General features: G+C 65.8%; 65 protein-coding genes, 1 tRNA gene and 1 other RNA gene (1 of these 67 running past the window's edge). 47 read left to right on the forward strand and 20 right to left on the reverse strand.

All coding sequences use genetic code 11. The features are described from left to right. Nucleotides 1-112: 112 nt before the first annotated feature. Complete coding sequence (locus tag NKJ34_RS11180) at nt 113-748, reverse strand: signal peptidase I (protein ID WP_253738385.1); 636 nt, start codon at nt 746-748, stop codon at nt 113-115. A gap of 124 nt (nt 749-872) precedes the next feature. Next, a complete protein-coding gene (locus NKJ34_RS11185; RefSeq protein ID WP_253738386.1) occupies nt 873-1,478 on the reverse strand; it encodes a hypothetical protein in 606 nt (201 codons plus the stop codon). A gap of 507 nt (nt 1,479-1,985) precedes the next feature. Between NKJ34_RS11185 and NKJ34_RS11190 the strand changes: the two genes are divergently transcribed. The 12 genes from NKJ34_RS11190 (at nt 1,986) to NKJ34_RS11245 (ending at nt 12,814) form a co-directional block, all read left to right on the forward strand. After that, nucleotides 1,986-2,576: a DUF7344 domain-containing protein gene (locus NKJ34_RS11190; RefSeq protein ID WP_253738387.1), complete on the forward strand. Its 591-nt coding sequence runs from the start codon at nt 1,986-1,988 to the stop codon at nt 2,574-2,576. Further along, the gene (locus tag NKJ34_RS11195; protein ID WP_253738388.1) at nt 2,573-2,983 is read left to right on the forward strand and encodes a hypothetical protein; all 411 of its coding nucleotides are present in this window, start codon (nt 2,573-2,575) and stop codon (nt 2,981-2,983) included. The genes NKJ34_RS11190 and NKJ34_RS11195 overlap by 4 nt, the downstream gene beginning before the upstream one ends. Before the next feature lie 54 nt (nt 2,984-3,037). Then, nucleotides 3,038-4,222, forward strand: coding sequence for a bifunctional phosphopantothenoylcysteine decarboxylase/phosphopantothenate--cysteine ligase CoaBC (gene coaBC, locus NKJ34_RS11200; protein ID WP_253738389.1), 1,185 nt, complete (start codon nt 3,038-3,040; stop codon nt 4,220-4,222). 202 nt (nt 4,223-4,424) lie between these two features. Then, complete coding sequence (locus NKJ34_RS11205; protein WP_253738390.1) at nt 4,425-5,522, forward strand: monovalent cation/H+ antiporter subunit E; 1,098 nt, start codon at nt 4,425-4,427, stop codon at nt 5,520-5,522. Further along, nucleotides 5,519-5,824, forward strand: coding sequence for a cation:proton antiporter (locus tag NKJ34_RS11210; RefSeq protein WP_253738391.1), 306 nt, complete (start codon nt 5,519-5,521; stop codon nt 5,822-5,824). Before NKJ34_RS11205 ends, NKJ34_RS11210 begins: the two co-directional genes overlap by 4 nt. Beyond that, complete coding sequence (mnhG, locus tag NKJ34_RS11215; protein ID WP_253738392.1) at nt 5,821-6,141, forward strand: monovalent cation/H(+) antiporter subunit G; 321 nt, start codon at nt 5,821-5,823, stop codon at nt 6,139-6,141. The genes NKJ34_RS11210 and mnhG overlap by 4 nt, the downstream gene beginning before the upstream one ends. Beyond that, on the forward strand, nt 6,138-6,722 hold the full coding sequence (locus NKJ34_RS11220) for a DUF4040 domain-containing protein (protein WP_253738393.1): 585 nt from the start codon (nt 6,138-6,140) through the stop codon (nt 6,720-6,722). The genes mnhG and NKJ34_RS11220 overlap by 4 nt, the downstream gene beginning before the upstream one ends. Then, nucleotides 6,719-7,324 carry an MnhB domain-containing protein gene (locus NKJ34_RS11225; RefSeq protein ID WP_253738394.1) on the forward strand — a complete coding sequence of 202 codons (606 nt, stop codon included), beginning with the start codon at nt 6,719-6,721 and terminating at the stop codon, nt 7,322-7,324. The genes NKJ34_RS11220 and NKJ34_RS11225 overlap by 4 nt, the downstream gene beginning before the upstream one ends. Continuing rightward, on the forward strand, nt 7,317-7,685 hold the full coding sequence (locus tag NKJ34_RS11230; RefSeq protein ID WP_253738395.1) for a cation:proton antiporter subunit C: 369 nt from the start codon (nt 7,317-7,319) through the stop codon (nt 7,683-7,685). The genes NKJ34_RS11225 and NKJ34_RS11230 overlap by 8 nt, the downstream gene beginning before the upstream one ends. Further along, nucleotides 7,678-9,216 carry a proton-conducting transporter transmembrane domain-containing protein gene (locus NKJ34_RS11235; protein ID WP_253738396.1) on the forward strand — a complete coding sequence of 513 codons (1,539 nt, stop codon included), beginning with the start codon at nt 7,678-7,680 and terminating at the stop codon, nt 9,214-9,216. The genes NKJ34_RS11230 and NKJ34_RS11235 overlap by 8 nt, the downstream gene beginning before the upstream one ends. Beyond that, nucleotides 9,213-10,985, forward strand: a complete 1,773-nt coding sequence (locus tag NKJ34_RS11240; protein WP_253738397.1) for a cation:proton antiporter — start codon at nt 9,213-9,215, stop codon at nt 10,983-10,985. The genes NKJ34_RS11235 and NKJ34_RS11240 overlap by 4 nt, the downstream gene beginning before the upstream one ends. Continuing rightward, nucleotides 10,985-12,814 carry a Na(+)/H(+) antiporter subunit D gene (locus NKJ34_RS11245; protein ID WP_253738398.1) on the forward strand — a complete coding sequence of 610 codons (1,830 nt, stop codon included), beginning with the start codon at nt 10,985-10,987 and terminating at the stop codon, nt 12,812-12,814. The genes NKJ34_RS11240 and NKJ34_RS11245 overlap by 1 nt, the downstream gene beginning before the upstream one ends. Nucleotides 12,815-12,846: 32 nt before the next feature. Here NKJ34_RS11245 and NKJ34_RS11250 read toward each other — a convergent pair whose 3' ends face one another. The 3 genes from NKJ34_RS11250 to NKJ34_RS11260 form a co-directional block, all read right to left on the reverse strand. Beyond that, the gene (locus tag NKJ34_RS11250) at nt 12,847-13,431 is read right to left on the reverse strand and encodes an archaellin/type IV pilin N-terminal domain-containing protein (protein ID WP_253738399.1); all 585 of its coding nucleotides are present in this window, start codon (nt 13,429-13,431) and stop codon (nt 12,847-12,849) included. 131 nt (nt 13,432-13,562) lie between these two features. Next, a complete protein-coding gene (locus tag NKJ34_RS11255) occupies nt 13,563-14,147 on the reverse strand; it encodes a DsrE/DsrF/DrsH-like family protein (protein WP_253738400.1) in 585 nt (194 codons plus the stop codon). 1 nt (nt 14,148) lies between these two features. Further along, nucleotides 14,149-14,403, reverse strand: coding sequence for a sulfurtransferase TusA family protein (locus tag NKJ34_RS11260; protein ID WP_253738401.1), 255 nt, complete (start codon nt 14,401-14,403; stop codon nt 14,149-14,151). Between the two features lie 227 nt (nt 14,404-14,630). Between NKJ34_RS11260 and NKJ34_RS11265 the strand changes: the two genes are divergently transcribed. The 5 genes from NKJ34_RS11265 to NKJ34_RS11285 are packed head-to-tail and all read left to right on the forward strand — an operon-like array spanning nt 14,631 to nt 19,242. Next, nucleotides 14,631-15,833 (forward strand): MBL fold metallo-hydrolase, encoded by a 1,203-nt coding sequence (locus NKJ34_RS11265; RefSeq protein WP_253738402.1) that lies wholly within the window; start codon nt 14,631-14,633, stop codon nt 15,831-15,833. Between the two features lie 30 nt (nt 15,834-15,863). Beyond that, nucleotides 15,864-16,355, forward strand: a complete 492-nt coding sequence (locus NKJ34_RS11270) for a YeeE/YedE family protein (RefSeq protein ID WP_253738403.1) — start codon at nt 15,864-15,866, stop codon at nt 16,353-16,355. Continuing rightward, complete coding sequence (locus tag NKJ34_RS11275) at nt 16,352-16,807, forward strand: YeeE/YedE family protein (protein ID WP_253738404.1); 456 nt, start codon at nt 16,352-16,354, stop codon at nt 16,805-16,807. The genes NKJ34_RS11270 and NKJ34_RS11275 overlap by 4 nt, the downstream gene beginning before the upstream one ends. 27 nt (nt 16,808-16,834) lie before the next feature. Then, entirely contained in the window at nt 16,835-18,079 is a 1,245-nt protein-coding gene (locus tag NKJ34_RS11280) for a M20 family metallopeptidase (protein WP_253738405.1), read from the forward strand. A gap of 47 nt (nt 18,080-18,126) precedes the next feature. Continuing rightward, the gene (locus NKJ34_RS11285; RefSeq protein WP_253738582.1) at nt 18,127-19,242 is read left to right on the forward strand and encodes an inorganic phosphate transporter; all 1,116 of its coding nucleotides are present in this window, start codon (nt 18,127-18,129) and stop codon (nt 19,240-19,242) included. A gap of 99 nt (nt 19,243-19,341) precedes the next feature. Here the strand turns inward: NKJ34_RS11285 and NKJ34_RS11290 are convergent, their stop codons facing one another. Continuing rightward, complete coding sequence (locus tag NKJ34_RS11290; protein WP_253738406.1) at nt 19,342-19,560, reverse strand: YgaP family membrane protein; 219 nt, start codon at nt 19,558-19,560, stop codon at nt 19,342-19,344. 215 nt (nt 19,561-19,775) lie between these two features. Between NKJ34_RS11290 and NKJ34_RS11295 the strand changes: the two genes are divergently transcribed. The 3 genes from NKJ34_RS11295 to NKJ34_RS11305 are packed head-to-tail and all read left to right on the forward strand — an operon-like array spanning nt 19,776 to nt 21,818. Continuing rightward, nucleotides 19,776-20,018 carry a sulfurtransferase TusA family protein gene (locus tag NKJ34_RS11295; protein ID WP_253738407.1) on the forward strand — a complete coding sequence of 81 codons (243 nt, stop codon included), beginning with the start codon at nt 19,776-19,778 and terminating at the stop codon, nt 20,016-20,018. Further along, on the forward strand, nt 20,015-21,160 hold the full coding sequence (locus tag NKJ34_RS11300) for an NAD(P)/FAD-dependent oxidoreductase (protein ID WP_253738408.1): 1,146 nt from the start codon (nt 20,015-20,017) through the stop codon (nt 21,158-21,160). Before NKJ34_RS11295 ends, NKJ34_RS11300 begins: the two co-directional genes overlap by 4 nt. Nucleotide 21,161: 1 nt before the next feature. Then, on the forward strand, nt 21,162-21,818 hold the full coding sequence (locus NKJ34_RS11305) for a helical membrane plugin domain-containing protein (protein ID WP_253738409.1): 657 nt from the start codon (nt 21,162-21,164) through the stop codon (nt 21,816-21,818). Between the two features lie 70 nt (nt 21,819-21,888). Here the strand turns inward: NKJ34_RS11305 and NKJ34_RS11310 are convergent, their stop codons facing one another. The 5 genes from NKJ34_RS11310 to NKJ34_RS11330 form a co-directional block, all read right to left on the reverse strand. Further along, a complete protein-coding gene (locus NKJ34_RS11310; RefSeq protein ID WP_253738410.1) occupies nt 21,889-22,452 on the reverse strand; it encodes a class I SAM-dependent methyltransferase in 564 nt (187 codons plus the stop codon). Nucleotides 22,453-22,490: 38 nt separating this feature from the next. Continuing rightward, nucleotides 22,491-22,763 carry a DUF7967 family protein gene (locus NKJ34_RS11315; protein WP_253738411.1) on the reverse strand — a complete coding sequence of 91 codons (273 nt, stop codon included), beginning with the start codon at nt 22,761-22,763 and terminating at the stop codon, nt 22,491-22,493. Continuing rightward, nucleotides 22,760-23,872 carry an aminotransferase class V-fold PLP-dependent enzyme gene (locus NKJ34_RS11320; RefSeq protein WP_253738412.1) on the reverse strand — a complete coding sequence of 371 codons (1,113 nt, stop codon included), beginning with the start codon at nt 23,870-23,872 and terminating at the stop codon, nt 22,760-22,762. The genes NKJ34_RS11315 and NKJ34_RS11320 overlap by 4 nt, the downstream gene beginning before the upstream one ends. A gap of 43 nt (nt 23,873-23,915) precedes the next feature. Further along, complete coding sequence (gene trxA, locus NKJ34_RS11325) at nt 23,916-24,260, reverse strand: thioredoxin (RefSeq protein WP_253738413.1); 345 nt, start codon at nt 24,258-24,260, stop codon at nt 23,916-23,918. Between the two features lie 70 nt (nt 24,261-24,330). After that, on the reverse strand, nt 24,331-25,176 hold the full coding sequence (locus tag NKJ34_RS11330; RefSeq protein WP_253738414.1) for a universal stress protein: 846 nt from the start codon (nt 25,174-25,176) through the stop codon (nt 24,331-24,333). A gap of 326 nt (nt 25,177-25,502) precedes the next feature. On the opposite strand from NKJ34_RS11330, the gene NKJ34_RS11335 reads away from it, so the two are divergent. The 8 genes from NKJ34_RS11335 to NKJ34_RS11370 all read left to right on the forward strand — a co-directional run bounded on the left by NKJ34_RS11335 (nt 25,503) and on the right by NKJ34_RS11370 (nt 31,912). Beyond that, nucleotides 25,503-25,667 carry a DUF7512 family protein gene (locus NKJ34_RS11335; protein ID WP_253738415.1) on the forward strand — a complete coding sequence of 55 codons (165 nt, stop codon included), beginning with the start codon at nt 25,503-25,505 and terminating at the stop codon, nt 25,665-25,667. Between the two features lie 28 nt (nt 25,668-25,695). Further along, nucleotides 25,696-26,703, forward strand: coding sequence for a sulfite exporter TauE/SafE family protein (locus NKJ34_RS11340; RefSeq protein WP_253738583.1), 1,008 nt, complete (start codon nt 25,696-25,698; stop codon nt 26,701-26,703). Nucleotides 26,704-26,838: 135 nt separating this feature from the next. Beyond that, entirely contained in the window at nt 26,839-27,243 is a 405-nt protein-coding gene (locus NKJ34_RS11345; RefSeq protein ID WP_253738416.1) for a helix-turn-helix domain-containing protein, read from the forward strand. A 167-nt stretch (nt 27,244-27,410) separates the two neighbouring features. Further along, the gene (locus NKJ34_RS11350; RefSeq protein ID WP_256488732.1) at nt 27,411-28,868 is read left to right on the forward strand and encodes a cytochrome ubiquinol oxidase subunit I; all 1,458 of its coding nucleotides are present in this window, start codon (nt 27,411-27,413) and stop codon (nt 28,866-28,868) included. Next, nucleotides 28,861-29,859 carry a cytochrome d ubiquinol oxidase subunit II gene (locus NKJ34_RS11355; RefSeq protein WP_253738418.1) on the forward strand — a complete coding sequence of 333 codons (999 nt, stop codon included), beginning with the start codon at nt 28,861-28,863 and terminating at the stop codon, nt 29,857-29,859. The genes NKJ34_RS11350 and NKJ34_RS11355 overlap by 8 nt, the downstream gene beginning before the upstream one ends. Before the next feature lie 54 nt (nt 29,860-29,913). After that, nucleotides 29,914-31,182 carry a histidinol dehydrogenase gene (hisD, locus tag NKJ34_RS11360; protein ID WP_253738419.1) on the forward strand — a complete coding sequence of 423 codons (1,269 nt, stop codon included), beginning with the start codon at nt 29,914-29,916 and terminating at the stop codon, nt 31,180-31,182. A gap of 93 nt (nt 31,183-31,275) precedes the next feature. Further along, nucleotides 31,276-31,638, forward strand: a complete 363-nt coding sequence (locus tag NKJ34_RS11365) for a HesB/IscA family protein (RefSeq protein WP_253738420.1) — start codon at nt 31,276-31,278, stop codon at nt 31,636-31,638. 28 nt (nt 31,639-31,666) lie between these two features. Then, nucleotides 31,667-31,912 (forward strand): DUF5816 domain-containing protein, encoded by a 246-nt coding sequence (locus tag NKJ34_RS11370; RefSeq protein WP_253738421.1) that lies wholly within the window; start codon nt 31,667-31,669, stop codon nt 31,910-31,912. A 127-nt stretch (nt 31,913-32,039) separates the two neighbouring features. On the opposite strand, the gene NKJ34_RS11375 is transcribed toward NKJ34_RS11370, so the two are convergent. Then, nucleotides 32,040-32,111 (reverse strand) — tRNA-Ala (locus NKJ34_RS11375). A 276-nt stretch (nt 32,112-32,387) separates the two neighbouring features. Here NKJ34_RS11375 and NKJ34_RS11380 point away from each other — a divergent pair. The 4 genes from NKJ34_RS11380 to NKJ34_RS11395 are packed head-to-tail and all read left to right on the forward strand — an operon-like array spanning nt 32,388 to nt 35,041. Next, nucleotides 32,388-32,852 (forward strand): 30S ribosomal protein S15, encoded by a 465-nt coding sequence (locus NKJ34_RS11380; RefSeq protein WP_253738422.1) that lies wholly within the window; start codon nt 32,388-32,390, stop codon nt 32,850-32,852. 23 nt (nt 32,853-32,875) lie between these two features. Further along, entirely contained in the window at nt 32,876-34,102 is a 1,227-nt protein-coding gene (locus NKJ34_RS11385; RefSeq protein ID WP_253738423.1) for an exonuclease RecJ, read from the forward strand. Beyond that, nucleotides 34,099-34,398 (forward strand): KEOPS complex subunit Pcc1, encoded by a 300-nt coding sequence (locus NKJ34_RS11390; protein ID WP_253738424.1) that lies wholly within the window; start codon nt 34,099-34,101, stop codon nt 34,396-34,398. The genes NKJ34_RS11385 and NKJ34_RS11390 overlap by 4 nt, the downstream gene beginning before the upstream one ends. Next, complete coding sequence (locus tag NKJ34_RS11395) at nt 34,391-35,041, forward strand: 30S ribosomal protein S3ae (RefSeq protein WP_253738425.1); 651 nt, start codon at nt 34,391-34,393, stop codon at nt 35,039-35,041. The genes NKJ34_RS11390 and NKJ34_RS11395 overlap by 8 nt, the downstream gene beginning before the upstream one ends. 45 nt (nt 35,042-35,086) lie before the next feature. On the opposite strand, the gene NKJ34_RS11400 is transcribed toward NKJ34_RS11395, so the two are convergent. Continuing rightward, a complete protein-coding gene (locus tag NKJ34_RS11400) occupies nt 35,087-35,512 on the reverse strand; it encodes a cupredoxin domain-containing protein (RefSeq protein ID WP_253738426.1) in 426 nt (141 codons plus the stop codon). Between the two features lie 112 nt (nt 35,513-35,624). On the opposite strand from NKJ34_RS11400, the gene NKJ34_RS11405 reads away from it, so the two are divergent. Further along, nucleotides 35,625-36,368 carry a protein sorting system archaetidylserine synthase gene (locus tag NKJ34_RS11405; RefSeq protein ID WP_253738427.1) on the forward strand — a complete coding sequence of 248 codons (744 nt, stop codon included), beginning with the start codon at nt 35,625-35,627 and terminating at the stop codon, nt 36,366-36,368. A 52-nt stretch (nt 36,369-36,420) separates the two neighbouring features. Here NKJ34_RS11405 and NKJ34_RS11410 read toward each other — a convergent pair whose 3' ends face one another. Further along, nucleotides 36,421-36,681 carry a DUF7111 family protein gene (locus tag NKJ34_RS11410; RefSeq protein ID WP_253738428.1) on the reverse strand — a complete coding sequence of 87 codons (261 nt, stop codon included), beginning with the start codon at nt 36,679-36,681 and terminating at the stop codon, nt 36,421-36,423. Between the two features lie 102 nt (nt 36,682-36,783). Here NKJ34_RS11410 and NKJ34_RS11415 point away from each other — a divergent pair, with 102 nt between their 5' ends. After that, on the forward strand, nt 36,784-38,277 hold the full coding sequence (locus NKJ34_RS11415; protein ID WP_253738429.1) for a DUF7125 family protein: 1,494 nt from the start codon (nt 36,784-36,786) through the stop codon (nt 38,275-38,277). A 36-nt stretch (nt 38,278-38,313) separates the two neighbouring features. Here the strand turns inward: NKJ34_RS11415 and ffs are convergent. Both ffs and NKJ34_RS11425 read right to left on the reverse strand, forming a co-directional pair. Next, an RNA gene (gene ffs, locus NKJ34_RS11420) (signal recognition particle sRNA) lies at nt 38,314-38,625 on the reverse strand. 70 nt (nt 38,626-38,695) lie between these two features. Next, complete coding sequence (locus tag NKJ34_RS11425) at nt 38,696-39,109, reverse strand: DUF7548 family protein (protein ID WP_253738430.1); 414 nt, start codon at nt 39,107-39,109, stop codon at nt 38,696-38,698. Between the two features lie 99 nt (nt 39,110-39,208). Here NKJ34_RS11425 and NKJ34_RS11430 point away from each other — a divergent pair, with 99 nt between their 5' ends. From NKJ34_RS11430 to NKJ34_RS11440, 3 genes are read left to right on the forward strand one after another with little or no spacing between them, the layout of a single operon-like run. Continuing rightward, entirely contained in the window at nt 39,209-40,363 is a 1,155-nt protein-coding gene (locus tag NKJ34_RS11430; protein ID WP_253738431.1) for a thiolase family protein, read from the forward strand. Next, the gene (locus tag NKJ34_RS11435) at nt 40,360-40,758 is read left to right on the forward strand and encodes a PhlB family protein (RefSeq protein ID WP_253738432.1); all 399 of its coding nucleotides are present in this window, start codon (nt 40,360-40,362) and stop codon (nt 40,756-40,758) included. The genes NKJ34_RS11430 and NKJ34_RS11435 overlap by 4 nt, the downstream gene beginning before the upstream one ends. Nucleotides 40,759-40,808: 50 nt before the next feature. Next, complete coding sequence (locus NKJ34_RS11440; RefSeq protein ID WP_253738433.1) at nt 40,809-41,573, forward strand: DICT sensory domain-containing protein; 765 nt, start codon at nt 40,809-40,811, stop codon at nt 41,571-41,573. A gap of 6 nt (nt 41,574-41,579) precedes the next feature. On the opposite strand, the gene NKJ34_RS11445 is transcribed toward NKJ34_RS11440, so the two are convergent. After that, nucleotides 41,580-42,386, reverse strand: a complete 807-nt coding sequence (locus tag NKJ34_RS11445; RefSeq protein WP_253738434.1) for a DUF7547 family protein — start codon at nt 42,384-42,386, stop codon at nt 41,580-41,582. Nucleotides 42,387-42,482: 96 nt separating this feature from the next. Between NKJ34_RS11445 and NKJ34_RS11450 the strand changes: the two genes are divergently transcribed. Together NKJ34_RS11450 and NKJ34_RS11455 are read left to right on the forward strand one after the other, a co-directional pair. Further along, complete coding sequence (locus NKJ34_RS11450; RefSeq protein WP_253738435.1) at nt 42,483-42,644, forward strand: hypothetical protein; 162 nt, start codon at nt 42,483-42,485, stop codon at nt 42,642-42,644. 92 nt (nt 42,645-42,736) lie between these two features. Continuing rightward, on the forward strand, nt 42,737-43,279 hold the full coding sequence (locus tag NKJ34_RS11455; RefSeq protein WP_253738584.1) for a DUF1684 domain-containing protein: 543 nt from the start codon (nt 42,737-42,739) through the stop codon (nt 43,277-43,279). 6 nt (nt 43,280-43,285) lie between these two features. On the opposite strand, the gene NKJ34_RS11460 is transcribed toward NKJ34_RS11455, so the two are convergent. After that, nucleotides 43,286-44,161: a ZIP family metal transporter gene (locus NKJ34_RS11460; RefSeq protein ID WP_253738436.1), complete on the reverse strand. Its 876-nt coding sequence runs from the start codon at nt 44,159-44,161 to the stop codon at nt 43,286-43,288. Nucleotides 44,162-44,460: 299 nt separating this feature from the next. Between NKJ34_RS11460 and phnD the strand changes: the two genes are divergently transcribed. From phnD to NKJ34_RS11495, 7 genes are all read left to right on the forward strand, one after another. After that, entirely contained in the window at nt 44,461-45,477 is a 1,017-nt protein-coding gene (gene phnD, locus NKJ34_RS11465; RefSeq protein ID WP_253738585.1) for a phosphate/phosphite/phosphonate ABC transporter substrate-binding protein, read from the forward strand. A 2-nt stretch (nt 45,478-45,479) separates the two neighbouring features. Next, on the forward strand, nt 45,480-46,355 hold the full coding sequence (gene phnC, locus NKJ34_RS11470) for a phosphonate ABC transporter ATP-binding protein (protein WP_253738437.1): 876 nt from the start codon (nt 45,480-45,482) through the stop codon (nt 46,353-46,355). Continuing rightward, nucleotides 46,355-47,155: a phosphonate ABC transporter, permease protein PhnE gene (phnE, locus tag NKJ34_RS11475; protein ID WP_253738438.1), complete on the forward strand. Its 801-nt coding sequence runs from the start codon at nt 46,355-46,357 to the stop codon at nt 47,153-47,155. The genes phnC and phnE (NKJ34_RS11475) overlap by 1 nt, the downstream gene beginning before the upstream one ends. Next, the gene (phnE, locus tag NKJ34_RS11480; RefSeq protein ID WP_253738439.1) at nt 47,155-47,949 is read left to right on the forward strand and encodes a phosphonate ABC transporter, permease protein PhnE; all 795 of its coding nucleotides are present in this window, start codon (nt 47,155-47,157) and stop codon (nt 47,947-47,949) included. The genes phnE (NKJ34_RS11475) and phnE (NKJ34_RS11480) overlap by 1 nt, the downstream gene beginning before the upstream one ends. Nucleotide 47,950: 1 nt before the next feature. After that, entirely contained in the window at nt 47,951-48,652 is a 702-nt protein-coding gene (locus NKJ34_RS11485) for an HAD family hydrolase (protein WP_253738440.1), read from the forward strand. Nucleotides 48,653-48,774: 122 nt separating this feature from the next. Then, nucleotides 48,775-49,512, forward strand: coding sequence for a lycopene cyclase domain-containing protein (locus tag NKJ34_RS11490; protein WP_253738441.1), 738 nt, complete (start codon nt 48,775-48,777; stop codon nt 49,510-49,512). Further along, complete coding sequence (locus tag NKJ34_RS11495) at nt 49,509-50,558, forward strand: Brp/Blh family beta-carotene 15,15'-dioxygenase (protein ID WP_253738442.1); 1,050 nt, start codon at nt 49,509-49,511, stop codon at nt 50,556-50,558. The genes NKJ34_RS11490 and NKJ34_RS11495 overlap by 4 nt, the downstream gene beginning before the upstream one ends. Before the next feature lie 106 nt (nt 50,559-50,664). On the opposite strand, the gene NKJ34_RS11500 is transcribed toward NKJ34_RS11495, so the two are convergent. Then, nucleotides 50,665-51,414: a helical backbone metal receptor gene (locus tag NKJ34_RS11500; RefSeq protein WP_253738443.1), complete on the reverse strand. Its 750-nt coding sequence runs from the start codon at nt 51,412-51,414 to the stop codon at nt 50,665-50,667. 205 nt (nt 51,415-51,619) lie between these two features. Between NKJ34_RS11500 and NKJ34_RS11505 the strand changes: the two genes are divergently transcribed. Continuing rightward, nucleotides 51,620-52,621 carry a transcription initiation factor IIB gene (locus tag NKJ34_RS11505; protein WP_253738444.1) on the forward strand — a complete coding sequence of 334 codons (1,002 nt, stop codon included), beginning with the start codon at nt 51,620-51,622 and terminating at the stop codon, nt 52,619-52,621. Here NKJ34_RS11505 and NKJ34_RS11510 read toward each other — a convergent pair. Next, nucleotides 52,618-52,946, reverse strand: partial view of a sensor histidine kinase gene (locus NKJ34_RS11510; protein ID WP_253738445.1) — the 3' end only. Its footprint extends 1,396 nt past the window's final position; 329 of the gene's 1,725 nt are visible here — the last part of the coding sequence; its start codon lies off the right edge, out of view — the gene reads right to left on this strand; its stop codon occupies nt 52,618-52,620. The genes NKJ34_RS11505 and NKJ34_RS11510 overlap by 4 nt on opposite strands.

The following is a 52,946-nucleotide window of genomic DNA, read 5'->3' on the forward strand; positions in this document are numbered from 1 at the left end:
GACGCTCCGAGACAAACGTCTTGATTGGGAACATCGTTTGTCGGGTGGCACGAACGTGTCACCCTTGCCCGCTGTGACTTCCAGCTACTGCTGAGAACTGACCAACAATCATCTACCCAAGAGCGATCCGTGTATTCATCCTCGTATCGCGTGACGACTCTCGATCGCTCTGTTTCGTATTTCGATCCCGCCACTCACCGACGATATACCAGACGAGCGTCACCCCAAAGAACAGATACGCGAGCCCTTGTGCGCCGAGTACTGACGACGTACCAAACACTGAGACGGTTTGTCGTTGCACTGTACTAATTCCAGACTGTATTGCCTCGGCACCAGTCCCAAGATGAGGAATCACAATAACGTTCCCTCTGATCTGCAGTGCCTTTGCGACGATTTGTGTCTCTTTGACTGGCGGCTCTCCGTCGTCTTGATCAATGAACGTGTTTGCGTCCCCTTTTGTGAGATATCCCCGACTGTTCTCACCGACGATTCGATGGGTTGTCAAACCGCCTCCCTCAATGACCTGTGCCTGATAGACGATCACATCTCCGGTCTCGATCGATCCAAGTACGGCGTCAGGTATCGCAATAAAACCATCGCCAGTATCTATCGTTGGAGACATACTACCGGTTTCAACAAAAGCTAGTAGAATGGGCTGGCCAATGATCTGTCCTACTACTAATAGAACAACCAGCACAAGTAATATACCACTGATGATTTGAACGATAGATTTCCTAAAACCCGACATGATGTAGAAGGTTTATTTCGGATACTATTTCAGTAGTCAGTCCCTGAAATGCGTGTCCGTTTGGCTGAAGTAAATAAAATATAAATATTATGTATGTTTATAAAACGGATTCACGACATTTTTATCAGTTTCCTGTTTCTTCTGCGTTCACGACAAAGGCCTCATTGGTCGGATTGGCAGGTAGGTCATCTGCAACAATCTTGACACCCACAGACAAAGCCTGTCCGGGACTTATATCCGTCTTATTGCTTGAGTTGAGCGGGTTTCGACCGCCTCCCTTCTCTTCATAGAATGTAATACCATCAATGCTTTCATCAATCCATACATCAAGTTCACCCACGCCGGACCCAGAGTTGTTTGATAGGTTCCGGATCTCGAACGTCCCGTCGAAGTAGTATGTTGAGCTAGGGTTTACACCATCGCCACCAAGGGAGTTGCCTTGTTGAGGATCTCCGCTTCGCGCACTCGTTGGGTTATCACTTGTAAAATCGAGTTCCAGTTTATTTGGACTGCCACTGAACTTCACGAAATTCCCATTTCGAGTGTCACCTCCATCACTAAGTCCATCTTCGGGCCGCTGTAGCGCCACGTATGCGGCTTGGTCACCGACAATCTCCGCTTCAATTGTCCGGTTTCCTGAACTGAACTGTGACACTGCACCAGTTCCCATTGCAGCTGCCCCGCCGGCAGCGAGCGATCCGAGTCCGACCACGAATTTGCGTCGTTCCATTGTCGTTCGTACCTCGTTTGTGCGTCGCGTCCAGGTCCTTGACGACTACAACCGCCTCGCTGTCTGCGACGCGTATCTACTGGCTCGGATGGAACCCCCTTTGGAATGAGCTACCTATCAAATCGGATACAGCCTCTGTGAACACCGAAGGGAGTCTCCGAACCGCAGCAGAGCCTCTCTGAGTCGACCCACACAGTCTTTCAGCGTCCGTAAACAGCCTCTGCCGACGTGGAGACGATGTATTTCAACTCGTTCGATCAGTCGCGGCGTGCGTAGTCGGTGACTACCAGAACGAACAGGTTTACTGTTCGACCAGTAAACACCGACTACTAGCCAAAAACTACAGGATACAGACCGATACAATGTCTATAGTCACCTGATCAATACAAGTTCCCAGTAGGTGAGGGCTTACGTTTGTATGTCTGTTTATACTGAAATACACGTGCCATAGACTCCCTATGTGAATGGTGGGACTTGTGGTCACAACACCGATACATGGGAGGACGGATGCAACGGGCTGAGCAACGTGACGGCACGTCCACGGCCATCGACGGCCAAGAGCTGTCACAGGACGAACTTCTCACGATACTCAGTAATCAACGCCGCCGGTTTGCGATCCACTATCTGAAACAGCAGGATGGGGCCGAACTGACAGTCACGGAACTCGCCGAGCAGGTCGCTGGGTGGGAAAACGACAAGCAGATTGAAGCACTGACACAAAAGGAGCGAAAACGTGTCCGGAGCGCGCTTCGGCAGTTTCACCTGCCGAAGATGGCCGACAGTGGCGTCATCAAGTATGATACGGCGCGGGGGATGGTCAGCCTGACGGAGGCAACCAGAAACGCCAACTTCTACGTCGACTCGCTCACCGGCCGTGCGATCCCGTGGGGGATGTACTATCTGGGGTTCTCGGCGCTGAGTGCGGCCTGTCTGGTCGGTCTCTGGATGGAACTCTACCCGCTGACGCTGTTGTCACCCCGTGTGTATGGCGTCTTTTTCGTCACCGCACTTGCCGCCTCGTCGATAGGACATTTTTATGACAACTACTACCGGATGCGACTGGGTGCACGGGACAAACCACTGGAGGTCGAACAATGAGCCGACACCGGAACTACGTCCTGTTGCTGGGGATCGTGGTTGCTCTCAGTCTCACGTTCGGCACCAGTAGCGTCAGTTCGGTCTCGGCGGACCGCGGCATCGAGGTCGCGGTTGCCGACGACAACGAGGCGTTTCTGGCATTCGAGCAGCGCGCCACGGCACCGGCCAACGGGACCACATCGCTCAACGTGACCGTCGGAAACCAGTATCCCAGCGGGACGACGCTCACAAGCGTTACCGTCTCGGTAACCGGCGCGGCCGCCGACTCCCGAGAAACCGTTCGTCTGGATACGGGTACCCAACACGTGTGGACGTTCGACGCCGTTTCGTGCCGGGATACGCTTTCGGTCGAAGCCGAGGGACCCGGCGTCTCTGCCGCCTTCGAACGCCCCGTATCCTGTCACTGATCCCGTTCGGAAACCCCGAACGCCTATTTATATTCCCCGCCTCACTCCGAACGAATGCTCGAAGGGCTCAACGTCGCACTCGGCGTCACGGGCAGCATCGCCGCGGTGAAAACGGTCGAACTCGCCCACGAACTCCGTCGACACGGCGCGACCGTCCGGGCGGTCATGAGCCCCAGCGCCACCGGGATCATCCACCCGTGGGCCGTTGACTTCGCGACCGATAGCGACGTCATAACGGAAATCACCGGACAGGTCGAACACGTCGATCTTTGTGGCCGCGAGGGGTGGGCCGACGCCTTCCTGATCGCCCCCGCGACTGCCAACACCGTCGGCAAGATCGCGGGCGCGGTCGACGACACCCCCGTTACCACCACCGCTACGACCGCCCTCGGCGCGGGTGTCCCGGTCGTCATCGCCCCCGCGATGCACGAGCCGATGTACGACCACCCCGGCGTCCTCGACGCCATCGAGCGCGTCGAGTCGTGGGGCGTCGACTTCGTCGACCCCCGATTGGAAGAGGGCAAAGCGAAAATCGCGGCCGAAGACGCGATCGTCACCGCGGTCGCCCGCGCGACGACGCCGCAGGAACTGGCCGGCCGGCACGTCGTCGTCACCAGCGGGGCCACGAGCGAGTCGATCGACCCGATCCGCGTGCTGACCAATCGCGCCTCGGGGTCGACCGGGCGCGCGGTCGCCCGCGCCTGTCACGTTCGCGGTGCGGATGTCACCCTCGTCCACGACGGCCCGGAACGCCACTACGCCGAGACGATCGGGGTAGAGAGCGCCGCCGAGATGCTGGCCGCCGTCGAGAAGGCAGTGCCGGACGCCGACGCCCTGATCTCGGCGGCGGCGATCTCGGACTACACGGTTGAGGCCGCCGACACCAAACTCCGGTCGGGCGAGCCCCGAACGCTCGATCTAGAGCCGACGCCCAAACTGTTGGACGCGATCCGGGAGTCCCACCCCGAGTTGCCGATCGTGGGCTTCAAAGCCGAGAGTTCCGGGGACGACGCGGCGATGGTCGACCGGGCCGCCGCGCTCCGCGACCGGATCGGCTGTGCGTTCGTCGTCGCCAACGACGCGAGCGTGATGGGAGAGGCCGAGACGCGGGCGCTGTTCGTCGATTCCGGCACGGAGACCCTCGCCGACTGCGAGACGGTCGACGGGCCGAAACGGGCGGTCGGCGAGGCGGTCGCTCGGCGGCTCGCGGGCCACCTCGGGACGTCCTCGACTGCGTGATCGGAGGCATTTTTGAATAGTATCCGGTAATTTCGGGGTGCAAATTCGAAATGGGCTGCGTATTTGCCATGTTTTTGAAACACACCGGAATTCCGAGTGGGTAGAGATAAGAATAGTTTTGAGGCGTCCCTGATTTGCTACACACAAGAGTAGAGAATGACGTTCGGACACGACTTCACCGACCGAACGGGGTGGGCCACCGATGGCGGCTGAGGAGGCTCCACGGCTGGTCGTCCCGGTACAGCGCTCGGTAACCCTCCGGCAGACCGTCGACTACGCGATGGCCGAGGTGCTTGCAGCCGACGGTGAGCCGACCGTCCACTTCGTCTTCATGGCCACCTGGCGCGGGGGCGATCCGGGAACCGACGCCGACCGGGACCGCGCGGAGGCGCTCCTCGACCAGATCCGGATCTGGGCCCGCTACGAGTGCGAGGAGGCCGGCGTCAACCCCGAGACGATCGAGATCGAAACCGCGCTGATCGGCCTCGAGAGCTACCTGTTTAGTCCCGATGAGTACGCCGACCTCCTGACGAGCTACGCCGCCGACCACGACCTCGATCGGGTGGTCGTCGACCCCGAGTACTCGCTGGTCGGCCACACGACGCTGCTCCAGCCGCTCGAATTCGAACTCGAACGGAGCAAGCTGGCCATCGAGGAGGCTCCCGTCGACCGGCCGACACGGCGCGACCGGCTGGTGAGCCGCCCCAACCTGCCGCGGTTTCTCGCCCTCTTTGGGGTCTCGTTCCTCTTCTATCAGATCCTCGGCGGCTTCAGCGGCACCTTCGATCTGGTGACCGGGATCGCCACCGCCGCCATCGTGGCGATCACCCTCGACAGCGTGAGCTTCTATCGGGATCCTACGCTCGTCGACTCCCCGAAGCGGATCCTCCGCGGCGTGGTGTACGTCCCGTATCTGCTCTACGAGATCGTGGTCTCGAACCTCGTGGTCGCCCGGCTCATCCTCGATCCCCGGCTGGATATCGACCCACGGCTGACCAAGGTGCGGGTGTTCGTCGGCTCGGGGTTCCCCCTGACGACGCTGGCAAACAGCATCACCCTGACGCCGGGGACGCTGACGGTGACCGCCGAAGACCAGGAGCTGTACGTCCACTCGCTGGCCCCCTTCGCCCGCGAGGGGCTGTTCGACGGCTCGCTCGAACGCTGGGTCCGGTTCGTCTTCTACGGCCGGGAGGCCGCCCGCTTCCCCTCGCCGCGGGAGCGCGGCGACACCGAAGTGTTGCAGGAGCCAAGCGACGCGGCGTCGACCGACGCCGATGAGTCGGGCGGTGAGGAGCGATGACGTTCGTCGAGACGGCGATCCTCGCGGGCGTTACGGTCGCCGACCTGCTGTTGGTTGCGGCGGCGCTGTTCGTCAGCCTCGCGGTGATGATGCTCTACCGCGCCATCCTGGGGCCGACCAATCAGGACCGCGTGCTCGCGGTCAACGTCCTCGGCACCAACACGGTGGTCATCCTCGCGCTGCTGGGGGCTGCGTTGGGCGAGCCGTGGTTCCTCGATATCGCGCTGGTGTATGCCCTGTTGAACTTCCTGATGTCGATCGCCATCTCGAAGTTCACCGTCGAGCGCGGGGGTGTGATATGATCGAAGCCATCCGGATCGGCCTGATCGTCGTCGCCGTCGTGCTGGGACTGTTCTTCACGTTCGTCTCGGCGACGGGCGTCATCCGGCTGCCGGACGTCTTTTCGCGGGCCCACACCGCCTCGCAGGCCGACACCCTCGGGGCCGGCTTCGCGCTGGCGGCGGTCGCGCTGACCCTCGGCTGGGAGCCCACGACCGTCAAGACAGTTCTCCTGTTGGTGTTCATCTTCGTCACCAACCCGACGGCGGCCCACGCCATCGCGCGGGCAGCCTACGAGGAGGGTATCGAACCGTGGACGACGGGGGACGAGCGCCGATGATCCCACCCGTCGACGCCGCGCCGGTACTCCAGAGCGTCGGCATCACGCCGATCGAGATTGCGCTGTTCGTCTTCGTCTTGATTACCGCAGTGCTGACCGCGCTGTTCCGTGACGTGCTGGCGGCGATCGTCGTCTTCGCAGCCTACAGCCTCGGGTTGGCGCTCATCTACACGTTCTACCGCGCCCCCGACGTGGGGCTGACCGAGGCCGCCATCGGGGCCGGTGTCACCACCGTCTTCCTGCTGTTGACGATCGCCAAAACCACCCGCCCGGCGACCGACGAACTGTTCGAACCCATCGACTGGCCCGCTGTGGCCGTCTGTGGCCTGTTTGCGCTGGTCGTCGGGTCGACGCTATTTGCCTTCCCCGCGGTCGGCGATCCGCTGTCGCCGATCCTCCAGAACGGGGAGGTGACCGGCTACTACCTCGCCAACGCCTACTCCGAGACGGGCGCACACAACGCCGTCACCTCGGTGCTGGCGGCCTACCGCGGGTTCGATACCTTCGGGGAGGCCGTGGTGGTCTTCGCCGCCGGCATCGCGAGTCTGCTGGTGTTGGGTCGGGAGGTGTTCACCACATGAGCGACCGTGACGGGAGCCGACCCGACGAACGGCTGGACGGCCGGCTCGACAGCGACGGCGTCGCCCGCCAGCGCCCGGTGTACTCCGAGAGTCAAGTGATCATGACGACCGTCAAAGTCGTGATCCCGTTCGTCATGACCTACGGGCTGTTCATCACGTTCCACGGCGCGGATACGCCGGGCGGCGGCTTCCAGGGCGGGGCGATCATCGCCTCGGTGTTCCTGATGATCGCCTTCGCCTTCGGCATCGAGTCGACGCGGGAGTGGCTGGCCAACAGCCTCGTCGTCGGCCTCGGCACGGTCGGCGTGTTCATTTTCGGCGCGATCGGCTTCGGGCCGCTGTTGCTGGGCGGGAACTTCCTCGAATACACCCGCTACGAGCCGCTGCTCGGCGATCTGCTCGGGCTCAAGGAGTACGAGTTCGTCAAATACGGGATGGAGGCCGTCGAGATACTCGGCATCGCCTTCATCGTCTCGGGGGTCCTGATGGGGCTGTTTTTCGCCCTCGCGGCGGGCTACAGCCCGTCGACCGACTCCCTCGCCGTCACTGGTGACCGCCGCGACGGTGCCGACACCGCTACCATGGAGGATACCGATGACTGATTTCGTTTCACTACTGACGACCCGCCACGCCTACGTCCTGTTCGTCCTGCTGTCGACGATCGGCCTCTACATGCTGATCGCCAACGAAAACCTCGTCAAGAAGATCATCGGGGTGAACATGTTCCAGACGGGAATTTTCCTGTTCTTCGTGAGCTCGGCCTACCGGGTCGGGGGGAGCGCGCCGATTGTCGAAGACGGCGGCGGCCCCTACGTCAGCCCGCTACCGCAGGTGATCGTGCTGACGGCGATCGTCGTCGGCATCAGCCTCACCGCCGTGGGGCTGGCGCTGTCGATCCGGCTCTACAGCGAGTACGGCACCCTGCGGGCCGACGCCCTCCGGGAGGTGATCGGCGATGAGTGACACTCTGTTGGCGCTGCTGGTGACGGTCCCGCTGGTAGCGGCGATCTTCCCGCTGCTCGTTGGGCTGCGCGTCGACGACGCCGGCTGGCCGATCGCCATGGCCGGCTCGCTGGCGGTCGTCGGCCTCGCCGGCTCGCTGGCGTCGACGATCTACACCGCGGGCCCCGAGGGCCAGCGACTGATCCACGAGCTAGCGGGGTATCCCGCCCCCTACGGGATCGAACTCGTCGGCGACGGGCTGTCTGCGCTGATCGCGCTGTTGATCGGCGTCGTCGCGGTCGCCGTGCTCGTCTACGACCGGTCGGTCGACCGACCGGACGCGTTCTACAGTGGCTACCTCCTGCTGACCGGCGGGCTGCTGGGGATGACGCTGACCGGCGACCTGTTCAACCTCTTCGTCTTCCTCGAAATCGTCGGGCTGGTCACCTACGCGCTGGTCGCTGCCGGCGACGGCGGCGAGGCCGCCTACGGCGCGCTCAAATACCTGTTTCTCGGAACGGTCGGCGCATCGCTCTACCTGATCGGGGTGGGCTACGCGCTGGTGGCGACCGGTTCGCTGAACATGCTGGATCTGCAGACCCGACTGGCCGAAGTCGGCTACACCGATCCGCTGGTGCAGGCCTCCTTCGGCTTCATCCTCGTGGGATTCATGCTGAAGATCGCCGTCTTCCCGCTGCATACGTGGCAGCCGGATGCCTACACCCACGCCCCCGACACCGTCAGCGCGTTCATCTCGGCGCTGGTCTCTACCACCGCGGCCTACGCGCTGATCCGGATCGCCTTCGACGTCTTTACGGTCGACTTTTTCGCGGCCAACCCGCTGATCGCCGACACGGTCGTCCTGATCGCCTCGATCAGCATCGTCGTCGGCAGCCTGCTGGCGGCGACCCAGACCGAGGTCAAACGCGTCTTCGCCTACTCCTCGGTCGCCCAGTTCGGGATGGTCGTCGTCGCGGTCGGCCTCAACAGCCGGACCGCGCTGTTCGGCGCGGTGATCCATCTGATCGGCCACGGGCTGATGAAGGCGACGCTGTTCATGGGCGCGGGGACCCTCTCGTCGGCCTACGGTGCGTCGACGATCGCCGACTACGCCGGTCTCGCCAAGCGCGCGCCCTACACCGGCGGCGCGATCGCCGTCACCGGCCTCGCACTGGTCGGCATCCCGCCGTCGATCGGTCTCCTCGGCAAGTGGTACATCGGTCTCGGGGCCGTCGAGTCGGGCACGTGGAGCGTCGCGATCGTGATCTTCGTCAGCACGCTGCTGTCGCTGAGCTACGTCTACCAGCTTATCGAAGCGCTCTACTTCACGCCCCTCGAGGAGCCGACCGGCGGCGAGTCGACTGCCGACGGGGCGGTCGACCACGCCACGATGGCCGACTCGGCGGTCGCTGACGGCGGCCACGCCGGCCGGATCGCGCCCGAGCGGGTCGCAGTCGTCGCCCTCTTGGCCGTTTCGACGGTCGTCCTGTTCGCCTCGGTTGGGCTGTTCGATGCGATGCTTGACCCCGTCTTCGGGAGGTTCTTCCAATGAGTGAGATCACAGCCATCCGTCCGCTCGCTGCCGTCGCCGTATCGTTCGTCGCCGCCGCCCTGATCCTCGCGTCGGGCCGCAGGCCGAACCTCCGGGAGGGGTGGACGATCCTCGCCTCCGTCTCGATGTTCGGCCTCGTCGCCAGCATGGTGCCCGGCGTCCTCGCTGGCGACGTCTACGTGACCAACCTCGGAACCGTGTTGCCGGGCGTCGACTTCGTCCTCCGGGCCGACCCTCTCGGCGTCCTGTTTGCGGCCCTCGCTAGCCTGCTGTGGATCGTCACCAGTTTCTACAGCATTGGCTACATGCGCGGGCTGGACGAACACAACCAGACCCGGTATTTCGCCTCCTTCGCGGTCTCGGTCGCCTCTGCCGTGGGGATCGCCTTTTCGGGGAATCTCTTGACGATCTTCGTCTTTTATGAAGTCTTGTCGGTAGCAACCTACCCGCTTGTCGCCCACGACGAGACGCCGGAGGCCCGCGCTGCCGGCCGCAAATACCTCGCCTACACCTTCTTTGGCGGCGGCGTGCTGGTGTTGGCGGGGACGGTGATGGTCTACTGGCTCACGGAGCTGGCCGGCCCCGCCGGGAGCGCAACCGTCGACTTCACGCCGGGCGGGATCGCCGCCCTCGCCAACGCCGACCCGACCGCCGCCTCGGTGGCCTTTGTCGTGTTGGCGCTGGGCTTCGGCGTCAAGGCCGGCCTGATGCCGCTTCACCAGTGGCTGCCGGAGGCGATGGTCGCACCCACCCCCGTTTCGGGACTGCTCCACGCGGTCGCGGTCGTCAAAAGCGGCGTCTTCGGGATCGCTCGCGTCGTCCTCGACGTGTTCGGGCCGGGAACGTTGGCCGACCTCGGCCCGGCGTCCTTCGGGAACCTCGGCATGGCGCTGCCGGTGGCGATCATCGCAGCGATCACACTGACGGTGGCGAGTCTCATCGCGCTCCGAAAGGACCACCTCAAACGCCGGCTGGCCTACTCGACGATCAGCCAACTCTCCTATATCGTCCTCGGCCTCGCGCTGCTGGAGGGCGACGCCCTGATCGGCGGGCTGCTCCATATCCCTGCCCACGCCTTCATGAAGCTCACGCTGTTCTTCTGTGCGGGGATCATCCACGTCGAGACCCACACCGACAACATCAGCGAGATGGCCGGCATCGGCAGGCGGATGCCGCTGACCATGACCGCCTTCGGTATCGCTGCCGCCGGGATGGCGGGCATTCCGCTCGTGGCCGGCTTCGTCAGCAAGTGGTACATCGTCATCGGTGCGCTGGAGGGTGGCAACGCCGTCTTCGCGGCGGTCCTGCTGATCTCGGGGGTGCTCAACATCGCCTACTTCTGGCCCATCGTCTATCAGGCGTTCTTCGAGACGCCCGACGAGCACGACCAGAAACCGCTGCTCGAAGGGCCCTACGGCGGCCGGGAGGCGATCCGGGCCGACGGGAGCGGTCGGGACGGACACGCGGACCACGAGACGGTCGACCTCGACGGGACGGTCGAGGCCGATGGCCACCACGAGGACGGCGTCCACCACGGCCACGACGACAGCGACCACACGAATGACGACCACCACGGCCACCACGGGGGGCCGCCGCCGGGCGGGTGGGCGAAAAGCAACTGGCGTGGCGGCGAGAGCACGTGGTTCATGCTCGGGCCGATCCTGACGGCGGCGGCGCTGTCGCTACTGCTCGGGATCATCCCGCATACGGTCGTCTTCCTGCGGATCGTCGAGACGATCGTCGGTACCCTTCCGGGGGTGGTCGTCTGATGACCACTGGACTCACCATGGTCCCGCCGGGGGTCGTCCTGCTTGCGGTCGCCATCCTCGTCGCACTACTGCCGCGAAAAGCGGGCCACGCCCTCGGCGTCGGCGCATCGGCGGTGACGCTGGCGTGGATGTGGCTCGTGCCCGACGGTGCCCACCTCCAGACCGAGTTCCTCGGCTTTTCGACCGTGCTGTTCAACGTCGACGAGTTCTCCCGACTGATGGGGATCATCTTCGCGGTCACCGGCGTGGTCGCCGTCCTCTACTCGTATGCCAGCGAGGCCGACGGCGTCCAGACCGGCTTCGCGTTCTCCTATCTCGCCAGCAGCTTCGGGGCAGTGTTCGCGGGTGACTGGCTCACCCTAATTTTCTTCTGGGAGCTGATGGCGGTCACCAGCACGCTGTTGGTCTGGTACTACCGCGGGAAGGCCGTTCGGGCGGGCTACCGCTACGCCATCTTCCACGGGATCGGCGGCACGCTGTTGATGGCCGCGATCCTCCAGACCTACGTCGCCAAGGGCACCTTCCTGTTCGCCTCGGTGCCCGGCGGCCCGGAGGTCGCCGGTATCACCGCGGGCCTTCCTGCCGCCCTCGCTGCCGTCGGGATCGGCGTCAACGTCGGCTTCATCGGTCTGCACACGTGGCTGCCGGATACCTACCCGCGGCCACACATCGCCGCCAGCGTCTTCCTCTGTGTGTTCACCACGAAGACAGGGGTGTATGGAATGTACCGGGCGTTCCCGGATGGCCACATCGCCCTCGCCTACATGGGCGGCGGGATGGCCGTCTTCGGGGCGACCTACGCGCTGTTCCAAAACGACATGCGTCGACTCCTGTCGTACCACATCCAGTCACAGGTCGGCTACATGATCGCCGGGGTCGGCATCGGGTCGGCGCTCTCGCAGGCGGGGGCGTTCGCCCACGTGTTCAACCACATCCTCTACAAGGGGCTGCTGTTCATGACCGCGGGTGTCGTGATCTACCGGACCGGCGAGGAGAGCCTCAAAAAGCTCGGCGGGCTGGCCCGGAAGATGCCGATCACGGCCGGGGCGTTCACGATCGCCGCGCTGTCTATCGCGGGCTTCCCCGGCTTCAACGGCTTCGTCAGTAAGGGGATCATCATCTCCGGGAGTCACTACACGTTCGGGGCGGGACCGCTGCCCATCGGCGAGTTCCACACGCTCGAATGGCTGCTGCTGCTCGGCGGGATCGGGACGTTCATGTCGTTCATCAAGTTCGGCTACTATGCCTTCTTCCACGGCAGCTACGACGGCGACGTGGAGGACGCCAACCGTGGCCAGAGCATCGCGATGATCGCGGTCGCGGCGCTCTGTGTCTTCTACGGTATCGTAGTGCCAACGTCGCCGCTCGCATCGGTCATCCCCGGTGACCTCGGACTGTTCAGTATTCTCCCGTTCGATGTGACCAGCGACGTGGTCGTCGAAAAGGTGTACAAGACCTACACCGTCGACCACATCGTCGAGGGCGTCGTCCTCGGGGTCCTCGGGCTGATCGGCTTCGCGCTCACGAAGAAACCCCTCTCCAAACTGGGTCGCGTCCCGGATATCGACGCGATCTACAACCGCGGGATATTCTACGGCGGCCGCGGACTGGTCGTCGGCGTCACCGAACTCTGGGCGGGCGTCGACCGCGCGGTGATGCGGACGGTCGCGGCGGCCAAGCGCGTGGGCACGGACCCGCAGTCGACCGCTCGGCGGCTGGGATACGGGAGCGCCGACCAGCCGGTGGTGCTCCGGGCAGGGATCGGCCGGAGCGTCTTCGTGCTGGTGGCGCTGGTGAGCCTCGCGCTGGCGGTCCTGCTGTTAGCTTAGAAGAGCGCGCCCGCGAGGCTAGCTTTTGCGGACTACGGAACGAGGACGTCGAGGTGGGCCTTCGACTTCGCATCGAGTGTTTTCGGCGCGGTGACGACCTCGGTCGTCGACGCGTCGGCCGCCGTGGTAAACCTGATCGCCAGCGTTTCCCGCGGGCGGAGTTCGGTCTCCCGTGTCGCCGCGGGAATCGAGATGATGTATCGGTCGCCCTGATCAGTAATCTGGACGTCCTCCGTTTCGGCGGTGACGGTCTCGACGTTTGCACCGCCGAGCCCGCTACCGTTGCCGACTGCCTCGGTGGCGACGGTCTGGGAATCGACGACGGTGTAAGTCACATTATCGAGGTTGATCGGCCCCGAGCCCGGTGCCTTCATGACGGTGAAGTTGAAGCTGTCGACGGTGCCGTAGTCGGTGACGTTCCCGGTGACAGTCACTACGCGGAGCCGGTCGGTCGTCCGGTCGATCGACTCGTCGGCAGTCGTCTCCGCGCGCGTTTCGAGGACGCCGGCGGTGTTGACGACCGCCCCCGCGGCCAGTGCGGCGACGAGCGCCATGGCGATGAACACCGCCACGGTACCGAGGCCGACCTGTCCCCTGTCGATCTCCTCCGTGTTCATGTCATATGATACGTATTATCGTACGTGACTATTTGCAGCACAGCATAAAAAAGGATACGTCAGACATCGCCGCCGGGCGCAAGCGGTGGTCGCCGGCGTCGGAATGGGGAAATCGCGTCCGACCGAGGCGGCTAGACGAGGAGCTGGATGTCGGCCTCGACCATGTCTTGGAACGCCGACGCCGCGCCGACGCCGGTGGTGACGCCGTCGTAGAAGTCGTCTTCGTCGTAGCCCAAGAGATCGATCGTCATCTGGCAGGCCTGCAGGTCGACGCCGCTTTCGAGGGAGACGTCGATCAGTTCCTCGATGGAGGCGACCTCGTTGTCGGCGATCTTGTTCCGCATCATCCGCGTGGTCATCCGATCCATCCCCGGCAGCGCGGCGATCGCGTTCGGCACCGGCATGTTCGGGTTCCCGACCGAACTCAGCTTGAGGTTCTTCGATTTCCGTTCGTGGAGGATTTCGAGCCCCCAGAAGGTGTGGAACACCGTCACGTCGTAGCCGAAGGCCGCGGCGGTCGACGCCAAGATCAGCGGCGGGTACGCCATATCGAGCGTCCCCTTCGTGGCGATAATCACCATCTTCTTGGGGCCGTTTTCGACCTCGTCGCGCACCTCCGAGAGCTCCGCTTCGAGCTCCTCGATCCGTGCTTGCAGCTCGGCGAGGTCGTCTACTGAGGGGTCGGCGTCCGATCCGGCGGTGATGTCCGTGCTCATCTCACTCGACCTTTTTGATGTAGTGTTTGTAGACGTCCTCGCCGCCCTCGGTTGTCTCCGTCTGGTCGAGGAGGTCGGCCTCCGCTGTCGACTCCGCCCAGCCCTTGATGTCGCTGAGGCTGCCGGAGTCGGTCGCAACGACTTCGAGCGTCTCTCCGACCGACACCTCGTCGAAGGCGCCTTTCGTCTTGATGACCGGCATCGGGCAGTTCTGTCCTTTCACGTCGACCGTCTTGGCTGCGGTTTCCGTACTCATTGTTGGATGTCCCGTATTGGGGGTAATATGCAATATTAGGCCCGTCAATATAAGTGTATCCATTATTGGGCCATTCGTGAATACTTGTTCTCGGTCGAGCGCGGTACACCCGCGTATCATTAATAAGCGAACGCGGTCTCTCGGGGAGAGTCGCATAAGTATATTGTGCGCTTGTAGAAATACTATGCAAACTCTTAAGTCGAACCGGCCGGTATGAAAGAGTGAACATGGACGCAGATGCAATGGATTTCCCGACACCGGAGTCGGATGTCGAATCGGTCGCTCCCGAATCGCTCAAAGCCCGCGTCGACGACGGTGAGTCGGTGACGCTCCTCGATACCCGCATGGAAAGCGACTACGAGGAGTGGAAGATCGATGGCGAGAACGTCACGAGCATCAACATCCCGTACTTCGAGTTCCTCGACGAGGACGTCGACGACGACGTGCTCGCCCAGATCCCCGACGACGAACACGTCACCGTCCTCTGTGCGAAGGGTGGCGCAAGCGAGTACGTCGCGGGCGCACTCGCCGACCGGGGCTACGACGTCGACCACCTCGAAGAGGGGATGAACGGCTGGGCGTCGATCTACGAGGCCCACGAAGTGACAGAGTACGACGGGCCGGGCACGCTGCTGCAGTACCAGCGCCCCTCCTCGGGCTGTCTGGGCTATCTGGTCTACGAGGGCGACGAGGCGGCGATCATCGACCCGCTTCGGGCCTTCACTGACCGCTATCTCGAAGACGCCGACGAGCTGGGCGTCGACCTCACGTACGCCTTCGATACCCACATCCACGCCGACCACATCAGCGGGGTCCGTAACCTCGCCGAGGAGGGCGTCGAGGGTGTCATCCCCGAGGCCGCGGTCGACCGCGGGGTCACCTACGCCGACGAGATGACGCTGGCCGCAGACGGCGACGAGTTCGCCGTCGGCGAGGCCACCGTCGAGACGGTCTTTACCCCCGGTCACACCACGGGGATGACCTCCTACCTCGTCGGCGACTCGCTGCTGGCGACCGGTGACGGCCTCTTCATCGAGAGCGTCGCCCGCCCCGATCTCGAAGAGGGCGACGAGGGCGCGCCGGATGCCGCCGCGATGCTCCACGAGTCGCTGCAGAACAAGGTGCTGCCGCTGCCCGACGAGACACTCATCGGCGGCGCACACTTCAGCGATGCCGCCGAGCCCGCCGCCGACGGCACCTACACCGCGCCGCTGGGCGACCTCGTCGACCGAATGGACGCGCTGACGATGGACGAGGCGGACTTCATCGACACCGTGCTGGCGGACATGCCGCCGCGTCCGGCCAACTACATCGACATCATCGAGACCAACCTCGGCCAACAGGTTGCCGACGACGAGGAGGCCTTCACGCTCGAACTCGGGCCGAACAACTGTGCGGCCAGTCAGGACGCACTCACGAGTGACGACTAAGCTGGCTGCCCACGACGGAGTCAACAACCAATGATCACAGATCTCCTCGGAGCTGGGATGGTAGAGACGCTGTTCCCCAACGGGATCTCCCGATACGCCATCGGCGGGCTCCTCGTTGGCTTGGGAACGGCGGTCATCTACCTCGGGACCGGGATCACGGCGGGCGCGAGCACGTTTCTGGAGTCGACGCTGTCGTACGTCTCGGATCGCTCGCGGTTCCAACAGTACCGCGGCTCGCGGGACTGGCGGCTCGTCTTTACCGCCAGCATCATCGCCGGGGCAGCCGTCTACGCCCTGCTGTTTCAGGGCGGGGTGTGGCTCACTGAGGTCGCGCCGTGGCGGCTGTTCGTCGGCGGGATCCTCGTCGGCGTCGGCACACGGATCGGGAAGGGTTGTACCTCGGGCCACGGCGTCTGTGGGGTTGGCTCCGTCTCCCGGACCTCACTTGTGGGCGTGGTGACGTTCCTCGTCGTCGCCATCATCACCGCCAACATCGTCGCCGCATTCGGGGTGACGCCATGAGCAGACACCCGCTGTTCATGCCGCTGGTCGTCGTCGGGGGGTTGATCTTCGGCTTCGGGCTCGGCTTCAGCCACATGGCCCGGCCGGAGGTCGTCATCGACTTCCTGACCTTCGAGGACTTCGGGCTCCTGTTCGTCATGTTCGGCGGCTCGATCGTCGCCGGGCTGGCGTTCTGGACGCTCTCTGCGACCGGCGGCTCGGCCCCCCTCACCGGGCGGCCCTACGGTCGACGGCTCAAATCCTTCGACAGGAACGTCCTGCTCGGCGGCGCGGTCTTCGGCGTCGGCTGGGGCCTCTCTGGCATCTGTCCGGGCGCGGCCTACGCCAGCCTCGGGGTCGGCAACTGGCCGATCCTCTATGCGCTGGCCGGAATGTTCGTCGGCGCCTACCTGCAGGGCGTCTGGCGGAGCGAGCCCGCGGCCGACGCCGCGGCGGTCCCGAGCGACGACTAACCACTCCCGTTTCCCCGCATTCGACCTATGACCCACACAGAGGCATCCCGCAGGACCGACCGGCTCCTCGATATCGCACGCGAGCTGCTGGCGGTCGACACACGGAACCCACCGGGCGACACCCGCCAGCTGGCCGACTGGATCGAGACGTTGTTTCGGGATCTCGACATCGCGGTCGAACGCGTAACGACGGATCCGGCCAAGCCGAACCTCGTAGCGACGATCCCCGGCCGGAGCGACCGGACCCTGCTGTTCGTCGGTCACATGGATACTGTACCGTTCGATGCCGACGCGTGGAGCTACGACCCGCTCGGCGAACGGGACGGCGACCGGCTCTACGGCCGCGGGGCGACCGATATGAAGGGGCCGCTGGCGGCGATCCTCTACACCGCCGAGCGGTTCGCTGCGGCCGACCGCGAGCCGCCGGTGACCCTCGCCGTCGCGGTCGTCAGCGACGAGGAGACCGGCGGCGAGGCGGGCGTCGAAGCGCTCGTCGCGGACGGCGCCCTCGACGAGATCGACCCCGACGGCTGTGTGATCGGCGAGACCACTTCTACGGGCGGTCGACACTCCGTCACGGTCGCCGACCGCGGGAGCATCTGGCTAACGCTCGACGCCGAGGGCACCGCCGCCCACGGCTCGCGGCCGATGGCCGGCGACAACGCCGTCGACCGGCTCTGGGCGGCGGTCTCGATGCTCCGGGAGCGACTCCCCGACCGGGCGTTCTCGCTCGACGACGAGGTCGCCGCGATCGTCGCGGAGTCGGTCGACTACTACGCGCCGACGCTGGGCCGGGCGGCCGCCCGCGACCTCTTCGAACGGCCGACGGTCAACCTCGGGCGGATCGAGGGCGGTGACGCGGTCAACACGGTGCCGGGGTCGGCGCGGGCCGAACTCGACATCCGGGCGACCGCGGGCGTCGACACCGCTGGCCTGCTGGCGGCGGTTCGGGAGTGGCTCGCGGACTACCCGGCGGTCTCGATCGCCGACGTGAGCCGGTCGGTCGGTAGCTACGAGCCGATCGACGGCCCGCTGGTCGAAGCCGTCACCGATGCTGCGAGCGAGGCCGTTGAGGGCCGGCTCTACCGACGGTCGGCGACCGGCGGCGGCGACGCCAAAACGTTCCGGCATGCCGGGATTCCGACCGTCGAGTTCGCCGTCGGCACCGACACCGCCCACGCGGTCGACGAGTACACCACCGTCGAGGCGCTCCGGCGGACCGCCGCCGTCTACGAGCGCCTGCCAGCCATCTTCGGGGAGCACGAGCCGTGATCGAGGCGTGGCTCCCGTTTGCGGCCGCCCTCGTGGCCAGTGCGTTCATGGCGTGGGCCATCGGTGCGGGCTCCAGCGGCGCGACCCCCTTCGCCCCCGCGGTCGGCGCGAACGCCATCTCGGTGCTGCGGGCGGCCTTTATCGTCGGCGTCCTCGGGTTTTCCGGGGCTGCCTTACAGGGTGCGAGCGTCTCGGAGGCCGTCGGTAGCGATCTCGTCGTCGGGCTCACCTTGCCGACCGCCGCGGTGATCGTGGTGCTGGTGACCGCCGCCGGGCTGATGGCGATCGGGATCGTCACCGGCTATCCGATCGCAACCGCCTTCACGGTAACTGGAACGGTCATCGGCGCGGGGCTGGCTCTCGGTGGTGCTCCCGCATGGGCCAAGTACACCGAGATCGGAACGATGTGGCTGTTGACCCCGTTCGTCGGCAGCGGTGTCGCCTACGGGATCGCCAGCGTCCTGCCCCGGGAGTCGGTCGACGAACGCGACAGTGTGCCGATCCTCGCGGCGGCGGTCGGCGCGATCGTGGTCAACATCGAGTTCGCACTGCTCGCCTCGGGCGACCAGATGGCCTCGCTGTCGACGGTCGTCGCCGAACGGTTCGCACCCGGGTTCGCCGGGACACTCGGCGTCTCGCTCGTCGCCGCGGTCGTCGTCGGATTGGCAGTCCGGGTCGACATCACCCGCAACGGGCTGGACGGCCTGCGGCGCTTTCTGCTCGTCCTCGGCGGGCTGGTCGCCTTCTCGGCGGGCGCGAGTCAGGTCGGGCTGGCGGTCGGCCCGCTGGTGCCGCTGGTCGAGGGGACGATGATCACCGTCTCGGCGCTGGCGGCGGGCGGCGGCGTGGGACTGCTGGTCGGGTCGTGGACCGGAGCCCCCCAGATGATCAAGGCCGTCGCACAGGACTACGCCTCGCTTGGCCCGCGGCGGTCGATCGCCGCGCTGTTCCCCTCGTTCGTCCTCGCCCAGATCGCCGTCCTCTACGGGATTCCGGTCTCGTTCAACCAGATCATGGTCAGCGCGATCGTTGGGGCGGGGGCGGCCGTCGGGGGAGGCGACGCGATCAGCCGACGAAAAATAGGCTTCACGCTCGGTGCGTGGGTCGGCTCGTTTCTCCTCGCGTTCGGCTTGGGCTACGGTGTGATGCGCCTCGTTCCGTAGTCGACTTACCACGTCTCAGCAGTCTGCCATTGCTGAGTGCGATGGGATAAACGTGAGACGAACGGTTCGTTCGAACCGATTCCGAGCGAAACGAGCGTTCTACCGGGTTTTGCAGGTATTGACCCCGAACAGGCGGTAGGCCAGACACTGCTGGGTGAGACCAGTGCCGAAGACGATCAGGCCGACGACGGTCAGCACCGTACCCACCGCGGATCCCAGCGGGAGGAGGCCGGCAAGCGATACGATCCCAACGAGGGCTACGAGTAGTCCGCCGACGAGGCGTGCAGTTCGGTCGAGACCACCAACGTTCGGTTCCATACCCGTAGTATTGGCCGCGAGGCTCAAAAAGCGTTGGATAGCAGTGTGAGTTGACTACAGTATTTGACCCCCGATCGGGTCGATCGCCGACAGCATCATACGAACATTGCCGTCGAGGCCCCCACAGCGGACGATTGGCCCGATCTTCCGACAGCACTATATTGAAAAAAATGCACAATATTAATACGTTCGGGTACGATTCTCTAATCGTACCTATGACCGAATCACAGATCGAGCCGACGAAGACAGTCGACGCACGCGGGGCGGCCTGTCCGGGACCGCTGATGGACCTCATCGGCACGGTTCGGGACGTCGACCCCGGCGACGTGGTCTTGCTGTTGAGCGACAGCGACAGCTCGCTGACTGACGTCCCCGAATGGGTCGAAAAGGCCGGCAACGAGCTGCGGGCGGTCGACGAGGGCGAGGACCATCACGAACTCTACGTGGAGAAAGTATGACTGAAGAAATCGTTATCATCGGCGGCGGCACCGGCGGCTCAGTACTGGCGAACGACCTCGCCGAGCGACTCGACGAGGAGATCGACTCCGGGGACGTACAGGTCACGCTCATCAACGACGGGCCGGACCACGTCTACAAGCCGGTGTGGCTCTACATCCCCTTCGGCCTCCGAGAGCCCGAGGACGGCCGTCGACCGCTGCGGGAGCTGGTCGACAACCGGATCGAGATCCGGCAGGACCGGGTCACCGAGATCGACACCGACGCCCAGCAGCTCGCGACCGCCGAGCGCGTCTCGCCGACCCACTACGATCACCTCGTGGTGGCGACCGGGTCGACGCTCGCCCCCGACGAGGTCCCCGGCCTCGCCGCGGGGGGCCACGACTACTACAGCGAGGACGGCGCACTGGCACTCCGAGACGAACTGCTGGAGTTCACCGAGGGCCACCTCGTCCTCAGCGTGATCGGCAGCCCGCACATGTGTCCGGCCGCGCCCCTCGAATTCGTCTTCATGGCCGACGACTGGTTCCGCAAGCGTGGTCTCCGAGAGGACATCGAGATCACCTACACCTACCCGATCGATCGCGTCCACGGCAACCCACACATCGCCGAGTGGGCCAAGCCGCTGCTGGACGAACGGGAGATCAACACCGAGACGTTCTTCAACGGCGAGGAGGTCGACCCCGACGCCAGAACCCTCAGGTCGATGGAGGGCACCGAGATCGACTACGATCTGCTGGTGTCGATCCCGCCCCACCGCGGGGTCGAGTTGATCGAGGAGGCGGGCCTCGGCGACCGCGGCTGGGTTGAGGTCGACAAACATACCCTCGAAGCCGAGCACGCCGACAACGTCTACGCGCTGGGTGATGCCGCCGCGACCGGCGTCCCGAAGGCCGGCAGTGTCGCCCACTACCAGGCGGCGACCATCGGCCAGCGACTCGCCAGCAAGGTCCGCGGACAGGTACCCACGGCGGCCTACGACGGCAAGACCATCTGCTTCATCGAGACGGGGATGGATGCGGCGTCGTTCGTCGAGTTCGACTACCAGAATCCGCCGTCGCCGGTCACCCCCTCCGAGAAGATCCACTGGTCGAAGCTGGCCTACAACGAATCCTACTGGCTCACCGCACGGGGGTTGATCTGAGATGTCCGACAGCGAACGCGCAGCCAGCGGGGAGGCGACCGACACAGAACCGGTCGAGACCACGGATCTCGAAGCCGCCATCGCGGAGAACCCCGAAGCGGTCGCGGAGTTCGTCAAGCGGCTCGATGCGGTCAACGAACTGCTCGACGTGGTCGACCTCGGGACGAGCGCGATGACCGACGAGATGGTCGTCGAACTCGCCGGAACGGGCGAACGGCTGGCGGCCTCCGCCGACGGTATCGCCACCGACGAGACGGTCGGGTTGGCCGAAACGGTCGGCGAAAACGGCGCGGAGCTTCAAGAGGCACTCGATACGCTGATCGAACTCCAGCGGAGCGGCACCCTCGACGAACTCGCGGAGTTGGGCGACGTGGTCTCGCTGGGCACCTCGGCGATGACCGACGAGATGGTTCGGTCGCTCGCAGGCACCGGTTCGTCGCTCGGCGAACTGGCCGATACGGCGGCCCAAGACGAGACGCGAGACGGGCTGGCAGCCATGCTCAACAGTGTCTCTGCGGCCGAACAGGCCAAAACGGTTGCTGTCGGACCAGTCGGCCTGATGAAAGCGATCCGCGACCCCGAGATCCAACACGGACTCGGCTACCTGCTTGCGATCGCCAAGGCCCTCGGCCAACAGCAGTCGACCGACGTCGACTGAATCCGTTTTATGAGTTGCTGACTACTCAACGGAGACAGCCACACCGGCTGAGAAACTCTCTATCAGCCGACTACTCGGTCCGAACCGCGACGATGACGAACGTTTCGACTCTTGACTGTTCGGTTTCGATCTCGAAGCCGGCCGCTTCGAGGGCCGCCGCGGCTTCGCTCGCAGTGTAACGTTCGGCCAGCGGCGGTCCGCTCTCGCCCTCGCCGTCGGCCGCCCAGTCGAAGACCACCAGCCGGCCGCCCGGACGGACGACACGGGCGAGTTCGGCCAGCGCGTCGTCGCCCGCGAACTCGTGGTAGGTCATCGTCGAGAACGCGGCGTCGAGTTCATCGGCCTCGACCGGCAACTCCTCGATCCCGCTGGTGACGAGGTCGACCGACTCGGGGACCCCCTTCTCGCGGTAGTACTCGTGCATCTCGGGTTGGATGTCGACCGCGTACACCCGGTCGGCGTAGGGAGCGACGTCGTCGGTGTAGAAGCCGGTCCCGCTGCCGAGATCGGCGACCGTCTCGGTCCCGGTTAGTCGGAGGCTACCGACCAACTCCTCCCGCGAGATCGATCGGTACCGTCTGGCTGCGTCTTCGAGTCCGTCGGCTTTGTCGGCGTCGAACGTGTGGAATCCCATTTATAAATCGTCCCGTTGTACGGCAGTTAGGCGGCACCTTACAAAGTATCGTCGGGATCGTGTTGGTCGGCCATCGTCGTCGCCCCGCGAGCGTATCGCTCGCGGAGATCCGGATCGTCGACGACGCCGAGGTTGTCGGGGTCGGCGTCGAGGGAGACCGGCGTCTCGCGGTGGTCGCCGAAACTCGTCAGCGCACGCTCCTTGCGGAGGTCCCGCTCGCCATCCGGTGTGGCGTAGGTCAGGATAATCAGGTTCTGTTCGTCGTCCGAATAGGTTCGTTCGACGAGCCAGACGCGGACTGGATCGGTCATTGGTGACTCCCTACCAGCTCGATGACCGAATCGATTTCGGCCTCTGTCGAGACCCCATGCACCGAGATCCGAACCGCCGCGGGATGCGGGAGAGAGCGGACGACGACGTTCTCGTCGGCGAACCGTTCGACGGTCGACTCGGGGTCGTCGACCGCGATCGTCACGAGCCCGGACTCGTAGTTGCGGGGGCTCAACAGTTGCTCGTCGTCGATACCGGCCTTCAGCCGGTCGGTGAGCGATTCGATCCGCGAGGAGATGGTGTCGACGCCGACCTCTTCGATGGCGTCGATGGCCTCGGCGAGGCCGACGTGTGGTGCCGGCGACGCCGAGCCGACCTCGAAGCGGCGAGCCCCCGACTTGTACTCGAACTCTTCGGCCGTTGGCGTCTCGACGCTCCGGTAGCCGACTGCGCGGGGGGCGAGATCGGCAGCAACCGCGTCGTCGACGTAGAGGAACCCCGCGCCCCACGGGCCGAGCAGCCACTTGTGACCCGCGGCGGCGACCGCGTCCGCGCCCCACTCGTGGACGTCCATCGGCTGCTGGCCCGGCACCTGGACGGCATCGACCAGCGTAAACGCCCCGGCCTCGCGGGCGATGTCGACCAATTCCCCGACCGGAAGCCGCGTTCCGTGGGTCCACGTCACGGCACTGAAACAGACGAGCCGCGCCCCCGCGACCGCTTCGGTGAACGCCTCGGGGTCGAGCCGCCCACCGTCGGTTTCGACGACGCGGACGTCGACGCCCTCGCGTTCGAGCCGCTGCCATGGCAGGACGCCTGCAGGGTGTTCGAGATCGGTGCGGACGACCACATCACCAGGTTGCCAGTCGATCGCGCTCGCGATCCGGTTGATCCCGTCGGTCGTGCTCTCGGTGAGTGCGACCTCGTCGGCGTCGGCCCCGATCAGGCCGGCGATCCGCTCACGGGCCCGGTCGTAGGCGTCGAACGCCGTCGCGTAGGGATCGGCGCTGCCGGCGTCGTACTCGTGATTGGCGAGGAACGACGCGACGGCCTCAACGACGTAGCGGGGGCTCGGGCCGTGAGCCCCGAAGTTGAGGTAGGTCGACGCCTCGAAGGCCGGGACGTCAGCGCGGAGTTCGCGGGGCGTCACGGACGCTCACTCCGCCGGCCCGATCGAATGGAACCGCCCACGGCTAGGCCGTGTGTGCGGTGACCGCTCCCCGCAGCTGGTCTTCGTTCTGTGCGCCGACCATCCGATCGGCGAGTTCACCGTCGGCGAACACCAACATAGTCGGGATCCCCTGGACCTGATACTGACCGGCGAGGCCCTGGAACTGGTCGACGTCGACTTTCAACACCGCGGCGTCGGTCTCGTCGGCCAGCGTCTCGATGGTCGGCTCCATCATCTTGCAGGGGCCACACCAGTCGGCGTAGAAGTCGACGAGCACCACGTCGTAGTCGTCGACGACGTCATCGAACTGTGCGGAGTCACCAAGCTGGATCGGGTCGGCCGGAGCAACGTTCGTATTCGAACTCATCACCTCCGCGTAGGCCCCCCGCCGTGATAACAGTTTTGGATAGAATGTACAATACTCCGAAGCGGATCGATCAGCGCTGGCGGGCCGGCGGCACGAGCAGGACGTTGCCGGCGGCTTCGGCGACGATCTGCTCGGAGACGCTCCCCAACAGGAGTCGGCGGAGTCGGCTCCGACCGCGAGAGCCCAGCAGGATCGTCGTCGGATCGTGGTCGGCCTCGGCGGCGAGGATCTGGGTTGCGGGGTCGCCCTCCCGGATGTCGACGCGGGTCTCGATCCCCCAGTCGTCGAGGGTCGACGCCAGCTCGTCGAGCTGCTCGCGGGCCTCGCTCGGCTCGTCGAGGTCCCGGCCTTTGGGTTTCCGGACGTGGACCAGCGTCGCCTCCTGAGTCGCATGGCGGAGATGGGAGAACTGCTCGAAGGCCCGCTCGGCGTTCTCCGAGAAGTCGGTCGCATACAGCATGCGCTGGAATAGGTGGCTCCGGAGGTGATCGGGGTCGTCGGTCGCCCGTTCGACCCGGTTGACCAACAGCGGGACGCTCGCTGTGCGAGCGAGGTTCCGGACCGTCGACCCGACCAGCCGGTTTTCGAGGGGACTCTTCCCGCGGGAGCCCACGAGGATCATGTCGGCGTGGACCGTCTCGGCGACGCCGGTGATCCGCCGGTGAGGGGTTCCTCGGACGACGCTGGAATCGACCTCGAAGCCGGCGTCGGTCAACACCCGCTCGTAGGCCCCGAGTGCGTCGCGCCGGCGCTGTTCGACGTCGACACCGGGCATCCCCGCATGGACGTTCGACGGAACGACCGTCAACAGATGCATCTCGTCGACGCCGATCCGGCCGAGACACTTCAGACAGGTCTCGTTTTCGATCGCGGCCTCGCTGGCTGCCGACAGGTCGGTCGCATACAGAACTCGCATAGGATAGTATTGGGCGGTCGTGGATATATTACTTCCCCCTTGGAGCCGCCACTCCCCGACCGATCGGCCCCCGGTCGGCGACGAAAGCCGGCGGCCAGCGAGAGCGGCCGGCTCGAATGCGCTGCGCCGCAGTTCTCATGTCGATGAATCAGCCGATGCTGGCCGCCGAAAGGTACGCATAACGTATGGATGGTTGGAGAGGAGTTACGCGAATATAGTATTGTGCGTTGAAGACAAAACTGTTATACGCTCTCCGCTGGTACGTGGAAGCGAGTAGAAATGCACAATCGCCGAAATACTATCGTGGAGGCAGGGAGCACCGACCGATGGCTGGACTAGAAGTGCCGACCTGGGACCCACAGACGGCGCTGCTGATCGGGGCGATCCTCGTCGAAGCGTTCGTCCTGTATGTCGGGTACGGCGGGCTGGAAAAGCTTCTGGGGCCGCGACTGATGGCGTTCCTCGTCGGGGGTGAATCGAGTGCTGAGTAGCCTCGACGTCTTCGGGAGTTCCCCGGAGATGATGGCGCTGTTCGTCGGCTTCGGACTGGTCGTCGGGATCCTCTTCGGGTTCTTCGGGATGGGTGGGTCGTTCCTCGTCACGCCTGCGTTGTTGATGTTGGGGTACGACGCCTCGGTCGCGGTCGGCTCGGGGATGGCGTTCGTCTTCGGGACTGCCGTGATCGCGACGCTGAAACACCACGATCTCGGGCAGGTCGACTACAAACTCGGCGTGATCATGATCGTCGGGACGACGATCGGGATCGAAGTCGGCCGGGCCAGCGTCTACTATCTCGAAGAACTCGGGCTGGCCGGCGGCGTCATCAGCGTCGCCTACGTCGTCCTGCTGGGCGGGATCGGACTGATGGTCACCCGCGAGGCCCTGAAGGGCGACGGCGGCAGCGGAATCGACCACGAGGCCGCCGACAAGGACCTCTCGGAGTACGAGATTCCCGAGGTCGCAAAGAAGATCCAACGGACGGTTCGGATTCCACCGATGGTGACCCTCCGCGGCGACATTCGGGTTTCGGCGTGGGTGATCACCGCGGTCGCCTTTTCAACCGGCTTGCTGTCGGGCTTCCTCGGCGTCGGCGGCGGCTTCATCCGGATGCCCGCGATGATCTACGCGATCGGCGTCCCGGTTCCCGTCGCGGTTGGCACCGACCTCTTCGAGATCGTCTTCTCCGGCGGGATCGGCAGCTATCTCTACGGGCAGGGCGGCGGCGTCGACCTCGCGATCGTCGCGCCGCTGCTGTTCGGCAGTGCGCTGGGCGCGCGGATCGGCTCGGCGGCGACGGCGATCGTCGACAGCGACGGGATCAAGATCTACTTCGGCGGGATGCTCCTTGCGGGTGCGGTGGCGGTCGGCATCGGCGAGGTCGGCTCTTACCTCGGCAACCAGCTTTTGGAGACTCTCGGGCTCGTCCTCGTGATCGGCGCGGCGGTCGTCGTCGCCGGCGCGATCGTCTACACTACCGTCGCCTCCCTCCGGGCGACCCGCAGCCAGCGGGCACCCGCCGCCGACTGAGCCGCTCCCGCCGGGGATCGACCCGGTCGACGCGAACTGACGGCCGGCGTGGCCGCCGACGCCCGGTCCGGCTGGGGCAGTATTGTACACACCATACAAATATTTTTACCGCGGGACGTCGTAACGAAACGTACAATGGCAAACTCGATGAGCGAGTATCTCAAACAGGACATGGAGTGTGAGGGGCTGTTGGAGTGTATCCACGGGCTGAAAGCCCTCGACAAGGAGATCTTCGGCGTCCTCACCGAACGGGACGAACCGCTGACCGTAGACGAGATCGCCGACGCAGTCGACCGCGAGCGGTCGACGGCCTACCGGTCGGTCCAGCGGCTGATCAACAGCGGCTTCGTCCAGAAAGAACAGGTCAACTACGATCAGGGCGGCTACTACCACGTCTTCCGGCCGATCGACGCCGACGAGATCGCCGACGACATGCAACGCATGCTCAACGACTGGTACGCCAAGATGGGCCAGCTCATCGGCGAGTTCCGCACCAAGTACGACGAGGCCGAAGAGCAGGCGGTCGTCGCCGAGAACTGACCGCGACGGCCCCAGCGTCAACCGCCCTCCAACTTCTCCTTCTCGGTCGATTCTGTCCAGTCGAACGGGTAGTCGACCGGCGCAGTACGGCCGCTACCGGGATGTGAGAATTGTACCACAGTCGTATATAGGGATAGAGTCCGTATATCGGGTAAGAACAGTCGTCTATGATACCCGCACCCGATACCATACTGAGCGGTGGGGTCCAGCTCGCACAAGCAAGTGTGCTGTTATCGCCCGAACTCGCCAGCAGGGCGCAGTTCGGATGGACGATTACGGTCCACATCATCTTCGCGGCGCTCTCGATCGGACTGGCGCCGTTTATCGTCTACTTCACGTGGCGAGACATCAGGAGCGACGAGCCGGCCTACACCCGGCTTCGGGAGTTCTGGATCAAGGTCTTCGCCGTCGGGTTCGTGATGGGGACGGTGACCGGGATCCCGATGAGCTTCCAGTTCGGGACGAACTTCCCGGTGTTCTCGGAGGCCGCCGGTGAACTGATGGGTGGCCCGCTGGCCTTCGAGGCGAAGATGGCGTTCTTCCTGGAGGCCGTCTTCCTCGGGGTGTTGCTGTTCGGTCGCGAGCGCGTTTCGGACCGGACCTATCTGGCGTCGTCGGTGTTGACCGGCTTCGGCGCGTGGCTCTCGGGCTTTTGGATCCTCGTCGTCAACGCGTGGATGCAGACGCCCGACGGCTTCGAGTTGATCCAGCGCAACGGGATGGAGATCGCCAAGCTCACCGACCCGATGGCGGCGTTTTTCACTCCCCGGATGCCGTGGATGTACGTCCACATGATCAACGCCTCGGTGATCTCGGTGACACTCGTTGTCGCCGGGATCGCCGCCTACATGGTCTGGCAGAAGCGCGACTCGAAGGCTTGGAACACCGCCCTCCGAATGGCGGTCGTCTTGCTTTTGATTACCGCGCCGCTGCAGGCGATCCATGGCGACGCCTACGGCCGACACGTCGCCGATACGCAACCGCAGAAGTTCGCTGCAATGGAGGCCCACTACGACACCGGCCAGGCCGACCTCCATCTGATCGCGATCCCGAAGAGCCCCGACGCGCTGACCGATCCGCGGACGGACAACCTCTTTACGATCAGCCTGCCCGCGCTGGGTTCGTTCCTCGCCAGCGGGGGTGATTTCAACGCCGAAGTCATCGGCTTACACGAGTACGACGACAACCCACCGGTGGCGCTGGTGTTCTGGTCGTTCCGGCTGATGGTCGGGCTCGGCTTCCTGTTCATCGGGTTGGCGCTGTGGGGCGGCAACCTCCTGCGGAAGGGCCAGTTGGCCGAGCGCACCCGCTACTTGCAGGCGATGATGTTGGCGAGCCCACTCGGGTTCGTCGCTCTTGAGACGGGGTGGTACGTCACCGAGATCGGCCGCCAACCGTGGGTGATCCAAGACGTCCTCAAAACGAACGACGCCGTGTCGACTACCCTGACGGGGGCGGAGGCGACCGGGACGCTCGTGGCGTTCGTCGTCCTCTATATCGCGCTGTTGGCCGCCTTCGGCTACGTCCTCAAGCTGATGATCGAGGGCGAACTCGAACGGATGGGGGTCCGCGAGAAGGATCAGGCCGGTCAGCCGCGGATGCCGTGGGTGAAAGGCGATGACTAGCCTGTTGATCCCGGTCGACGCCTACTTCGTCGACTCGCTGCCGACCGTCTGGTTCGGCGTGGTCATGTTCACGTTGGCGATGTACGTCGCCCTCGACGGGCTGGACTTCGGGATCGGAATCCTGTATGCCACCCGCGACGACCACGACAAGGAGACGCTGCTGTCGGCGTTCGGTCCGATCTGGGACGCCAACGAGGTGTGGCTGATCGCCTTCGGGACGACGCTTTTGGCGGCGTTCCCGGCGATCTACTCGCGGCTGTTGAGCGACCACTACCTGCTGGCGATCGCCATCGTCATGGGGCTGGTGTTCCGGGGGGTCGCCCCCGAACTCCGCGAGCAGCGCTCCGACGCCGCGTGGCACCGGCTCTGCGACCGGCTGTTCGTCTTCGGCAGCACGATCACGCCGCTACTGCTGGGGATGCTCGTCGGTAGCTGGATCTTCGGAACCCCCGTCGCCAGCCTCCCGAGCCTGCTGACCGGCGTCGGGCTGGTGGCGCTCTGTGTGATCAGCGGCGCGGCCTTCGTCGCCGCCAAAACCGACGGCCGACTGGCCGCCGACATGGTTCGCTACGGCAGCGCGTCGACGGCGGCCTACCTCGGCGGCGTGGTCGTCCTCTTGGCCGTGGTCTACTGGCTCAACCCCTCGAACGTCCGGGCGCTGTTGTTGACCGTGCCGGCGGTCGCGGTCGTCCTCGCCAGCGTCGTCTTCGGGGTCGGGGGAGTGCTTGCGGCCAGAGCCGGTCGCCACAAGCTCTGGTTCGGCTCGGCGTTCGGTCTCTCGTTCCTGCTGGTCGGGCTCGTCGCCACGCTGCTGTACCCGACGATCTACCCCGCCAGCGGCCTGACGATCGACGCGGTCGTCGTCTCGCCGCTCGCGCTCAACCTCACGAGCGTCCTGGGGCTGCCGGTGTTGCTGGTCGTGCTGTGGTACTTCAAGTTCCTCTACAGCACCTTCGGCGGGCCGATCGACGGCGAGGGGTACGGCGCGTAGCTGCCCGGCTGCCCGGATGGAAACGGTTTTTCGCGGCGCATCCGAACCCTGCCTATGGACTACCGAGCCGTTGCGGATCTCTCGCCGGACGAACGCGTGGCCTTCTTCGAGCGCGATGCCGGGATCGAATCGGCCCGAAGCGACGCCGCCGAGATCGTCGACCGCGTCCGCCGGGAGGGTGACGTCGCCCTCCGCGAACTCGCCGCCGAGTTCGACGACGTCGAGGTCGGCAACCTCGATGTGACCGACCTCGCCGAGCGCGCCCACGAGGACGTCGACGACGCGGTGCTCGATGCGATCGGCGAGGCGGCCGACAACATCCGTGCGTTCCACGAGCGACAAGTGCCGGACGACTGGCGCGAGACGTTCGGCGACCGCGAGCTGGGCCGGCGGTTCCGCCCCATCGAACGCGTCGGCGTCTACGCGCCGGGCGGCACCGCCGCCTACCCCTCCAGCGTGTTGATGGGCATCATCCCCGCCAAGATCGCGGGCGTCAACCACGTCGCCGTCGCCACCCCACCGGCCGAGCCCATCAACCCCGTTACCCTCGCCGCCGCCCACGAGGCGGGCGCGGACGCGGTCTACGCCGCCGGCGGCGCACAGGCCGTCGCTGCGCTGGCCTACGGCACCGAGACCGTCAACGCGGTCGACACGATCGTCGGCCCCGGCAACAAGTGGGTCACCGCCGCCAAAGCTGAGGTCCGGGGCGACGTGGAGATCGACTTTCTGGCGGGGCCGAGCGAGGTGCTCGTCGTCTGCGACGAGACGGCCGACCCCGCGTTCGTCGCCAGTGACCTGATCGCACAGGCCGAACACGACCCCAACTCATCGGTCGTCGCGGTGACCGACGACGAGGCGACCGCCGAGGCGATCTGTGAGGCGGTCGACGAACAGGTCGCAGGCCGCGAGCGGAGCGAGATCATCGAGTCGGCCCTCGACAACGACGCCAGCGGCGTGCTGGTGGCCCGCTCGATGTCCGAGGCCGTGCTGTTTGCCGAGGAGTACGCGGCCGAACACCTCTCGATTCAGGCCGACGACGACGAGGCGCTGCTCGACCGGATCGACTCCGCGGGCAGCGTCTTCCTCGGCCCCTACACACCCGTGGCGGCCGGCGACTACGCCTCGGGCACCAACCACGTGCTGCCGACCAACGGCGGGGCCAAGCGGTTCGGCGGGCTGTCGGTCGACGCCTTCCTCCGGTCGACGACGGTCCAGCGGCTTGACGAGTCGAGCCTCGATGACCTCTCGGAGACGATCACGACGCTCGCCGACGCCGAGGGGCTGGAGGCCCACGCCGAGAGCGTCCGGCGGCGGTTCGAATAGCTACCGGCACCCGCAGCGTCGGCCGGTCGTTGCAACTCGATTCGGTTACGTTCTGTCGTCACAGTTAACAGGCTTGGCCAACGATTGGGAGATATGAGCACTGGAACGGTCGACGGCAGCGAGGCAGTCGTCGAGGTGTCGGCGGCGGCCGCCGAGGAGGCGCTGGCGCTGATGGACAGCGAGGGGATGGATCCCGAGGTCGGCGGGCTCCGGCTGTTCGTACAGCAGGGCGGCTGTGCGGGACTCTCGTACGGGATGCGCTTCGACACCGAACCCGAGGCCGACGACACGGTGACGGTCCACCACGGCCTCCGGGTGTTCGTCGACCCCGCCAGTCAGGAGTACATCGGCGGGAGTCGGCTGGAGTACGAGGATGGCCTGCAGGCGGCGGGGTTCCACGTCGAAAACCCCAACGTCGTCTCCGAGTGCGGCTGCGGCGAGAGTTTCCGGACGTAATAAGTCCGGCGCAGTGGTTGGGGCCTGTATGGATCTCGAAGCGATCACCGACGACGACGCGGGCACCCTCTACGTCGACCACGACGAAACCGAACGCGGCTCCGAAGGACCCTTTTACGTAGTGTATGCCGACGCCGACGCCGCCGAGCGATGGGGGTATCGGTGTGGGAACTGTGGGACCGTCGACAACGCGATGGACACGATGGGGCGGATCGTCTGCAACCAGTGCCCCAACGTTCGGAAACCCGAGGAGTGGGACGCTGCCCACGAGTAACGGTTCAGTATCAGATACTGCTTCAAGAAATCAACCGGGAGAAACGGGCTCGGCGGGATTCCCGCGAGCGAGCGCAGTGAGCGAGTGGGAGTAAGTCGAGGGAACGAGCCGAACGAAGAGAGGTGAGTGGACTCGGCGGGATTTGAACCCGCGGCCTCCCCCGTGCCAGGGGGGTGATCTACCACTGATCTACGAGCCCTCGTTCGCATCAGACCCTTTCCCGGTTCTATTATTAAGGCCTTCGACTCGATACCGGCGAGTCAGTCGACGACACACCACCGCGGAATAGAAAACCCTTAACGCCCGCGTCGACCAGATATCGGTGGGAACAGCACAGTCGTAACTCTGACTCGCCCCTCGGGGCTTGGGATTGCGACAGTGCGCTGCCAGCCCCCGGTGGCGGTCGACGAAGTCGACCCTATCGCGGGACTGCCAGACACGTCGTTTTGCGGCCTGTGCCGTTCCAATTCAGACAATGGCACGAATGCATACCCGTCGTCGCGGCTCGTCCGGATCGGACCGCCCGGCGACAGACGAACCACCGGAGTGGAGTAACCTCGACAGCGAGGCGATCGAAAGCCGCGTCGTCGAACTCGCCGAACAGGGCCACGACCCCAGCGTCATCGGCCTCAAACTGCGCGACGAGGGCGTCAAAGGCGTCCCCGTCCCGAACGTCAAACTGGCGACCGGCAAGAAGGTCACCGAAATCCTCGAGGACCACGATGCAGCCCCCGAGATCCCGGAAGACCTCCGACAGCTCATGGAGCGCGCCATCGGGCTCCGCGAGCACGTCGAGGAGAACGGACAGGACCACCAGAACAAACGCGCACTCCAGAACACGGAGTCCAAGATCCGACGCCTCGTCGACTACTACCGCGGTGACGAACTCGACGAGGAGTTCAAATACAGCTACGACAACGCCGTCGAACTCCTCGAGTAACCGAGCCACACCACCAGAAGCCCATGTCGGAGACCCACGCCCAGCCCGTCGACCCCGAGGCCGCAGCCACGCTGGCGACCGCGCTAGCGTCAGCGCCGTTCGTCCGGGTCTACGGCCACGCCGACGGCGACAGCCTCGCCGCCGCAGGGCTCTTGGCGGTCGCGCTCCGCGCACGGAGCGTCCCGTTCCAGATCCACGTCTCCGACGATCCGACCGGCGATCTTTCGGCCCCCGAAACCGAGCCCGTCGACGACAGTCGAACGGTGCTCGTCACGCAGGGCCGGAGAGATGCCGCCGACCACGCCGTCCCGCCGGCCGACGACAGTCGACCGGCCAGCGTGGTTGCGGCCGCCGTGAGCCACGAACTCGGCGTCGATCCCGACCCGCTGCTCGCACTCGCGGGCACGATCGCGGCGGGGTCACTGCCCGGCACCGACGGCAGCGGCGGCCTCCTCGAAACCGCCGAGCAGTCCGGTCTCGTCGAGCGCCGCCCCGGCCTCGCGGTTCCGACCGCGGAGCTAGCCGAGGGGCTGGCCCACTCGACGCTGTTCAGCGCGCCGTTTTCGGGTGACGTCGACGCCGCCGAGGGACTCCTCACGGACCTCGACTGCCCGGCCGACGCGGCTGACGCCGACGAAGACGCCCGGATGCGGCTCGCCTCGGCGGTCGCCGTCGAAACGTCGACCGCCGAGCCGTCGACGCCAGCGGCCGCCGAAGCGGTCGAAACCGCACTGCGACCGTACGCCACACCGAACGGCCCGTTCGCCACGCTGGGCGGCTACGCCGACGTGCTCGGCGCACTGGCCGCCGAGACACCGGGGCTAGCGATCAGCCTCGCCCTCGGCACGCCCGGCATCACCGACGAGGCACTAGAGACGTGGCGCGACCACGCGAGTGGCGCCCACGCCGCCCTCGATGAGCCGACCGCCGGCCGATACGAGGGCGTCTTCGTCCTGCGGGTCGACGCCGACCGCCCGGCCGTCTTGCCGACGGTCGCTCGACTCGCCGCCCAGTTCCGCTCGCCGGAGCCGGTCGCACTCGCCGTGACCGCAGAGCCGGTCGACGGCCAGCGGCATGCGGCCGCCGCGGCCGCAGCCGACGACCCACAGGGGCTCGCCGACGCGTTCGCCTCGGTCGCCACCGAGTTCGGTGGCACCGCCGGTGGGACGCCGACACAGGCGACGCTCTCGGTCGACGGCGACGTGTCGGACGGCGACCTCATCGCCGCGATCAGGGAGGCCCTCGCATGACCGACGAGCCACGAACGGCAACGCTTCGGACCGACCATGCCACGCCGACCCGCGCCGAGTGGGTGGCGGCAGCGGTCGAACCGGACAACACCGATTCGATGGTAACCTCGATCGAGGGCACGGCGGTTCGGACCGAAATCGAACGCGAGACCACTGGTGGACTCGGGACGACAGTCGACGACTACGTCGTAAACCTCGGCGTCGCGCAGGCGGTCATCGAGGCCGTCACCGAGCGCGAGGCCAACAGCAGTACAGCAGCCGACCAACCGACAGACGACACACTACATCATGAGTGAACGATCAGTAACCAAGCAGAAGCAAGGCAAGCGATGGTACACGATTTTCGCCCCCGAGCAGTTCGACCGGGCGGAGATCGGCTCGACCATCGCCGAAGAACCGAACCAGGTCATCGGTCGCACGATCGAGACCACCCTCGGCGACATCAACAACGACGCCGGGGCGAACAACACCAAACTCACGTTCAAGATCACGGACGTGGGCTCGGATTCCGCCTACACGGAGTTCATCAAACACGAACTCACCCGTGACTACCTGCGGAGTCTCGTCCGCCGCGGGGCCTCGAAGGCCGCCGCGACGATCACGGTCGTCACCACCGACGACTACCGCGTGAAACTCCAGCCCGTCGCCTTCACCACAAAGAAGGCCGACAACAGCCAGGAACACGCCATCCGCCGCGTGATGATCGATCTCGTCAAAGAAGCTGCCGAGGAACGCAGCTTCGAAGAACTCGGTGACAGCGTCATCGAGGGTCGACTCTCCTCGGCGATCTACGGCGAGGCCAAGACGATCTACCCGCTGCGACGCGTGGAGATCCAGAAGTTCGAACTCGAAGCCCGCCCCGAAGAGCTGGCCGAAGAGGAAGCCACGGCCGTCGACGTCGACGAAGAGGACGTCGCCGACGACGTCGCCGACGACTAGCTGGCGCTCCCGATTCGATTTTTGTTCACAGGCTACCAGCGACAGCTATTCGGTGACTTCGATGGTGCCGACCATCCCGCTTGTCTCGTGGGGAAGACAGACGTAGCCGTACTCGCCTGGCACCTCGAAGGTGTGGGAAAACGTCTCGCCAGTCGAGACGATCCCCTCTCCCTCGGACTGCCAGGCCTCGCGGGCGGCAGTCTCCGACTCGTAGCCGCCGGTCGCAAAGAAGGCCGTCCCCTCGGGGAGCGTCCCCTCGTAGGCGGTGATAGTGTGGGCCCGGCTACTGGTGTTTTTCCAGACGACTGTCGACCCGGCCGAGACGGTAAGCGTCTCCGGCTGGAAGGCGACTGCGGTCATCCCGATGTCGTAGTCGTCGGCCTCGAAAAGCCCGAGACAGCCGGCCAGCCCGACGGTTCCGGTGGTGCCAGCGGCGGCGAGAAACGCCCGGCGAGAACGTGCCTCCTGCATACCGGTTTGTAGGGTCGTCGGACATATAGGCGTGCGGTTTCACCGGGGCCCCGCCGACATCGGCGATCCGGAGAACATAAAAGCGTAAACCGCCCCCCTCCGACCGACAACCATGCAACCGCGGTTCGTCGGCCGGCTGGGGCTGGCCGATGCGGTGACGGTCGCCAACGCCGCCCTCGGCTTTCTAGCCGCGGCCGTCGCGTTAGTCGACATCGACCTTGCGGCCCGCCTAATCTTGCTGGGCGCGATCGCCGACGCACTCGATGGAGTGGTCGCCCGCTACCGCGGCGGGACGCCGGTCGGCCCGTATCTCGACTCGCTGGCCGACGTGGCCTCGTTCGGCGTCGCGCCGGCCATCCTCGTCGTCGCCGTCGTCGTCGACCAGTGGATGCCAACTGCGGACCTGACACTGTTGCTGGCCGACCCCGTCGTCCTCGGTGCCGGATTTCTCGTCCCGGCAGTGTTCGTGGCGATGGCGGTCACCCGGCTCGGGATGTACACCGCTTACGATACCGAACTCGCCGAGACCGAGGGCGTCCAGACCACGCTAGCGGCGACAATCCTCGCGGCGGCGGTGCTGGCGGGTTACACGGCCCCCGAACTGCTCGTGCCGCTGGTCGGCATCCTCGCCGCGCTGATGGTGTCGACGATCACCTACCCGGACCTCCACGCCCAAGACGCGCTGGTGATGGGGATCGTCCAGGCGCTGGCAATCCTGCTGTCGGGCTACTACGGCCGGGTGTTCGCCTTCGCGCTGCTGTTTCTCGCCCTCGCGTACCTCTCGTTGGCCCCCCGGTTCTACTGGCGGGACGGCCTCGACAGCGATCGGCTCCGGTTCCTGTTCCGGGGCGTGTAGCCGACCGTAGTAGTCACTGACTACCGATCCGTCAAGCAAAAGTAGCAACCGCCTACATGCCCATATCGGCGGCCTCGTCGGGGACCGGCAGCGCCGCGGGGTCGACGCCCAACAGTTCGGCGGCGTGGTCCAGCGCCATATCGAAGCCGTAGTAGCGTTCGAGTTCGGTGCCGGTAGCGTTCCGTCGGACGGCGACCATCGCGTAGCCGTCGATGTTCTGGGCGACGACAGCAGTTTGCCCGTCGCGGGCGAACCGCAGTCGGCGCTCGCCGTCGGTCTCGTGGTAGTCGGCCTCGATCGTCTCGTCGACCATACTCCTAGTAGGACCGCCGGGTAATCGAAGCTGTCGGTCGGCGCGGAACACATCGGATGGAAAGAATTTACACGCCCCCTGTGGTACTCTATCACTAACTAAATGCAACGAACACCGACGGAGCCCGCTTCGACGGGCGTCGAGGTTCTCGATGGGATGCTCGGTGGGGGGCTCCCCCGGAACAGGGCCACACTCGTCACCGGGGGGCCGGGCACGGGGAAGTCGACCCTCGGGATGCAGTTCCTGCAGGCCGGCCTCGCCGCGGGCGAGCAGTGTCTGTACGTCAGCACCGAACAGACGATCGAGGAGCTGAAAGCCGCCTTTTCGGGGTTCGATTTCGATCTCGACCACGACCGACTCGACTACGCGACGATCCACGCTCGGCGCGGGGAGACGATCGAGGAAAACGACACCTACACCCTCCAGACACAGGAGGAAAACGAGTGGCTCAACCGTGGGTTCGACGCCCCCTTTACCGGCTCGTACATCGAGGACCACCTCCGGAACTACCGGCCCTGCGACCGGGTGGTGTTCGACAGCACCTCCGGGCTGGCGGTGATCACCGAGGATATCGAGCGCTACCGCCGGCTCGTGTTCGACCTCATTCGGTTTTTCAGCGACGAGATGGAGGCGACGACGATGTTCACCGCCGAGGACTACCCCGGCGACCGGCGGGGTGACGTCCTGCAGTTTACCGCCCACGGCGTCATCAAGCTCGAAACCGATGCCATCGAGGACAACCCCCGGCGGTTCCTCTCGGTGCCGAAGATGCGCGGCGTCGACCACGACCGTCGGCGGGTCGAACTCACGGTGCGGAACGATCGGCTGACGGCCTCGCCGCGCCAGCGGAACCATCTGACGACGCTTCCCGATCGACGGCTGGTGCCGACGGGGATCGACGGCCTCGATCAGCTGGCCGGCGGGGGACTGGTCCGAGGGGCCGGCAGCCTCCTGACCCACGACAGTCGGACGACACTCAACGAACTCGTCGGCACCCTCATGGAGACGGTGATCGATGCCGGGCTGTCGATCGCGCTGGTGCCGACCCTCGACCTCCAGCAGCGCCGGCTCGACCGGCTGCTCGATCGGTTCGACCGCTCGCTGTCGACGCTACTCGACGACGACCGGCTGTTCGTGATCGACCAGATCGACGGCTGGGACACCGACCATCCCAACGTCTACCCGCAGGCAGCGAGCGTCGAGGCGGCCAGCGAACAGTTCGCGGCCATCGACAACCGGTGTGACGGCGACTGGATCACCATCGAAGGGGCGACCGCGGTCGCCCACACCCTCGGGAGCGAGGATGCCCGCAGCCTGCGGTACGCCGAGGAGCTACGCTTCCTCGACGAGTCGGAGCTGTTGATCCACCTCCTGAATCCCGAGTTGGTCTGCGACGAGGTCGCGGCCTTCTACCGGGACTCGGCAGAACAGATCATCGAAACCACCCAGAACAGCGAGGGCGTCAGGTATCTCACCCTCCGGAAGTCGCCGACCGGCAACGTCGGGTCGACCGGCCTGCTCAATCCGCTGGACGAACCGCCCTACGTTCGCGTGGAGATGCCCGCCGGCAGTCACCTCTACGACTCCTCGGAGTAGCGGTACCGGTGGCTGGCCGGGTGAAAACGGTATGAATGGCGGACGGCCGAGGTTGCCGAGCGTTCCGGGCGCAGGGAATCCCGGTTGCCTCCTCCACCCCGCGATCCAACGAGCGACGGGTGTCCAGCGGTGGGCTGCTCGCTTCCGCGCCTGACCCACTACCGCCGGTAAACCGGTGTCTAACACCCCTGCGGGTGAGGACACCGGACCACTGTCCCCGGTGGACGAGGTTTCGACGTTGGCGTCCGAGGCCTGCGCCGGTCGACCCGACGCACTCGGCGTTCGGTCCCCGCTAAAGACTGTCTCACGGGCGGGGGGCAGGGCCTACCTGCCCGACCTAGTCCATCCTTCGGTAGTCCACTTGCACTTAAGGGCCTTTCGTCTCCGGGGCAGCACCCGAAATCTTGCGGCCGAAAAATCAGTAGACGGCGGCCGCATACGCGGCGGCGGCAGCGGCGACGACGGCACTGGCCGCGAGGCTCAGCCAGCGGTGGGACTCGATCCACGCCGCGTCCGAGGGGAAACTGAACAGCAGCGTCGAGTCGATAGAGACCGCCCAGAGTACCGTCAGTCCAAAGATCGCCACGCCGACGACGAGCATGATCCCGGCGACGAGTTCGGGATCGGCCCGGCCGCGAACGCTCGAGAGGAAGATCACGACGCCGAGGGTCGCAAGGAAAATTGCCCCGGTGACCCCCAGCGGGCCGGCCCCGTAGTAGTCGGCCAGCAGTTGGGGTTGGGTGTTGATCAGGACGTAGGGGGCCGACAGGACGACCGCGAGAACGAGACTGCCGAGGGCTCCGAGGTAGGGAGCGATCCGTGTCCGGTCCATACACGACGTTCGGTCGACGAGGACATTAAAAGACCCGAGAGCGGTCCGGGGGCCGGCGGAAGGGAAATCGGTAAGCGGCTGGCCACCACCAGAGGGGGTATGGAACGTGTTGCGATCATCGGGGCGTCGATGACCCAGTTCGGCCAGCGGGAGGCGTGGATCCGCGAGTTGCTCGCGGAGGCCGGCGAAGCCTGTCTGGACGACGCCGGGATCGAGGGCTCCGCGGTCGACCACCTGTACGTATCGAACATGGCCAGCGGCGAGTTCGAGGGCCAGACCGGCATCGCCAACGCGGTCGCCCACGACCTCAACGCCATCCCGGCCTACACCGCCCGGATCGACCAGACCAGTTCCTCGGGCGGCGCGGGCGTCTACGGCGCGTGGCAGTCGGTCGCCTCCGGAGCCAGCGACCTCACACTCCTGATCGGCGGCGAGAAGATGACCCACCGGTCGACCGCCGAAGCCACCGACGTGATCGCCTCGCTCACCCACCCCGCCGAGTACAAACACGGCGTCACCCTCCCCTCCTTTGCGGGGCTCACCGCCCGGCGCTACCTCCACGTCCACGACGCCCCCCGGGAGAGTCTCGCCAAAGTCGCGGTCAAGAACCACAAAAACGGCGTCGACAACCCCCACGCGCAGTTCCAGAAGGAAGTCGACCTCGAAACCGTCATGGAGTCGCCGATCATCGCCGACCCCCTCAGACTGTACGACTTCTGTCCGATCACCGACGGCTCGGCCGCGCTGCTGTTGTGTCCCGAGTCGGTCGCCGCCGAGTACACTGACGACTACGTGACGATCGCCGGCATCGGCGGGGCGACCGACACCCACGTCGTCCACGAGCGGGCCGACCCGACCGTGATGGGCGGCGTCGTCGACTCCGGGCAGGCAGCCTACGAGATGGCCGGCCTCGGCCCCGAGGACATCGACATGGCCGAACTCCACGACATGTTCACGATCCTTGAGTTCCTCCAGTCGGAGGGATTGGGCTTCTTCGAGCAGGGCGAGGGCTGGAAAGCCGTCGAGGAGGGGATCACCGACCGGGACGGCGAACTGCCAATCAACACCTCCGGCGGCCTCAAGTCGAAGGGCCACCCCCTCGGCGCAAGCGGGGTCGCACAGGTCTACGAGGTGTACAAACAACTGCTCGGCGAGGCCGGCCCGCGACAGGTCGAGGCCGAAACCGGCCTCGCGTGTAACGTGGGTGGGTTCGGCAACTGTGTGATTACGACGATCATGGAGGCAGCCCAATGAGCGACACCGAGACCAGCGACACGGACGAACAGCCGCCGATGGAGGCCGCCCGCTACCCCGACGGCAGTATTCTGTACCCGACTCATCCGGTCGGCCCGGACGGCAACGAGCCGGTGGAGACGGTCGACCTCAGCGAGTACCCCGCGACGCTGATCACGTGGACCACGTCGACGGCGACGCCGCCGGGCGTCCGGGAGCCGAACTCCCTCGCAATCGTGGAGTTCGACGTCGACGGCGAACCGGTGCGGGCGATCGGCCAGCTGACGACCGACGACATCGAGATCGGTGACACCGTCGAACCCGTCTACGCGGAGGAACTCCGGGAGCCCGGCGCGGGCATCCGCGAGCCCGAGAGCCAAGCGTGGGACGGCTACCGGTTCCGCCCCGTCGAGTAGCACTGACCGCACCCACGGCTATATTACTCGGTCGTTCGAACCACCGTGACATGACCACCGGGTTGGAGGAGTTCTTCACGGAGATCGACGCCCCTCCGAAACGACTCCTGTTCGTCAATCGGTCCTCTTCGGAAGCGGTCCACGAGTTGCTCGAATCGGTGGTCGGCGACGGTGCAGTCCCGATCGAGGACCGACGGCTGCCGGAGACCGACGACGAACTGGTCGTCTTGGTCGACGACGGGGCGATGCTCGCGGCGTCGACGGTCGAGGAACTGCTCCAGTCGGTGCTGCTGGTGAACTCGGACGTCTACAAGACGGGCGCTCGGTCGCTGGCGGAGGCGTCGGTGCCGGCGGTTCTCAAGGGGCTCGACGAGGTGCCGTTTCGGGTCCGCGGCTATCCGGCCTCGGACAAGGAGAAACTGCTGTTGATCGCCATCTCGCGGCTGATCGAACGGACGGCAGCCGACGCCGACGGGGGGACCCTCCGGGCGTCGTTCCAGCGGCTCTCCCGGCTCAGGGACGAACAGGGGACCGAGCGGGTCTACCGGTCGGTCGGCGCAGGCGGGACCGACGTCCACGTCTACGGCGTCGACGACTGGCAGCCGCCGTCGGCGTTCCCAGTGACGGTCCACACGGGGGATTCCGAGGCATACCGCCGGTCGTGGTTCGTCGTCTTTACCCCGACCGCCGGTAGCGACGCCGATCCCGTCGCGCTGGTGGCGCTGGAGACCGATGTCAACTGCTGGAAGGGGTTTTGGACCTACCGACCGGGGCTCGTCGACCGGATCGAGCGCTGTATCGAGCGCGAACTCTGAGCGGCATTACGTCCGGTCGGCCGGGTCGTCGGCGTCGACGTCGGAATCGGTGGGATCAGAACCGTCATCGGCGGAGCCGTCGGCGGCTTCGGAGTCCGTATCGGACGCCGCATTGGCGGCATCGACCCGGTCGAGTTCGTCTTTGATCGATTCCAGTTCGGACTCGACGTCGACCTCCGGCACGTCGGGGTCGGTGGTCGAATCGTCGGCCGAGTCGTCGGCGTCAGTGGTCGTTTCGTCGGCGTCGGTGACGTCGATCATCACGCCGCGGTCACGCCCACCGTGGCCGTCCTCGCGTCGACCGTCCTCGCCGCGGTCCCGTCGCTCGCGGTCGCGGTGGTCCCGAACGGTGCCCTCGGCATCCCGGAGCCGGGTTTCGATCTCGCCAGTGAGGTCGCGGGCGTCTTCGATCAGCCGGCGGGATTCGGGGTTTTCGGGGAGATCGGCCTCCGAGAGCGCCGATCGAAGCTCCGAGAGCGCCCCCGCCAACTGGTCGCCGGCCTCGCTGCCGAGCCGGTCGAGCCGCCCGCGGGCTGCCTCGCGTTCCTCGCGGACCGCCCGCTGCGGGTCGGCCAGCCGAAGCGTCCGCCGGAGCAACTCTAGGGACTGGATCGTCGCCTCCAGCAGCGCGATCAGCGTCGGGATCGTGTACTCCTCGGTAAACCGGAGCAGTTCGCCGAGGCTCGGCGGTTTCGGTGGCCCACGTCGACGCTCCCGGTCGAGTTCCGTACGGAGCTCGGCCAGCGTCGACTCCAACTCGTCGAGCCGGTCGTCGAGGGGCTCGCGGTCCCGCGGGCGGTCACGAGAACTCATAGCCCACCGTTGGGACGCGGAGTGAATAAGGGTGTGGCCCCGACCGTCTTAGGCCAACCAAAACCCATATACGTTTAGGGTCGCCTAATCCTCTGTATGGAAACCACGGACCCACGCGAAACGCCGCAGGAGGCCGACGAAACCGACTGTCCTCGTGTGTCAGCGCTCACTGCCTCCCCGGAGCGAACCGTCTTCACCGAAGAGGGCAACAGTGACGGCTGGATCGCCACCGACCTGATCGTTTCCCTCTCTCGGTAGGCCGGTCGACCCGTACCATTATTGTCTTCTACGTACAATACTATGGTGTTGTGAGCGACGACACCCAAACGGTCGACGAGTGGGTCGAACGGATCGAACAGGCACGGGCCGAGAAGGAAGCCTACTTCAGGGATTCCCCGCGGTCGCCGCTGCCGCCGGCCCAGCGCGGCGAGTCGTTCCCGGGACTGGCGTTCTACGAGCCGGATCCGCACTACCGGTTCCTGGTGCCGCTGGCCGAACACGAGACGAAAGCGGAGGTGACCGTCGAGACCACCGCCGACGGCGAGCAGACCTACCTCCGGTGGGGCGAGTTCACCTTCGAACGTGACGGCGAGCCCTTCAGCCTCCAGGCCTACCGGCCCAGTCGGGGGGCCGACCGGCTGTGGGTGCCGTTCCGCGACGCGACCAGCGGTACCGAAACCTACGGCGCGGGCCGGTATCTCGATCTCGAAGACGACAGCCACCGCGTCGACGGCGAGTGGCTGGTGGATTTCAACATGGCGTACAACCCGACGTGTGCGTACAACCACGCCTACGAGTGTCCGCTGATCCCGCCGGAAAACTGGCTGGAGGTCCGGATCGAGGCCGGCGAGAAGGAGTTCCCCGGCGAGCCGGCCGACCCCCACGACCACTGACTCCTGTTAAAAGGCGACGCCAACCCACGCGCCGACGACCGCCACAGCCCCGAGGACCGAACTGATCGCAGCGTGGCTACGGAGGCTATCGCGGCGATGGTGGTCCTCACCGTCGACCGGACAGCTCTCGCTGCCCGCCGAACACTCCGGCAGGAGGTCGACGGCAACGTGGAGGAAGACGCCGGCGGCGACGCCGAACAACAGTCCGCGGACGACCGGCGAGGGGTCGAAACCGGTCATACCGACCGGGAGGGCGATCAGGCCGACGGCCGCCGCCGGCAACAGCAGTGCGACGGTCGACCGGCCGTCGTCGGCGAGTCGGCGGGCGGCGGCGTACCCCGCGGGAGCCTTGTGGGAGACGAGTGCGACCCCGAGGACAGAGGTCAGCGACGGCATCGCCGTGTAGATCGCGCCGATGATCGCCCCGGCGGCCAGCGCGTGGACCGTCAGCGCCGCTGCCGTGTGGTCGACCGGCAGATCGAGGTGGGTCAGTCGGTGGCCGAGCGTGTGGCCGACGTAGCCGGCCAGAAAGCCGACAGCGATGCCGAGGCTGCCGAACCGGCCGTGTTGGCCCAGCGCTTGGGGGACCAGAAACAGCGCGGCGCTGGTCACCATTGCCCCGCTGGCGAGGCCGTACCCCCAGACGGCCTCCAAGGGTCGTTGCCGACGGGCCGACCGCGCTCCGAGCGGCGCGCCGACCGCCATCGCGGCGAAGGCGACCCACGAGATCGCCAGCAACTTCCACGTGACGCCGACTATCGCAGCGAGCGCCGAGAGCACCGCCAGCCCGCCGACCCCGATCGCGCCGACCGCGCGCCCGTCGAGCAGTGATCCGATACCACCGTCCCGTGGCCGTTCGGTAGTCGACTGTGTGTTCACCATTGTACATTAGTAACTATACTATCCCAATTATTAAAAATTCCGCCACGACGTCCCCCCGAGTCTCAATAGCGGTATAGAGCACTCCACATCGCGACAAACCAGTATAATCCAGTACGTATCGATATTATAACAGTTCAAGCCGGAAGAGCGGGATCGGTCGGGTGATGAGAGACAGTGACACTCGGCGACGATCGGTGCTGAAGTACTCGGCTGCCGCCCTGACGACGGCGGTCGCCGGCTGTATGGGTGACAACAGCGGGACGGCCGACAGTTCCGGATCGTCGGGCGGCGAGGACCCGCTGTTGGCCGACGCCGACAGCTTCGAGTTCGCGGATCCGAACTGGGCCGAGAACAACTATCTGGCGACGCCGTTGATCGAGGCGGGCTACGAGCGGGGCCAGCGGGCCGATCTCGAACGGATGGGCGACCGCGAGGTCGACGAGGTCCCCCACGGCGACCCGGTTCGGGAGCAACCGAGCGACGAAAGCGAGTGGCTCGATCCCGATACGCTCGTCTTTACCGAGAGCCCCAGCGAGGACGTCGAGGGGCGCTACGAGGAGGACTTCGAGGCCGTCTTCGACCGGATCCGGGAGGAGACCGGCAAGGACGTCGAGTACAGCCGCGTCGACAGCTACGCGGCCTCCGTCGAGGCGATGCGCTCCGAGCGGGCCCATATCGCCAACTTCTCGACGGGCGCGACCGCCTTCGCGGTCAACCTCGCCGGTGCCGTCCCGTTCGCGGTCGGACTTGCTTCCGACGGCGCGTTCGGCTACCGACTGTTCGCGACGACCCGTGCCGACGCTCACGACATCCAGAGCGTCGAGGACTTCGCCCGCGACGACGTGCGGGTCGGCCACGCCGAGCCCTCCTCGAACTCCGGTCATCAGGCCCCCTCGGCGCTGTTCGACCAGCAGTTCGACGTCACCCCCGAGGAGGACTACGAGGTCGACTTCTCCGGCGGCCACTCCAATACCGCCCGCGGGATCGCGGTGGGCGACTACGATGCCGGACCGATCTGTTCGACCTGTCTGAAAGACACTGTCGAGGGCGACAGCAGCCTCGAATTCAGCGATTTCAAGGTCGTCTGGGCTTCCAACCCGTTCCCCAACGGCCCGATCACCTACCGCTACAACCTCCATCCCGATATCGTCGAGGGGATCGAGGCGGCGTGGCTCGACACCGACTTCTCGGGGACCGACTACGCCGAGCGGACCGACTACACCCAGTTCCTCCCCATCGAGTACCGCCGCCACTGGTACGACATCTCGACGATTCAGGGGTACAACGGCGTCGAGTACGAACAGGGGAACCTCTAACGATGCTCGCCGTCTCGGATCTCTGCAAGACCTACCCGACCGGCGACGAGGCGCTGCAGGGCGTCGACCTCACGGTCGAAGGCAGCGAGACGGTGGCGATGATCGGCCCCAGCGGCGCGGGCAAAAGCACCTTCATCAGGTGTATCAACCGGCTCACCGAGCCCACTGCGGGCGAGGTGTGGCTCGATTCGACGGGGCTCACGGCGCTGGGCGACGACGAGCTGCGAACGGCCAGACGGGACATCGGGATGATCTTCCAGGAGTATAACCTCGTCGAGCGGCTCACCGTCATGGAGAACGTTCTCACCGGCCGCTTGGGCTACGTCTCGGCGTGGCAGGCGTTCCGTCGAAAGTTCCCGGCCGAAGACATCGAGCGCGCCTACGAACTGCTGGACCGTGTGGGCCTCGGTGGGATGGCCGACAAGCGCGTCGACGAGCTTTCGGGCGGCCAGCGCCAGCGGGTCGGCATCGCACGCGCGGTGATCCAGCAGCCGAAGATCCTGCTGGTCGACGAACCGACCTCCAGTCTCGACCCCGAGACCTCCGAGACGGTGATGGAACTGCTGACCGAGATCGCCGCCGAGCGGGAGGTGCCCGTGTTGATCAACATCCACGAGGTCGACCTCGCACTCGAACACGCCGACCGGATCGTCGGCTTGCACGACGGCGAACTCGTCTTCGAGGGAACGCCCGACGACCTCGACGAACGCGGTCTCGACACGGTGTACCGCGGGGCCGAGCCAGCGACGACCGACACGTCAAGATCGACCGACACACCGACGCCGGCGGGCGACGATCAGCCGCGAGTCGGCGACGCCGAGGTCGACGAACCGGTCGTCGCCAACACGCGGGAGCAGTCGGCCAACGGGGGCGTCTAATGGCCACGCGCGACCGAACGTGGGAGCGGCCCAGCGCCTTCGGCCGCCGTGAACTCAAGTGGGCCGTCTACGCCGGTGTCGTCGGCTTCTTCGTCTGGTCGGCGTGGGATCTCGGCGTCTCGCCCGACCGGGTCGCCACCGGCCTCGGCAACGCCGTCACCTTGCTGGGCGACTTCTTCCCACCGGAGGCGACGCCGCGACAGACGACCCGGATCGTCGACAAGATGCTCGAAAGCGTGGCGATGGCGATGGTGTCGACGCTCACCGGAATCGTCGTCAGTGTCCCGATCGCGTTCATGGCCGCCGAGAACATCTCGCCGAAACCGCTCTACGTCGTTAACCGGGGACTGATTTCGATCTCACGGGCGTTCAACGCGATCATCGTCGCCATCATCGCGGTCAAGGCCGTCGGCTTCGGCCCGCTGGCGGGGATCATCACGATCACGTTCAAAACGGTCGGCTTCTTTGCCAAACTCCTCGCGGAGGACATCGAGGATATCGACATGGGGAGCGTCGACGCCGTCCGCGCGGCGGGCGGCTCGCCGGTCCAGACGCTCGTCTACGGGGTCGTCCCGCAGATCATCCCCCGGTTTGCCGGCCTGTCGGTGTACCGCTGGGATATCAACATCCGGACGTCGACCATCATCGGCATCGTCGGCGCGGGCGGCATCGGCTCGGTCCTCTTGACCGCGTTCAACCGCTACGACTACGGCTACGTCTCGGCGATCCTGCTGGCGATCATCGCGGTCGTGCTGGTCGCCGAGGGCGTCAGCGCCGTCGTCCGCCGGAGGTACCAGTAATGTCGAGCGAGACGGTTCGCTGGGAGCGGTTCGACCGCAAACGGCGGTTGGGGCGCTTCGTCGCCGGACTGCTGGTCGTGGTGACGATCATCGCCTCCTGGCGGTTCATGGCCATCGACTTCGTCACCCTCGACACCGTGCCGCGAGAGGTCGCTGACCTCCTGACGCGGATGTACCCGCCCGATGTGGCCTACACGCCGCAGATCGTCGACCCGCTGATCGAGACGATCCACATCGCGGCGCTGGGGACCGCGGGAGCGCTGGTGTTGTCGATCCCGGTGGCGCTGCTGGCCGCCGAAAACACCACACCCAACGCCGGGACCTACTGGCTCGGCAAACTGCTTGTCACCGTCTCCCGATCTGTCAACACCATCATCTGGGCGCTGATCTTCGTCGTGATCTTCGGTTCTGGGCCATTGGCAGGGGCAGTCGCGATCGCCTTCCGGTCGGTCGGCTTCCTCGGCAAACTGCTCGGCGAGGAGATCGAGGAGATCGATTTCGGACAGGTCGAGGCCGTCCGCGCCTCGGGCGCGTCGGTCGTCCAGACGCTACTGTACGGGGTTCTCCCGCAGGTCAAACCCGCGCTGGTGGGACTCGGCGTCTACCGCTGGGAGATCAACATCCGGGACTCCACGGTCCTGGGGTTCGTCGGTGCCGGCGGGATCGGCGTCGAGTTGTTCCGCGCGATCGACGCCTTCGCGTGGCGCTCGGTGGCGATGATGCTGATCGCCATCCTCGCCATCGTTATACTCAGCGAACTCCTCTCGGCACACACCCGGAGACTGGTTCGCTGATATGTCGACCCACACCCCTTCCGACACCGGCCGCCCCGACAGCACCGACGAGCGCGTCGTCCTGTTCGATATGGACGGCGTGATCCTCGAAGGCCACGGCACCGACGCCGTCGTCCACGACCGTGCGCTCGACGACGCTCTTGAGGAGCGTGGGCTCTCGGTCGACGCCGAGACGCGCTCCTTGCTGGCGGGCTACGAGTACGACACCGACTTCGCGCTCGGCTGCAAGCGGTTGGGCGTCGACCCCGTCGCACTATTCTACCTGCGGGAGCAGTACGGCGCGCGCCGCGCCATCGACCGGCTGGCGGCGGGCAGCCGCGAACTGTACCCCGACGTAGATGTCCTCCCGGAGCTCGCCGAACAGTACGAACTCGGCCTGATCAGCAACAACTACGATTCGGTCGTCGAGTTCGTCGTCGACCACCACGGCGTCGATGTCTTCTCCCACGTCCGAGGCCGCGACACCGGCGTACGAGGCTTTTTCCGCCGCAAACCCGACCCGCACTATTTGCTCGATGCCGTCGGCGCACTCGCCGCGACCGACGGCCTCTACGTCGGTGATCGCGCGACCGACGTACTGGCGGCGACCCGCGCCGGACTCGATGGCGTCCTTATTCGCCGGTCGCACAATCGAGACGTGTCGCTGCCGACCGCTGCCGTCGCGGAGATCGAGTCACTGACCGAACTCGTCGACCGCTTCTGAACCCCACCGGCGGTGTCGGTGTCGGGGGCAAACCTACAGTCGAGACCGAACCAGTATAGTCGATGGCCGGATAGGGTCGACGTACCTGCCAGTACCAGCGCGGTTTGTGCAGGATCGTCGCTATGTTTCCCCCGGAAACCTACCTGCAGTTTCATACGGTTGCCATGCTGCCGCCGATCATCGGGCTGACCCTACTGGCGTGGCTCCGGCCGCCCGACCACGAGCGCCGACGCCTCGTCAGCGGGCTGGCGATCATCACGGCGCTGGCGGTGATCTATACCCTCCCGTGGGACCACTACCTCATCGGCCGGGGCGTCTGGGCCTACGGCGAGGACGTCGTCGCCGGGCGGCTCGGCCGGGTGCCGATCGGCGAAGTCCTGTTTTTCGTCCTCCAGCCGATCCTCACCGCGCTGTGGCTCGCTCGGTTCCCGGTCCCGACCGACCGGCCGCTGGCGCTGTCGACCCGCCAGCGCGCGGCGGGCGTCGGTGCGGGCCTTGGTCTCGGCGCGGTGGGAGGACTCCTGTTGACCGCCGAGTCGACGCTCTACCTCGGGGCGATCATCGCGTGGGCCGGGCCGATCCTCGCCATCCAGTGGGGGTTCGGCTGGACACAGCTCTGGCGCTGCCGCCGGACGGTCACGCTGGCGGTCGGCGTCCCGACAGTCTACCTCTGGATTCTCGACCGGACGGCCATCTCGCTGGGGCTGTGGATCATCGCCCCCGAGACGACCGTCGGGATCGCGCCGTTCGGCCTGCCGATCGAGGAGGCGGTCTTCTTCCTCGTGACGAACCTCTTTGTCGTTCAGGGGTTGGTGCTCTACTGGTGGCTGCTCGACAACTGGGGAGCGTGGGCGGAATGAACTGGCCTCTGTCCGGCGGGGTGTCGACGCCGAACCGGACCGAGCGGGATCGGGCCGTCTTCCGGCTGGCCTTTCTCGGACCGTGGCTCGCCCTCGCGGTCACGGCGCTGGCCGTGCTCGTCTTCGGGGCCCCGTCACGACAGCTCCAACTGGTGCCGTTCGCCGTCAGTATCGTCATCTTCGGCCTGCCGCACGGCGCGGTCGACCACCTCACGCTGCCGTGGGCCTACGGCGAGCCGCCGACCCGCCGCTGGCTGGCGATCGTCGGCGGCCTCTACCTCGTCGTCGGGGTCGCCTACACAGCAGTCTGGTTCGTCGCCCCCGTCGCCGCCTTCGGCGTCTTCATCCTCATCACGTGGTTCCACTGGGGGCAAGGCGAGGTCCACCCGCTGGTCGAGTTGGTCGACCCGACGCATCTCCGGACGCGGGCGGCGCGGGCGCTGACGGTCGCCGCCCGTGGCTCGCTGCCGATGGTGGTGCCGCTCGTGGCGTTCCCCGAGGAGTACCGGTGGGTCGCCGCGCGGCTCGTCGGCCTCTTCGGTACGGTCGACCTCGCGGCCCTCGATCCGGTCTTCTCGGTTCGGGGTCGGATGGCCGCCGGCGCGCTCGTCGCCACGCTGCTCGTCGCCACCCTCGCGGTCGGCTACCGAGACGGCGAGGGACGACGCACGTGGGCAGTCGACATCGGTGAACTCCTCTTTCTGACCGCCTACTTCGTCATCGTGCCGCCGATCCTCGCTATCGGGATATTCTTCCCGTGTTGGCACTCGGTCCGCCACATCACGCGGCTGCTGTTGCTCGACGAGTCGGCGGCCGCCCGACTCGACGCCGGCGAACTCGGTGGCGCACTCGCCCGGTTCGGCCGGCTGGCCACGCCGATGACCGTCGGCGCGCTCGCCATCTTCGGCGGGCTGGCGCTGGCGGTCCCCGCGTCGCCGGTCGACGGAGCCGGGCTCTTCGCGCTCTATCTGGTCGGTATCGCGGTCGTGACCGCGCCACACGTCGTCGTGGTGACGGTGCTCGATCTCCGGGAGGGGATCTGGTAGCTGCGGTCCGCCGCAGCCGCTATCGTATATAAGTAGTCGCCGACTACTGAAGTGGTCTATATAACTCGGCCGTATCTCAACTGGGCAGGAGCCGCCGGCTCGTCGGCTACGGCTCCGTTTCGGGATACAATCGCTCGGCGAGCAACTCGATCCCCTCGATCAGTCGCGGGCTCGGCTGGTTCAACAGCGAGTCGTCGACGACGTGGACCGCGGCATCGAGCTCCCACCCCCGGTCGCCGAGCCGACTGGGCGAGACCTGCTCACCGGTGCCACAGATGTGGAGGACAGCGTGGTCGGGGTCGGCCGCGGCGACGGTGTCGCGGTCGACCTCCTGAGAGCGTTCGCCGGGGGCGACGAAGGGGTACTGACCGCCGACCGCTTCGACCGCATCGGGCACCCAGTTGCCGGCGGCCATCGGCGGGTCTGACCACTCCTCGCAGTAGACCACGGGTCGCGCCTCGCCGTCGGCGAGCGCGCGGCCGACGCGTTCGTCGACCGCCGCCAGTCGGGCCTCGGCGTCGGCCCGGAGGTCGACACCGGCCTCGGGACAGCCGGCTGCGTCGGCCAGCGACTCGAAGCCCGCCAGCACGTCGTCGAGGCGGCTCGGCTCGTGGTGGAAGACGTCGTAACCCTGATCGCGGAGTTCGTCGCGGATTTCAGCTTGGAGGCCGTCGCTGGTACAGACGAGATCGGGCGACAACTCCGCGAGCCGGTCGTAATCGGGGTTCAGCCAGCCGCCGACGACCGGACGATCGAGTTCGCAGTGGCCGGTGACGCCGACGACGCGGTTGTCGACGCCGAGTGCGGCGAGGGTGGCGGTCGCACTCGGGGCCAGCGAGACGATACGGTCGGGCATGGGGTCGACTCCGAGCCACAGCCTCGAAAACAACCCGGTACCGATCAGCCAACTGAACACAATCTATCAGGGTCGTTCGGGGGAGAGACGGCGCTATCCCGGACGCTCGACCCGATACCAAACTGCTTAAGTAATATTCTGTCTTCTTGTTGGCAACGACCGCTCCCGTATTTTTATCGGCCATACCGGGGGCTCATAGCACACAATGAGTGAACGAACGTTTACCACGACAACCGACCGCTCGCGATCCCGAGAGCGGCGCGACCGAACCGCCTCCGAACAAACCTCCGAATCCGAATCCGAACACGACGGCCTCCAGTGTCCCGAGTGTAGCGGCAACGTCATCACCGACGACGAACACGGCGAAACCGTCTGTGGCGACTGCGGGCTCGTCATCACCGAGGACTCCGTCGACCGCGGTCCCGAGTGGCGCGCCTTCGACAGCGCCGAAAAGGATCAGAAGTCCCGTGTCGGTGCGCCGACCACCAACACGATGCACGACAAGGGACTGTCGACCAACATCGACTGGCGGAACAAAGACGCCTACGGCCGTTCGCTGGGCGCACGCCAGCGCCAGAAGATGCAGCGGCTCCGCAAGTGGAACGAGCGGTTCCGCACCCGCGACTCCAAGGAGCGCAACCTCAAGCAGGCGCTCGGCGAGATCGACCGGATGGCCAGCGCGCTCGGACTGCCGGACAACGTTCGGGAGACGGCGTCGGTGATCTACCGGCGGGCCCTCGACGAGGACCTGCTGCCCGGCCGCTCGATCGAGGGCGTGTCGACCTCGTGTGTGTACGCCGCCGCCCGGATGGCCGGCGTCCCCCGGAGCCTCGACGAGATCGCCGACGTCTCCCGCGTGGAGAAAAGCGAGATCGCCCGGACCTACCGCTACGTCGTCCGTGAGCTCTCCTTGGAGGTCAAACCCGCCGACCCCGAGCAGTACGTCCCGCGGTTCGCCTCCTCGCTGGAACTCTCCGAAGAATCCGAAATGCGGGCCAAACAGCTGCTGAAAAACGCCAAGGAACAGGGCGTCCACAGCGGCAAGTCGCCGGTCGGCCTCGCCGCGGCCGCGGTCTACGCCGCCGCGCTACTGACGAACGAAAAGACCACGCAGGCGGCAGTCTCCGAAGTCGCCGACATCTCCGAGGTCACGATCCGCAACCGGTACCACGAGCTGCTCGAAGCCGAAGAAGAGATGCTCGTCTAAACCCGGTCGACATCGGCTCCGACTTCCGTTGCAGTCTCTTCGTCCGGCTCGTTTTCAGTCACATCCCGAGACCGACTGCCCGTTTCGATCTCGAAGCGTGCGCCGCCGGTCTCGCCGTTCGTCACACTGATCGACCAGCCGTGGGCGTCGACGATCTCGGTGACGATGCTCAGGCCGAAGCCGGTGCCCTGTCGTGAGGTGGTGTACCCCGATTCGAAGATCTCGTCGTGTTTTGCTTCGGGGATTCCGGGGCCGTCGTCTTCGACGTAGAACCCGCCGTCGTCAAGCGGTCCAACCGAGATCGTGACGTCCTCGCCGCCGTGTT

This window comes from Halohasta salina, from assembly GCF_024178165.1.
Classification (GTDB): domain Archaea; phylum Halobacteriota; class Halobacteria; order Halobacteriales; family Haloferacaceae; genus Halohasta; species Halohasta salina.

Coding starts and splice junctions, on each gene's coding strand:
- NKJ34_RS11430 (WP_253738431.1), top strand. CDS start 39,209: ATGGAACGTGTTGCGATCATCGGGGCGTCGATGACCCAGTTCGGCCAG.
- phnE (WP_253738439.1), top strand. CDS start 47,155: ATGTCGAGCGAGACGGTTCGCTGGGAGCGGTTCGACCGCAAACGGCGG.
- NKJ34_RS11450 (WP_253738435.1), top strand. CDS start 42,483: ATGGAAACCACGGACCCACGCGAAACGCCGCAGGAGGCCGACGAAACC.
- NKJ34_RS11390 (WP_253738424.1), top strand. CDS start 34,099: ATGACCGACGAGCCACGAACGGCAACGCTTCGGACCGACCATGCCACG.
- NKJ34_RS11400 (WP_253738426.1), bottom strand. CDS start 35,512: ATGCAGGAGGCACGTTCTCGCCGGGCGTTTCTCGCCGCCGCTGGCACC.
- phnE (WP_253738438.1), top strand. CDS start 46,355: ATGGCCACGCGCGACCGAACGTGGGAGCGGCCCAGCGCCTTCGGCCGC.
- NKJ34_RS11195 (WP_253738388.1), top strand. CDS start 2,573: ATGAGCCGACACCGGAACTACGTCCTGTTGCTGGGGATCGTGGTTGCT.
- NKJ34_RS11335 (WP_253738415.1), top strand. CDS start 25,503: ATGGCTGGACTAGAAGTGCCGACCTGGGACCCACAGACGGCGCTGCTG.
- NKJ34_RS11265 (WP_253738402.1), top strand. CDS start 14,631: ATGGACGCAGATGCAATGGATTTCCCGACACCGGAGTCGGATGTCGAA.
- NKJ34_RS11295 (WP_253738407.1), top strand. CDS start 19,776: ATGACCGAATCACAGATCGAGCCGACGAAGACAGTCGACGCACGCGGG.
- NKJ34_RS11210 (WP_253738391.1), top strand. CDS start 5,519: ATGACGTTCGTCGAGACGGCGATCCTCGCGGGCGTTACGGTCGCCGAC.
- NKJ34_RS11285 (WP_253738582.1), top strand. CDS start 18,127: ATGGCGTGGGCCATCGGTGCGGGCTCCAGCGGCGCGACCCCCTTCGCC.
- NKJ34_RS11355 (WP_253738418.1), top strand. CDS start 28,861: ATGACTAGCCTGTTGATCCCGGTCGACGCCTACTTCGTCGACTCGCTG.
- mnhG (WP_253738392.1), top strand. CDS start 5,821: ATGATCGAAGCCATCCGGATCGGCCTGATCGTCGTCGCCGTCGTGCTG.
- NKJ34_RS11435 (WP_253738432.1), top strand. CDS start 40,360: ATGAGCGACACCGAGACCAGCGACACGGACGAACAGCCGCCGATGGAG.
- NKJ34_RS11345 (WP_253738416.1), top strand. CDS start 26,839: ATGGCAAACTCGATGAGCGAGTATCTCAAACAGGACATGGAGTGTGAG.
- NKJ34_RS11275 (WP_253738404.1), top strand. CDS start 16,352: ATGAGCAGACACCCGCTGTTCATGCCGCTGGTCGTCGTCGGGGGGTTG.
- NKJ34_RS11225 (WP_253738394.1), top strand. CDS start 6,719: ATGAGCGACCGTGACGGGAGCCGACCCGACGAACGGCTGGACGGCCGG.
- NKJ34_RS11220 (WP_253738393.1), top strand. CDS start 6,138: ATGATCCCACCCGTCGACGCCGCGCCGGTACTCCAGAGCGTCGGCATC.
- NKJ34_RS11250 (WP_253738399.1), bottom strand. CDS start 13,431: ATGAACACGGAGGAGATCGACAGGGGACAGGTCGGCCTCGGTACCGTG.
- NKJ34_RS11340 (WP_253738583.1), top strand. CDS start 25,696: ATGATGGCGCTGTTCGTCGGCTTCGGACTGGTCGTCGGGATCCTCTTC.
- NKJ34_RS11445 (WP_253738434.1), bottom strand. CDS start 42,386: ATGAGTTCTCGTGACCGCCCGCGGGACCGCGAGCCCCTCGACGACCGG.
- NKJ34_RS11260 (WP_253738401.1), bottom strand. CDS start 14,403: ATGAGTACGGAAACCGCAGCCAAGACGGTCGACGTGAAAGGACAGAAC.
- NKJ34_RS11460 (WP_253738436.1), bottom strand. CDS start 44,161: ATGGTGAACACACAGTCGACTACCGAACGGCCACGGGACGGTGGTATC.
- NKJ34_RS11500 (WP_253738443.1), bottom strand. CDS start 51,414: ATGCCCGACCGTATCGTCTCGCTGGCCCCGAGTGCGACCGCCACCCTC.
- NKJ34_RS11235 (WP_253738396.1), top strand. CDS start 7,678: ATGAGTGACACTCTGTTGGCGCTGCTGGTGACGGTCCCGCTGGTAGCG.
- NKJ34_RS11315 (WP_253738411.1), bottom strand. CDS start 22,763: ATGACCGATCCAGTCCGCGTCTGGCTCGTCGAACGAACCTATTCGGAC.
- NKJ34_RS11410 (WP_253738428.1), bottom strand. CDS start 36,681: ATGGTCGACGAGACGATCGAGGCCGACTACCACGAGACCGACGGCGAG.
- NKJ34_RS11425 (WP_253738430.1), bottom strand. CDS start 39,109: ATGGACCGGACACGGATCGCTCCCTACCTCGGAGCCCTCGGCAGTCTC.
- NKJ34_RS11300 (WP_253738408.1), top strand. CDS start 20,015: ATGACTGAAGAAATCGTTATCATCGGCGGCGGCACCGGCGGCTCAGTA.
- NKJ34_RS11245 (WP_253738398.1), top strand. CDS start 10,985: ATGACCACTGGACTCACCATGGTCCCGCCGGGGGTCGTCCTGCTTGCG.
- NKJ34_RS11365 (WP_253738420.1), top strand. CDS start 31,276: ATGAGCACTGGAACGGTCGACGGCAGCGAGGCAGTCGTCGAGGTGTCG.
- NKJ34_RS11180 (WP_253738385.1), bottom strand. CDS start 748: ATGTCGGGTTTTAGGAAATCTATCGTTCAAATCATCAGTGGTATATTA.
- trxA (WP_253738413.1), bottom strand. CDS start 24,260: ATGAGTTCGAATACGAACGTTGCTCCGGCCGACCCGATCCAGCTTGGT.
- NKJ34_RS11380 (WP_253738422.1), top strand. CDS start 32,388: ATGGCACGAATGCATACCCGTCGTCGCGGCTCGTCCGGATCGGACCGC.
- NKJ34_RS11270 (WP_253738403.1), top strand. CDS start 15,864: ATGATCACAGATCTCCTCGGAGCTGGGATGGTAGAGACGCTGTTCCCC.
- phnC (WP_253738437.1), top strand. CDS start 45,480: ATGCTCGCCGTCTCGGATCTCTGCAAGACCTACCCGACCGGCGACGAG.
- NKJ34_RS11490 (WP_253738441.1), top strand. CDS start 48,775: ATGTTTCCCCCGGAAACCTACCTGCAGTTTCATACGGTTGCCATGCTG.
- NKJ34_RS11185 (WP_253738386.1), bottom strand. CDS start 1,478: ATGGAACGACGCAAATTCGTGGTCGGACTCGGATCGCTCGCTGCCGGC.
- NKJ34_RS11280 (WP_253738405.1), top strand. CDS start 16,835: ATGACCCACACAGAGGCATCCCGCAGGACCGACCGGCTCCTCGATATC.
- NKJ34_RS11350 (WP_256488732.1), top strand. CDS start 27,411: ATGATACCCGCACCCGATACCATACTGAGCGGTGGGGTCCAGCTCGCA.
- NKJ34_RS11305 (WP_253738409.1), top strand. CDS start 21,162: ATGTCCGACAGCGAACGCGCAGCCAGCGGGGAGGCGACCGACACAGAA.
- NKJ34_RS11505 (WP_253738444.1), top strand. CDS start 51,620: ATGAGTGAACGAACGTTTACCACGACAACCGACCGCTCGCGATCCCGA.
- NKJ34_RS11330 (WP_253738414.1), bottom strand. CDS start 25,176: ATGCGAGTTCTGTATGCGACCGACCTGTCGGCAGCCAGCGAGGCCGCG.
- hisD (WP_253738419.1), top strand. CDS start 29,914: ATGGACTACCGAGCCGTTGCGGATCTCTCGCCGGACGAACGCGTGGCC.
- NKJ34_RS11385 (WP_253738423.1), top strand. CDS start 32,876: ATGTCGGAGACCCACGCCCAGCCCGTCGACCCCGAGGCCGCAGCCACG.
- NKJ34_RS11190 (WP_253738387.1), top strand. CDS start 1,986: ATGCAACGGGCTGAGCAACGTGACGGCACGTCCACGGCCATCGACGGC.
- NKJ34_RS11240 (WP_253738397.1), top strand. CDS start 9,213: ATGAGTGAGATCACAGCCATCCGTCCGCTCGCTGCCGTCGCCGTATCG.
- NKJ34_RS11395 (WP_253738425.1), top strand. CDS start 34,391: ATGAGTGAACGATCAGTAACCAAGCAGAAGCAAGGCAAGCGATGGTAC.
- NKJ34_RS11370 (WP_253738421.1), top strand. CDS start 31,667: ATGGATCTCGAAGCGATCACCGACGACGACGCGGGCACCCTCTACGTC.
- NKJ34_RS11485 (WP_253738440.1), top strand. CDS start 47,951: ATGTCGACCCACACCCCTTCCGACACCGGCCGCCCCGACAGCACCGAC.
- NKJ34_RS11405 (WP_253738427.1), top strand. CDS start 35,625: ATGCAACCGCGGTTCGTCGGCCGGCTGGGGCTGGCCGATGCGGTGACG.
- NKJ34_RS11230 (WP_253738395.1), top strand. CDS start 7,317: ATGACTGATTTCGTTTCACTACTGACGACCCGCCACGCCTACGTCCTG.
- NKJ34_RS11440 (WP_253738433.1), top strand. CDS start 40,809: ATGACCACCGGGTTGGAGGAGTTCTTCACGGAGATCGACGCCCCTCCG.
- coaBC (WP_253738389.1), top strand. CDS start 3,038: ATGCTCGAAGGGCTCAACGTCGCACTCGGCGTCACGGGCAGCATCGCC.
- NKJ34_RS11310 (WP_253738410.1), bottom strand. CDS start 22,452: ATGGGATTCCACACGTTCGACGCCGACAAAGCCGACGGACTCGAAGAC.
- NKJ34_RS11205 (WP_253738390.1), top strand. CDS start 4,425: ATGGCGGCTGAGGAGGCTCCACGGCTGGTCGTCCCGGTACAGCGCTCG.
- NKJ34_RS11255 (WP_253738400.1), bottom strand. CDS start 14,147: ATGAGCACGGACATCACCGCCGGATCGGACGCCGACCCCTCAGTAGAC.
- NKJ34_RS11415 (WP_253738429.1), top strand. CDS start 36,784: ATGCAACGAACACCGACGGAGCCCGCTTCGACGGGCGTCGAGGTTCTC.
- NKJ34_RS11290 (WP_253738406.1), bottom strand. CDS start 19,560: ATGGAACCGAACGTTGGTGGTCTCGACCGAACTGCACGCCTCGTCGGC.
- NKJ34_RS11495 (WP_253738442.1), top strand. CDS start 49,509: ATGAACTGGCCTCTGTCCGGCGGGGTGTCGACGCCGAACCGGACCGAG.